The organism is Paenibacillus sp. JNUCC 34, from assembly GCF_058269055.1.
In genome coordinates this window covers 115,343-173,013 of sequence record NZ_CM177770.1, presented here as the reverse complement: position 1 = coordinate 173,013, position 57,671 = coordinate 115,343, and the positions used below count along the sequence as shown (strand labels likewise).

Below are 57,671 nucleotides of genomic sequence, written 5' to 3'. Positions count from 1 at the left end.
TTCCAACCTGCCCCAGCCGGCTTCACATCCAAGGCCAGAAGTGTAGCTAATAATCCAGCTTGAGTCACGATGCGCTTCGGATTTGCAGGGATCTTCACCTCACCATTAACCGTTTGTACTACCCGCGTTTCTTCAGCAGCAACAGCCTTAGTGTCGACTGATTTATTCTCTGAACTCTGACTAACCTCTTTGCTACTGCAGGCTGTCAATACGACAAGACAAATAACAGACAGTAGTACCAAACTCTTCTTGTATATATTTATAATTATCCTCACTCTCCTAATAATCCAAATGATAATGATAACCATTTTCAATTGTAGCAAGAGCATCTATCAAAGGACATAGACAATGATAACTAATTCAATATGGACAAATGTAAGATTTAGGGTCTGTTCAAAATACATTTCACTTGAATATCCAGTTGTTTCTCTAAAGCTACACCTTCACTGGCCCAAAAATCTTCAAGGCGTAAGCGATAGATTTGCCCGTTTTTTGCTGCGGGTAGCTGACGCCAATGTTCAGTTTCAACAATTCTTGACGCTTGCATGGCGGTATGGATGACAACAAACATATGGTCCGCTGCATACGTAGAAATTTCATTTTCAGAAATGATAAGATGCTTATTGGGCCCGAGCACTTCCTTTTGAATCCGCTTAGCAGGAGCCAGCTTCAACATGGTATATAGATTGTAAGCGCCTCTTGCTGTCGATCTCCATATTCCTACCTTCCCGTTATCCCTTAATTCATATAACCCGACGGTTTCTTCCTCTTGTAATGCTTCCTTCAGTATTTTCCGGGCACTTTCCGCCTTTTCCTGAAAAGCCTGAATCCACTCATTACTTTGCGCTTCTCTTCCAACGATCCGCCCGATAATCTCTACTTCTTCCAATCGGTCATGTGTATCCCAATCCAGCATCATGACGGGTGCTATGGATTCCATCTCCTCGATGATCTTTTGATTCGGATATAAATAAGTAGGGGCAATAATTAAATCCGGCTTGAGATCACGCCATTGCTCAATCGTAGGCAGTTTATCGGGAGCTAGTTGGATCGATGAGCTTACTTCCTCTCTTAACAGCTCAGGGACATTCGAATATGCTGATAGAACTGCGGTCGGCTTTATTCCTGTCGCCAGCAATGCACCTGTAAACTGGAAGGTAATGATTCGCTCAAACTCTCTTCCTTTCCTGAATTCACTGGGCGACATCCCAACCTGTTTACGGAACTTCCTACTCAAATAAAGACCATCCTGATAACCAACTTTACGCGCGACCTCCCCAATCGTCAGCGTATGTTCAAGCAAAAAAACTTTAGCCTTATCCATACGAATTTGCGATAAATAGTCAGAGAAACTCCAGCCTGTTTCCTTTTTAAACCGTTCAGAAAAATAGTTTGGATGATAGCCAAAGTGTTTGGCTACTGCGTCTCTAGACAAGGCTTGATGAGAATGTAAAGAAATATATTGCAGGATGGAATGAAACGACGAGCTAAATGTACGCTGCCCCGAAGAAAGGTATTCATCCTCAATTTTTGCAATTAGTTCATTCAGCAAATATATAGATCTTGTATTTTCATCTTCATCCGCCGCTGTTTTGATTAGCTGAGCAGCTAAATTTTTCACCTCTGCTGAAACCTGACTGTAAAACAAACCACTCTGCAGAAATAAATCGGATGCATGTTGATAACGCAGTTCTTTCTCTGTTACTCCAATCAGCTCATATATTGAAAAAAGGAACATATTATAAATAAGTTCTGTTCCTCCTATATTTCGGATCTTCACCTTTTCTTGAGGGTTCATGACCAACACCGAACTGCTCTCAAGGTTAAACATTTGCTCTCCACTCTTAATCTCTGCCTCTCCAGATAAAATAATGAAAAGAACTGTATGTTCTGTTTCATATTCAGCTTCCTTCCTGGCTTCGGTACATATATGACTTCCTTTTCTTAAGCTATACACTCTGTTTTGTCGTAACATCTTATCCTCCTTCAAAGGCAAGATTCCCCGTTTTCTCTAATTGATTATCATTCTCAATGCATTCTATATTTTTATTGGTGTTTTCGCAATCATCTTCATCAATAAGACAAAAAGCACCAGAAACAACCTATTCATTTAAAATAGATTATTTCTGGTGCTCATTGTAGTTTAACGAATGACTTACTTGCTATCTATCTTCTGTTATATAAGTCCGGGTCTGCCGGGATATGCGCTGTAGACGGACCAGGCACCTCATCGCATGCCGACGCACATGATTTGGCCATGGAGCAGCCGGCGCATTTTCCTTTTTTCGTCTTTTTCACATAAGAGAGCAGTGTCCATCCGGCATAACCGAAGATGAGTGCACCGATCAAGATGCTTGCCAGCATGGCCCATCACTTCCTTTCTCTACAAGCTTTTAATGAAAGCCAAGAGCCCTTCCGACCGTAACGATCGCCAGAGAAATGCCGTAGGCAATCACCAGCGAGTAAAGGATAGAAAACCAAGTCCAGCGTGCTGACATCGTCTCCTTGCGAATGACTCCGACTGTAGCAAGACAAGGTACATATAGCAGGATAAATGCCATAAAGGAATAGGCCTGAAGCGCCGTGAAATGTCCCGCTAGCATCCCCTGCAAAGCCGCTGTATCTGGGGCGGAATAAATGATGTTCATCGTCGATACGACCACTTCCTTCGCCAGAAACCCCGTGATCAGTGCTGCACCGGCCTGCCAAGTACCAAATCCGAGTGGTGTTAGCAGATAGCCGATCGCTCCGCCGATCTTCGCCAAAAAGCTTTCATTCATCGGTACGTCGAACCCTCCCGGACCTGCATAACTCAGCAGCCAGATGATGACCGATCCACCGAAAATGAACGTTCCCGCTTTTCGCACAAAACCCTTTCCCTTCTCCCAAGTGCTGCGGGACAGCGTCTTCCACTGCGGAATCCGGTAAGGTGGCAGCTCCACAACAAACATGGACTCCTGCTGCTTCAAAATGGTTGAAGAGAACAGCTTCGCGAGCAGCAACGCTATCACAATGCCCATCACATACAGCGACAGGACAATCAATGCCTGATTGGACTTGAAAAAGATACCGACAAATAAGCTGTACACCGACAACCGGGCCGAGCAAGACATAAGCGGCGATAGAATAATCGTCAGCAGTCTTTCCTTCGGCTGTTCAATGGTCCGGGCCGCCATAATACCCGGTACGTTGCAGCCAAAACCGATGATCATAGGAATGAATGCTTTACCATTCAAACCGACCACTTCCATCAGCCGGTCCATGACCGAAGCAATCCGTGCCATATAACCGGAATCCTCGATAAAGGAGATAATCAAGAACAAGATGAAGATTTGAGGCACAAATACGAGAACTCCACCGACACCTGCAAAAATTCCATCAAATATGATCGCTTTTATAAAAGATGTAGCTCCAACACTATTCAGCAGCCACTCTGTTCCATTCTTCAGTGGACCGTTTATGAATCCATCGACCAGGTCGGATAGCGGGTTGCCTAGCCATTCAAACGTTAGCTTGAACGCTAGGTACATAAACATCAGAAAAATTGGGATGCCTAAATACTTGTTCGTAACGACCCGATCAATCCGCTCCGTCAGATTGCTGCGTCTTTCTGTCCGCGTTAGACACTGAGCAAGAATCTCTTGTATATGATCGCTTCGCTTATTGCGGATGTACTGGGACAGCTTCTTTCCACCGTACGCTTCCATAACGGACTGCTCCGTGGACTGATAGAACTGATCCAGCCATTTGGAGTCGATTACCTTCTCCAGCGCGGCACGCACAACCGAGTTCCCCTCCAGAAACTGTATAGCCATCCAGCGCGGGGAGACGATATGATCCGGCATCTTGGCAGTCAGCCCAGCACACGCTTTTTCCAGCAGCTCTCCATAAGAAAGCATGTACGGTTTTTCACAATCACTTCCAGACGATTCTCCCGTAAGCATGCGAAGCAGCACATCACAGCCCTTTCCGCTTCGGGCCACTACCGGAACGACGGGTGTCTTCAGCAGCTCGGATAATCGTTCGATGTCTATCTCAAATCCCTGCTGCTTCGCCACATCCACCATGTTCAGTGCGATGACAACGGGCTTGCCGTATTCCAGTAGCTGCAATGTCAGGTTTAGGTTTCGTTCAATTTGAGAGGCATCCACCACGTTTAGAATGGAATCAAATGATTCGTTCAGCAAAAAACGGGAGGCGACCTCCTCGTCATGCGATAAAGGATTAAGGGAATAGAGACCCGGCAGATCGATAAGTTGACCTTTTCCTGCCTTCAGTTGTCCAACCTTCTTCTCGACTGTAACTCCGGCCCAATTGCCTACATATTCATAGGAGCCGGTCAAAATGTTAAACAGTGAGCTTTTTCCGGTATTCGGGTTGCCTACCAGAACAATCTCGCTCATACGGCTTCCACTACAATCTGAAGAGCTTCCTTGCGGCGAATAGCAATCTGCTGTCCATTAGCCTCCAGTGTAATAGGGCCTCCGAACGGTAATCGCTGTTTAATGCAAACCTGACAGCCCTCCACGATCCCCAAATCATTAAGCCGTCTACAGACCAGCTGATTGCTGCATCCCAACTCCACAATCGTAACCGGTGAATTGATGTTCATATCTGTTAGCTTCACTTCAAACACCTCGATGAGAATAATTATCAATTACTTTGGATTATAGGGCAACAACTCTCATCTGGCAATAGGTTTATATTGTAATAATTACATATAAATAATGAATGAAATTTTCACCGGCAGTAGGAAAAACAAATAAAATCGCTAATATCTTAAGATGTTGGCGATTTTTTAATGATGTACTCAATTTTTATAAACAGGAGGTATTTTGATGGCAGAAATCGTAAAGGTATATCGGGAAGCACTTCCCAATGTGCGCCTCGTGGGGAAAATGTATACAAACCAAGACCGAGATGAACATGGTTCTTTTGCGAACCAATGGGCCAAATGGTTTGAAAATGAATGGTTTGCACCCTTCAACAAGCTTGCTGTTGCCGGCATAAATGATAGTGCATCCGTAGGGTGTATGCGTTTCAACCAGACAACATTTGAATACTGGATAGGTATGTTCTGCCCAGAGGATACAGAAGTTCCGGAGGGCTATAACTATGTTGATATTCCAGCCGGAGATATCGGTGTAGCATGGATTAAGGGTCGTGAAGACAACGGTGAGGTATATAGATTCCATGACCAATGTGTTGCCGCTATACAAGAAAAGGGCTGGGAAATTGCAGAAAATTCATGGTTCTTTGAACGATACAACTGCCCCAGATTTACAGCTCCGGACGACAACGGCGAAGTCATTTTAGATTATTGTATGTACCTGGCTAAATGAGCATCAGCCCCCGACCAAATGCGTTCGGGGGCTGAACTGTTCTTAGCGTTTGAAACACCAAGCTACTTTTTCTCTATAGAAAAAGAATGGAAGCGAGTCTCGAAACCGCCATTCGGGGTCGGGCTGCAGCAATAGATGCCTACTTTGACCGGATTTGGATGCCGGTCTTCATGCAAATGAGCGATCCGGATCTGTTCCCACTCATCTGGGTTACCCTGCGTCTTGGCCGAGACGGTATAATCGCCGTCCTTACGCTCGACTCGGAATGCCAAAGGTTTCGTGACATGCGCATTCTCGAAATTTCGGGTGGACCAATCCGAATACCCATGATTGGTGACGACCGCCCCCATGTGTGATGGACCTTCCGGTATATATTCAAGTGATGTCTTCAACCAACATGTTTCCGACACCATGACGAACAGCCCCGCCTGGTCATAGGTTGATACGGGCTGCATACTAAGTGATACTTCTGCCGTGAAGTCCGTCTCAATCGACTCGTAAAAGACATGTCCGTTCATCACTTCGAATCCGTAATGGGTTTTCAGCCAAAAATCAGTTTCGGATTGTGTATGGACGAGCAAGGATTCATCTTTCACGCTCCAATGTGACGGCTCATTCATTATGGTAAGCTTACCAACAAAATCAGGTATATATGATACTTTAATCATGGGAATAACAGCCTCCAATTCAATCATTTCGTTTAAATCATACATGCTGCAATGTGTTCCATATCCTCAACATTACTACGCTTCCGAAGACATCGCAATGAAGAGTGTCAGACCTTCGTTTTTTGATTGACTAATTAATCAAAAATGATTACGATTACCTTATAAATAACATTTTCATCAAGGAGGATGTACACCATGTCTCCCCGAGTGGATGAACAGAATCAGCAAATTCGTGATATGCGCAAACAGCAACTGTTGGCAGCTGGGGCGAAGGTATTTGGAGAGCGGGGCTATGCGGGTACGAAAGTGAGCGATATTGTGAAGGAGGCTCAGCTAAGCCATGGCTTGATTTATCATTATTTTTCTTCCAAAGAAGATATATACACTGAGTTAGCAAAGACTGCATTTATTACTTCTTATGAAGCGATTCATCAAGCTGTACACAGCAACGGAAGCCCTTATGAACGTCTGAAGGCAATGACAGAAGGGATTTTTGCCCACACCCGGGAGAGCGGCCATTTCTTTCTGATCGCGCTGCAAACCAATACGTCCAAGACGGTACCGGAAGAGGCATCAGCGATCTCAAAAGAATATTCGGCCAAGAGTCTGGAATTGCTCAAGCATCTGTTCCAGCAAGGTCAGGAGCAAGGTGAATTCATCAAGGTGGATCCATCAGAGCAAGCTCTTATGTACTCTTCGATGTTGAATGGTGTTGTGTTCACCCGATTAACCTATCCGTTGTTGGAAGACTTCCCGCAGGTAGATCAGATCTTGAGAATTTTCATCGATACATCATCTGTATAGGAGTGAGTTGATGGATACGAAGGATTTATCTATATTTAGAAGCGTTAGTGCGAGAGCACACTTTACAGCCGCTTATGACCAAGCGCTAAGCGAGTGGCCGGTTTCTTACGAATCCTCCCTTGTTACAACTGACTTCGGAACTACCCATATGATTAAATGCGGTAATAAGGCGAATCCACCTCTACTGCTCATTCATGGAATGACCGCAACCTCGCTCATGTGGAGTGCAAACATTGCTGAATGGTCCAAGAATTATTATGTTCATTGCATTGATGTCCCTGGAGACTTTGGCAAAAGTACACTCCTAAAGCCGCTTTCAAGTAAAGAAGCAGCAGCGCAATGGCTGTTGGGGCTAGTCCGTGAACTGCAATTGGGCTCGTTTCATTTATTGGGGCATTCCATGGGCGGTTTTTTGTGTTTGAATTTTACGGTAGCGTATCCATCTTGCGTACATTCGCTTGGGCTTCTGGCACCTGCGGGCTCCTTTGCGCCGCTTTCAAGGATGTTCTATGTAAAGATGTTTCCTCCTGTGATGTTCCCAAAACCGTGGCTTATTGATCACGCATTCAAGTGGTGCATGTCGAAGCATAATAACCTGGAGCTACTTCCTGAGTCCTACAGGTCACTGCTTACAGCGAGCTATCAGAGCTGCGTCCCTCGCCTCGGGCTGCTTCCTACCGTATTCACAGAAGAAGAACTGTCGCAGCTCCCAATTCCTACCTTACTCATGGTCGGGGAAGACGAAGTCATTTACCGCCATTCCATCAAGACCGTTCAAGCGAAGGCGAGCATCATTCCAGATGTCACGATAGCAACCATCCCGAAAGCAGGGCATCTCTTAAGTGTCGAACAGAAACAACGGATTAACGAGCTGGTCATTGATTTTCTTGGAAAACACCCTATAAGCTCTAACAAACAGTAGATATGACTAAGACATGACTGAGAGGACACTAGCGTTATGGATAAACTATCGATCGGCCGCATGGCCGAATTGAATCACACCTCTGTGCAAACGCTGCGCTATTATGCCAAGCTGGGGCTGTTAAAGCCTGAGTATGTTGATGAAAGCACGGGTTACCGTTACTACGGAATCAAGCAATGCGCCAGACTGGATATGATCAACTATATGAAATATTTAGGCATGTCACTCGACAATATTAAAGCTTGGTTCGACAGCGAAAATGTTGAATCGATCCCCGAGATGCTGCGGCAGCAAGCGGTTCTCATTGAGCACAAAATGAAGGAACTGGATCAGATGAAAAAAGCGGTCCAAGTCAGCATTAAAAATTACGACACGTATATGAGCGCTCCGGGCGAAGGGCATATCGTTCTGGAGCGCATTCCGGAGCGCAAAATTTATTGCTACGACAGCAACGTCAATATTTATGAGAATACACTTGAAACGTACGAGTATATACTGCGGGAACTGCGTGCCCAGGCGATCGTCAACCATCTGCCAATGGCTTACTTTTGCAATGTCGGCTCTATTATCCGGCACGATGCAATTGAACGGGGACATTTTGTATCGACGGAAGTGTTTTTGTTCGTAGATCCCGATTTTGAAATGCAGGCTGGCGTGGAGATCATCCCGGAACACGACTATTTGTGCATATATTGCGACAGTTTCTTTCATGAACGGGAGTATGCGGGCAAATTATTCGATTATGTGAAGGATCAAGGCTACGAGGTGGTTGGGGATTACATTTGTGAAGTGGTAGTGGAACTGCCGGTATTTCATCATGACGAGCGGAATATGTTTATGAAACTACAAGTTCCGATCAAAAGGAGTTGACTCTATAGTTACTATAGAGTTTATGATAAGGGCATAGGAGCTCCCAATATTATATTCCCATCATAGTTTGTGAAAATAATAACAATGTAGGAGGTTGTCCACATGAAAGAAAGAATTAGAGTCATTCAATACGGCTGCGGTAAAATGGGACAGGTTTTTCTCAGATATCTGTATGAAAAAGGTGCAGAAATCGTAGGGGCGATCGACATGAATCCGAACGTCGTCGGCAAAGATGTAGGTGAGGTAGCAGGTTTAGGCGTGAAATTGAATGTTCCTATCCGCTCCGACGCCGAGCAAGTATTTAAAGAATGCGACGCGCAAGTGTGCATCATTTCGACGACAAGCTTAATGACAGATATGTATGACGCTTTTGAATTGGCGGCTCGTCACGGCGTGAACGCAATTAGCACATGTGAAGAAGCGTTCTATCCTTGGACAACCTCCCCTGCGCTGACCAACCGTCTGGACCGGCTTGCCAAAGACAACAATTGTACCTTAACCGGTTCGGGATATCAGGATGTGTTCTGGGGCAATTTAATTACGGTATTAGCGGGCGCAACGCATCAGATTACTAGAATTGAAGGCATGTCCAGCTACAATGTCGAAGAGTACGGCATCGCGCTTGCAGAAGTTCACGGAGCAGGCTTGACACTTAAGGAATTCGAAGAGAAGATTGCCAGCAACAACGATCTTCCGTCCTTTATGAGAAACGCTAACGAATGGCTATGCTCACAGTTTGGATGGACCATTAAATCGATGGATCAACAATTGATTCCGATGACGCATGATCAAGATCTTCATTCCACTACACTTGGCAAAACGATTCCTGCTGGCGATGCCACTGGCATGTCTGCGGTCGTTACAACCGTTACCCATCAAGGACCGGTCATCGTGACAGAGTGTATCGGCAAAGTGTATGCTGAAGACGAAGTGGACCACAACGATTGGGTCATTAAAGGTGAACCGAAAACAGAGGTAAACATCGCTTGCCCGGCAACGGTAGAGCTTACATGCGCAACGGTGGTCAACCGTATCCCTGAGTTGCTTCAGGCTCCGGCTGGCTTCCACACAACCGAGAAAATGTCTCCTGCCCAATACCGCACATACCCACTTCATTACTATGTCAAATAAATGAATGGCCATAAGGCGACGGCTCGCAGCTGTCGCCTTTTTCTGCATTCCCCCTTCCTACACCATGTAAAGATACATTTTGGAACAACCATTTGGCAGAGGCATGCAATTCGTTCATAATAGTTACGTACATTACCAATACTCTGTAAAACAATAATTGGAGCATCTTACTGAAAGAAGGCTTCTGATAAAGGAGAAAAATATGCATGGCAGAAATAATGGATTGGAAAAATGGTGCTCACGGGCATAAATTTATAGCTTCTTTTAGTGGCGGAAAGGATAGTACTCTAGCTCTATATAAAGCAATGAAGGTTGGAGAAGCCGTTGGTCTCATCGTCATGTTAGAGGAGGGAGGACAACGATCCAGATCTCATGGGATGCCGCCAGAACTAATACATGCCCAAGCCGAATCCATAGGGTTGCCTGTATATACTGCTGCTGCGAGCTGGGATGATTATGAAACCATCTATATGGGTCTTTTAGAAAAAGCTAAGGATCAGGGAGCCGAAGTGTTAGTAACGGGAGATTTGGATATGCCTGCCCATGGCTGTTGGCATGACAAGGTTACGAAAAATGCGGGACTAAAGCTTGGGATGCCTCTTTGGGAAATGGATCACCGAGAAGCTGTCGATGAATTCATCAATCTGGGATTTGTAACGGTTATTGTAACTGTAAATCTATCCTTAGGAATGAGGGAAGACGATTTAGGACGGACGTTGACTCATGAATATATAAAGGAGCTTGAAGCCCGTGGTATTGACCCTTGTGGAGAAGGCGGAGAGTTCCATACTACCGTAATAGATGGACCTATTTTTAAACATCCTATTCCCGTTCGTTCATGTGAGATCTTGAGGAATGGGGATTATGCCTTTTTGCCTTTGGAGTTAGATTTAATCTAAGATAACATTTTAATTAAGCCTTCGGAAATGATTCCTGAAGGCTTCTTTGCATAAGAGTAACCATTATTCTTTAGAGGCTTTCAATCTAACTTTCAAGGGCAACCGGAAAAATATATGCTATAATGTCCTCTATTCAAAGGCAATCATGTTTAGGGGTGATGGGAATGTTAGAGCGTTCCATGGAAAATGTAATGGAATCAGTGAAGGAAAGGAAGTGGTGTAAAGAAGAGCTTTTCCTTCATGAGTAGCTCTTCTCATTAAAAATGAAAAGAGGACGATTACAATGAACAAATATCAAAGTATAAGCAATGATGGATTTAAACTGAATTATTGTGTTAAGGGAACCGGAAAACCCATATTGGTAATAGGCAGCAGCGTATATTATCCACGCCTATTTTCGGAAGATTTATATGATACTTTTCAGTTTATTTTCCTTGATCATAGAGGATTTGTGAGACCGCCCCGAGCTCTGGAACCAAAAGATTATATATTGGATAAAGTATTAGATGATATAGAGGTGGCAAGGCAGGCTCTTGGCTTAACCAATTTCATCATATTAGGGCATTCGGGACATGCTTTTATGGCATTGGAATATGCTAAGAAATATCCTGACCATGCCCAAAAAGTTGTCTTATTAAATTCAGCACCTACAAATAGCGAGGAAAGACAGAGTCAAAGTGTTGCATTTTTTAATGAGACGGCAAGTCCAGAAAGAAAGAAACAGTTTGAGAATGACATTTCTCTGTTAGAAAGTGACATCATGAAGGACCCTGAACGGCGATTCGTTCACATGTGTATTCGGATGGGAGCCCAAAGTTTTTATGACTATACATTCGATGCAGCTTACATGTGGGAAGGCGTATATACGAATATGCCAATTATCGATCATCTGTGGGGAGAGGCATTCGGGGAGCTGAACCTTATACAATCACTGGTCGGCTTTAATAAACCGATATTTATTGGCTTAGGCAGATATGATAATTTGGTAGCTCCTGTTTCACTTTGGGATTCTGTTGATGACATGTATGAGAACGTGAAGAAAGTGATCTTTGAGTACAGTGGTCACAATCCCATGTTTGAAGAACCTCAATCCTTCGACAGGGAACTAATCAAGTGGATTGGCGAGAGTAAATAAGGATTCCATTTATACATTAACGAAAAGGGGCTCTCCCAAAGTCAGCTTAAAATGACTTTGGGAGTAGCCCCTTTCAACAATCTCTAAATTCGAATATCCACATGCTTATAGCCTGTACGCTTATCGTTCGAATCCTCTTCCTTGTTGTTTGGATTAACGTCAGACGCATGATTCACGTCTTCACCTTTCTCCTCATTAGCTCTTTCACGAATCGCATCTGATTCTCGCTTAACATTATCGGTCGATTCTGTTATCTTGTCATGGACATCTCCAAGTGTTTCACCTAAATTCTTATCCAGTACTTTCACACGGCTCTCAATCTCAAAGACCATATCACTCTTACTGGATGAAACAAAGCCCCTGCCGGCATCCAGACTCATTTCCTTGTTTAAGACGTGTAGTTCTCGCTCAAGACCCTTCTTTGTCAAACTCATGGCTTGAGCCTTAGTGTAAGTCAGATCAGCTAAGGCCAAACTAGTCATACCCATCGACTGCCCCTTTTCTGGATCAGCATTGACAACTTCTTTCTTCGGAGTCTCTTCATTCTTCTTCTGCGTAAGTTTGTCCGTTTGCTTCTGCTTAATCTGAGAATCGATCTCTTGCATCTGACTCTTCAGATCCTTAATCCGAAGCTGCTTTTCCTTCACGTCCATCTTACTTTCTGTGGCCTTCTGGATTTGCTCTTGGAGTTGAGTCTTCATCTTCATTAACTGCTGGATCTCACGATCCATACTATTACCCAACGAGCTGATTGGACTATTCAATGTATAATTAGCACTGTTATTTGAAGTCGCTGAGGAAATATTCATGGTATTACCTCCGTAAATATTTTATGACCTACTCTAGTTATCGGTATACCCTCTCTTATATTGCATAGAATAGCCGTTTTTCATAAACAATTTGTTATACAACTTTACATACGCAAATAACCCCCGACCTATAGGTTGGAGGTTATTGTTTCTTTGGGCTATGGATGTTCTTTACGATATAGCTCGCGACTCTTATAACCTGCCTGAAGAATCATCTTCATTTCTTCTCGGCGTTTTGCTTTTGTTGCCTCTTGTTTGGCGCTATAAACATAACGTGCCCAATCTTTGCGGTACCCGGGGGTAAGCGATTGGTATAAGGCAAGCAGCTCTGGCGTATCCTCCAAATCCTTCTCCACACTTGGAATCAAAGCAATATAATCATCTACACATTGACTTGGTTTCGAAGAAGTCTGGCCCTTGCCTTTAGCATCCTCTTTTAAACCGACAACGGTAAAGACATCATCCAGTCCGACCATGCGCGCAAATTTGATGTTGCTTGTCCCGATATACCCCTCCTCATCGCTACCTAGACCCGCTAACAAATCATCGCGATGAATAAATGTGGCGTACACTTTATTTCCCTTTTTAGGATATGCGGCAAAGAGATATCCATTTGTATTAAGATGCTGCTGTTCAATTACACGGTCAACAAGTTCCTTTAGTGACTCTATATCTAACACAAAAGCAAATATGAGATCATACGCACGCTCTTTGAGCATCGTATCATAGCCTGTCAGCTCTACAAAATAATCTGTTCCTTCAGGCTGATTCAATATTGCCACTTGCTCGTACTTGTGTAAGCGCAGCTTCTCTACGATTGATTTAGACAATTGTGCTTCATCCCTTTTTGATAACATATTTGAATGATGATTATGTTGCCTGGACCAAATCCTTTAACATGAACTCTTCTACTACCTTGGCCACGCCATCATTCATGTTCGTATCCGTAACATAGTCGGCCAATTGTTTAATTTCTTCCGGTGCATTGCCCATGGCTACCCCAAGGCCTGCAAATTCGAGCATGGCAACATCGTTGTAACCATCCCCCATCGCAATAACTTCAGATCGCTCGATCCCGAGCTGCTGGATCAGATGATTCAAACTCGTCCCTTTGTTCACGCCATCTTCCGTAAACTCCAGGAAAAAAGGCTTAGAGCGCATGACATTTAGTTGCCCTGCCAGTTTCACTTTTAATTTTTCCTCAACTAGAACCAGTTTATCCGGCTCTCCCACCATCAGCACCTTAACGACAGGTACTTGAACAGCCTCTACGAAGCTAGACACCTCAACAACCTTCATCCCTGTAATTTGCGATTCGATCAAGGTATATTCGTTGGCCGAAGCCGTCACAATATCATCGCCTACATAAGTTAGAACGGATACGCCTTCTTCGATACTCATTTCATATAAGGCATGAGCCATCTGAGGCATTAATGTACTGCTGAACGCCTCTTCTTGCGACCTCCAGTTAATGATCTTCGCTCCGTTGAACGACAGAATATAGCTTCCAAAGCGATCCAGATTCAGCTCTTCTGCCAGTGCCTTCATGGCATAGGTTGGCCGTCCTGATGCTAAAACCACTTTAACGCCAGCCTCTTGAGCAGCCATCAGCGCTTGTTTGTTACGGGAGGAGATCGTCCCGTCATCACGAAGCAGTGTATCGTCTAAATCCAACACAATCATTTTATATTTCATTTTGCAGCATCCTTTTACTTATCTAATAGAGTAATTACATCTACTATATCATTTCTCGAGAGCGATAAGGTACGCTAGTTCGCTAGTTCCTCATGAGAACATAAATCAATAAGAGCTAAAATTTACCATTTATAAAAAGTCTAGATTATCGTCTTTTGGGAAAAATACACTTGGGTTAATCAGTAATGATAATAAAAATATACCTTGGACTGGAGACATGAAGATGAATATTACAGCAGGAAGAAAGGTCGTTTTAGTTGGGACAGGAGCAGTTGGTTCAAGCTATGCCTACACTTTAGTGAATCAAAATTTATGTGATGAACTAGTCCTTGTCGATTTAAATGAAGCAAAAGCAAAAGGTGATGTTAAGGACTTAAATCACGGAATTGTTTATGCACCTTCTCCTATAAAAATAAAATTTGGTACGTACGAGGATTGTAAAGATGCGGCTATTGTTGTGATAAGTGCTGGAGCAGCACAAAAACCTGGTGAAACGAGACTTGATTTAGTCAACAAAAATGTGAATATTTTCAAATCAATTGTAAAAGATATTATGGATTCTGGCTTTAATGGAATATTTTTAATAGCTACGAATCCTGTAGATATTTTGGCATATGCAACATGGCGATTTTCTGGCTTACCTAAAGAACGTGTTATTGGTTCAGGTACCATTTTAGATAGTGCAAGATTTCGCTATTTATTAGGTAAAGAATTCAATGTAGCTCCAACAAGTGTTCATGCTTATATCATTGGTGAGCACGGTGATTCAGCAGTTCCCGTATGGAGCTCTGCAAATATTTCTGGAAATCTTATTACGAATCATTTTTCAGATAAAAGAAAAGACGAAATATTTGTACAGGTACGTGATGCAGCTTATCAAATTATTGAGTCTAAAGGCGCGACATATTATGGGATCGCGATGGGGTTAGCGAGAATAACGAAAGCCATATTACAAAATGAAGATGTAGTATTACCCGTTGGCTCACTAGTAGAAGGTGAGTACGGTCACAGTGACGTCTATATTGGTGTACCAACGATCATAAATCGCTCAGGTAGAAAAGACATCGTTGAGATTTTATTAAGTGATATTGAAAAAGAAAAGCTTGAAAAATCCGTTAAAACATTAAAAGAAATAAGGAGTATCTCGTTATAAAGTGCGTGTTCAAAAAGGTCGGTTTTCAGCACCGAGAAGGTTGGATGAAGCTAGGGACTGAGGAGCGGAGCGTACGTTTTGGGTACGTGAGCACCGGAAGGAACGGCTGAATTCAAGATTCGATGCCGAGCCCACTTCCTGATTCACTTCGTGATCAAAAGCGGACTTTTTGAACAACCTCTTAAAGTGAAAAACATACAAAAAGGGAGTAGTCTAACATGTTAGTAGAAACCTATAACCCATTCAATAATCTGATGATCTCCTCACTTGTTGGAGCTATTCCCATTGTTTCATTTCTTTTATGTTTGACCATATTTAAGATGAAAGGGATCAATGCAGCCTTACTAAACTTGGTTGTTACTTTTTTGATTTCGATGTTTTTATTTGGCTTACCATTCGGTGAATCAATGGGCAGTGTGATACAAGGTGCAGTTCAAGGCATCTGGCCAATCGGTTACATTATTATAATGGCAGTTTGGTTATATAAGACCTCTGTAGAATCCGGAAAATTTGACATATTACGTGCAAGTATTGCCGGCATTTCACAAGATCAGCGTCTTCAGCTTTTACTCATTGGTTTTTGTTTTAATGCCTTTCTTGAAGGTGCTGCGGGTTTTGGTGTACCCATCGCAATTTGCGCCGTTCTATTGGTTTCCTTAGGATTCAAACCACTGCAAGCTGCCATGCTATGTCTAATCTCTAATGGTGCTTCTGGAGCGTTTGGTGCAATCGGAATTCCTGTTGCCATAACAGGTACCTTAAATTTAGAGGGTAATGTTACTTCCATGGATGTATCAATGATGACGGCATTTACGTTACCGATAATTAATTTTACAATTCCATTTTTACTCATTTTGTTAATTGATGGGTTCAAAGGGATTAAAGAAGTTCTGCCAGCCATATTAGTCGTATCTACCACCTATACAGTATCTCAAGCTATGATTACATTAATGATGGGACCTGAATTAGCTGATATCATTCCTTCATTATTAGCTCTAGGGATACTGGCGTTATTTTTAAGAAAATGGCAGCCAAAGCATATCTTTTTACTAAATGATCAAGCGGTTCAAACGGAAAAACATTCTGTAGGTGATATTATCAAGGCTTGGTCTCCATTTTACTTATTAAGTATATTTGTTTTAATATGGAGCCTGCCTGCATTTAAAGGTCTGTTTACAGAAGGCGGGGCTCTAGATTTTACTACATTAACCTTTAAATTACCAGGCTCTACGCTAAGCTCAAAAATTGATTTAATAAGTGCAACAGGTACAGCCATCTTATTGGCAGTCCTAACAACAATAATAACTACAAAATCCATCGGTTTCTCAAAAGGATTTACACTCTTTAAAAAAACAGTTTCAGAATTTTGGATTCCGATCTTGATGATATGTGCAATTCTAGGTATCGCTAAATTAATGACTTATGGCGGATTAACAAGTGCCATAGGTGAAGAGATTGCGGCAACCGGAAATTTCTTTCCATTACTATCGCCAATCTTAGGTTGGATAGGGGTATTTATGACGGGGTCTGTCGTGAACAATAATACATTGTTTGCACCAATTCAAGCAACAGCAGGTAATATTATAGGAACAAATCCAGCATTATTAGTTGCTGCTAATACTGCAGGGGGCACGATGGCAAAACTAATTTCCCCACAATCCATTGCTATTGCAACAGCCGCTGTTGGCGAAACAGGTAAAGAATCTGTTTTAACGAGAATGGTTTTAAAATATAGCATAGGTTTCTTAACCTTTGTATGTATTTGGACATTTGTATTATCGTTGATATTGTAGCTCAAGCCATTGAACAGACGAAAGACGTGACGTGCTTGATCGTTATCAGTGATCAAGCCTGTACACGTCTTTCGCTTACTTTTTCGCTTATCTCCTAAGTGTCTCTATTTAGCTTTGCTACCAAGACCGCATCAAGTTGTGTTTTTGCTTGCTCTTTAGTGAGTGTACCCGCTTGTGACTATTTTGATGTCCTTATCTCCACTGAAATCAATCTCCCAATCAATACCAAGAGCTTGAAGTTGTGTTTTCACTTGCTCTTTAGTGAGTGTACCCGCTTGTGATTGGTTCAAAATCGCTTTTACCTTTTCTAGAGTAGCGTCATCGAGGTTAGCAGGTTTACTTACTTTGTTTGTTACTACTTTGATGTCCTTAGCTCCACTGAAATCAACCTCCCAATCGATACCAAGAGCTTGAAGTTGTGTTTTCACTTGCTCTTTAGTGAGTGTACCCGCTTGTGATTGGTTCAAAATCGCTTTTACCTTTTCTAGAGTAGCGTCATCGAGGTTAGCAGGTTTACTTACTTTGTTTGTTACTACTTTGATGTCCTTATCTCCACTGAAATCAATCTCCCAATCAATATCAAGAGCTTGAAGTTGTGTTTTCACTTGCTCTTTAGTGAGTGTACCCGCTTGTGATTGGTTCAAAATCGCTTTTACCTTTTCTAGAGTAGCGTCATCGAGGTTAGCAGGTTTACTTACTTCTCCTTGTATTACCTGTTGTCCATTTCCAATAGTTTGTGTTGTTGGTGCTTCAGCAGCGAATACAGACCCATAAGAGGCGAGAGCAAAAACAGCACCTAAAGCAGTAGTAGCCAATTTCTTTTTCATAGTAATCAATCTCCTTCGTAAATGTATTTTTCTTGACGCCTTCATTGTAATATCATTATCTGGAGTTAGGATGGAGATCAGGTAGAGTCTTAGTATTTATACCGAATGTTTCTCCACATAAACTACAGATAACGCGGTTATAATACTACACGAGGTGATATATTGAAGAACTTTCATATTCTTGTGGTAGAAGATGACCTAGACATTCAGGAATTAATTAAACAATTTTTAATGACACAACAGTATAGTGTTGAGGTTGCATCAGATGGAATAGAGGGAATGAAACTATTTAATAAGCAATCTTTTGATTTAATTCTTTTGGATGTAATGATGCCAAACCTTAACGGATTTGAAGCTGCTAAAATGATTCGAAATCAGTCAGATGTACCTATCATTTTGCTAACCGCATTAGAAGAAGAACAGGATCAATTGAAGGGCTTTGATCTTGGAATCGATGATTATATTACGAAACCTTTTTCTTTTCATATATTGATTAGACGGGTCGAGGCTGTACTGAGAAGAAGCAATGATCTAAGTACGAGTAATCATTTAGTTTTCAAAGAAATGCAAGTCGATTGCGATGCATATAAAGTTTATGTAAATGAGGTTGAAATCCCATTAACGACAAAGGAATTCGAAATTGTACAACTACTGCTTCAAAATGAGAAAAAAGTACTCACAAGGGAAAGCATTGTCGAAAAAGTTTGGGGATACGATTATTACGGAGAAACACGTATTATTGATACACATATTAAAAACATACGAAAAAAATTAGATATCCCCTACATTAAAACAGTGAAGGGAATTGGTTATAAAATTGATGAATAAGATATTAAGAACGATGAAGTTGAAGCGAATTACCTATAAACTTTTCCTGACTACATCTCTCATTTTGTTAGCCTTTGCAGTCCTGATTTATTTAACTTTATACTTCTTTCTCCCTTCATTTTATGAGCAGCATAAAACAAATCAGCTTCAAACCGGAATAGAAGAAATAATAGATAAATCTAAGGATCTCACTTTTGAAAAGGCCATACCGCTTCTTGGAGAGTACGCACAAAAAAATAACGCAACGCTCTACCTTCAAAATAAAGAAGGAACCATTATTTTTTCTCCTTTTTTGTCTTTTATACAAAGTGATTCACCTGATGATATAAAGTTCGGTGCAACAAAGCCACCGGGGACATCAAATGCATATAATGTTTCAGTGCCCATTCAATTCCAAGATGGTAGCTTAACGCTCGTCGTGTCCGCAACATTTCAACCTATTAGTGAAGCTACACAAGTCTTAGCACTTTTCCTCCCCTATACCAGCATCATTGTCGTTGTTATTGGTATAGGAAGTGCTTACTTATATTCGAGGTTTATTACAAAACCACTCCTTTACATTAATCAAGGAGCACAAAAGATGGCGAACTTGGATTTTTCCGAAAAAATTGAGGTCCGTTCCAATGATGAATTGGGGGAGTTATCCAAAAGCTTGAATGAGATGTCAATTAATTTACAACAAACGATGCTTGATTTACAAAAAGCGAATCATCAATTAAAAAGCGATATTGAAAAAGAAAGAGAGATAGAAACAAAACGCAGGGAATTTTTTGCAATTGTCGCGCATGAATTAAAAACGCCTCTTACGGTTATGAAAGGATACTTAGAAGGGATGATATACAATATTGGTCCGTATCAAAATCGCGACCAATATTTAAAGAAAAATCACCAAATTATTGAGAGTATGGAACAACTAGTTCGTGAGATTTTAAGCATGTCAAAACTTGAACAACACACCTTTAAACTACAATTAGAAGAAGTAAATCTCTCAGAATTAATGAATGCTCTCATAAAAAATCTCGGTTTTTTTGCTTCTCAAAAAGACATTCAAATCATTAAACAGATTGATTGTCACCTTACCGTGTATACAGATCGTATTCTTTTAGAAAAAGCCTGTAAAAATATTATTCATAATGCGATTATGTATTCACCGCATGGCGAGAAAGTATATATAAAGCTAACTCAGGATTCAAAACAACACCACATCCAAATGAAAGTCATCAATACAGGTGTGAAAATTAAAGAAGAGGAAATACAACATATTTTCGAACCATTTTATCGAATCGAAAAATCAAGAAATCGAAATACAGGGGGAAGTGGCTTAGGCTTATATATTGTAAAGCAAATTTTCGAAGCCCTTTCTATTACGTATTCAATAAAGAATACAGAACAAGGAGTACAATTCACAGTTACCATTCCATTATCCATAAAGTAAGCAACAAAGTCTCGATCTCATTTCAATTAGGAGGAAATGAGATCGAGACTTCATTTTGTACATCTTCTGAGTCTGAACTAAGGCCCTGTCTTGCCGCTTACAGACCCATCTTGATCTTGATAAGGAGGAGATATTTCCTCTTGATTTTGCATCATTCTATCTTCTTGATATACATCTGTTTCTTCTGGATTCAAGTCTGAGTTATCCCTTGAATTCAACACATATAGAAAAGCACCAACTAAAATACCAATCGTCACTACTACTAAACCAATGGGAGCTGCTATTCTTTTCCACATTTTTCTCATTCCCTTACAACTTTTTGACTACCAAATTTCTTTTTTCGAGATACAGCGCTGTATCTGATTGTCTAGCCACTTCTTGTGAATGAGTGACTACAATGATACATTTGTTTTCTTTATGAGCAAGTTCTTTAAATAACTCGATAATATCCATGGAAGTTACTTGATCTAGATTCCCAGTGGGTTCATCGGCAATTAATAAACCCACATTACAAGATAATGCACGAGCAATCGCCACACGCTGTTGCTGACCACCGCTAAGCTGTAATACCTTTCTTTTGGCTTCTACTTCGGTCAACCCTACCTTTTCTAACAACTCAAGCGCTCTTCCTTTTTTGTCTCTCACCTCGACTCCTGTAATCTCCATTGCCGTAACTACATTTTGAAGAGCGGTCATATACGTAATGAGATTATAGGATTGAAAAATAATGGAGACATGTTGGTTTCGATAGGAATCCAACCCTATCTTCCGTATATCTGTTCCTTTGTATAATACAGACCCGCCTCTTGGGATATCTAATCCGCTTGCTAAACTAAGGGTCGTTGTCTTTCCGGATCCGGATGGTCCTAAAATGGTATAAAATTGTCCGGTTTGAAACGAAAAGTTTACATTATCTAGTATAGTGATCTTTTTATTATTGCTTTTATAATGGTAATTCAAATTTTCGAACTGCAAAATAGTTTCCATGTGGATCCCCCTACTCATCTTTTAGTAAAATATCTTTTGGATTCAATCGAAGAATCGATAATGCTGGAAGAATGGTTGATAAGACTGCGATTAATAGACCTAATCCACCTAACTTCAACAAATCTTGGGAGCTCACACTTATATCAATATTATCAATAGGATCTACATCTTGACCTTGGTCATCATTCATTCCAAACATGAATCCTGGATTATTTGCTCCCTGCTGCTCCTCTTCAGAAGAAATAACTTCTTTCTGCAATAAACTGTCTCCCATTTTTTGAGATACTGTCCCACCTGTAAAGATAGAGAAGCTAAATGCCAAAGCAGCTATACACAACACTTCTACTAAAAGTTGTCCGATTAACTTCCCTTTTTTCTCGCCAATCGCAAGTAAAATCCCCAATTCTTTTCGACGTTCTTTTATGGTCAACATAATGATAAGTCCTAAGATTATAGATCCTGTAATTGAGACCAGGTATATAATCCATTTTGAAGTTGATGCTACGTTCTCAATAGGGCCTACCATTTTTTTGTATAATGCATCATGAGCATCTAGTTTAAATAGGTCAAAATCAATGTCTGTTTCTTTACCCTCTGCTTTAAAAGCATCGATATCATGTGGATCCTTTAAATAGTAAATAGCCTGGTCAATTGGTGTACCCTTCATATCCTTATTTTCCGAAAATTCTTTTAACGATTCGTACGAGACATATACTTTGTTCGATGGATGAAACAGAGGCGGTGCCGATTCCATGTTGGCATCTACCGTGGAAGTTTCGTAAATCCCTAATATTTCGAACTCTACTGTCGATGTAGCATCTGTTGATGTGATCTTTAACTTATCACCAACTTGTAGATCGTTTTGTTCAGCTAACTGTTTTTCAATCAGGGCTACATTCTTATCTTTGTCTTCTGCTGTTATTGGACGCCCCTCAATTATTTCATTCGTTTCTTCTGTAAATTCTTTCAATAAATCAGAACTTCTCACACCATGAATGAATGTATTTGGCATTTTCATATTCCCTTGGTCTCCACCTATGGATCCCCCAATCGCTTCTCCCTCGTTATCACCATTAATGGGAGTATAGCTATCCGCTACACCTTGACTATCTTTTAGATAGTTAAAATCTTTTACATAAGTTGATTCTGCTAACTTATCTGCTTCCTCTGTAGACATTTCTGGGCGGTGTATTCTTTCATTAGGATTTTCACTTCTCTGCTTTTGAACGTATTTTTGAAATTTTTCCCCGTCTAAACCTAACGTCACGTCGACTCCTAACTCTTTTCTGGCGAGATCATTCGCTGTTTTTGTAACATTTTGAATGGCGAATCCCGCTAACACTAAATTGGTAAGAACTAAAAATACAGCAAATAGGATAAGAGATTTTCCCTTTCTTGCTTGTATACTTAAAAAAGCCCGTTTAATAAAATTCATAATTACTAACCTCCTCTGATATCTCTAATTTAAAGGACTAATCTGGAGTCTATATGGAGATATCGAGGATTTTATCTAGAGATATAGGGGACTTTGTGTGGACTGGCTCTGATTATTGTGTAATCGACATGCGCGGTTGGGGTTTAGAGAAATCCTCCTCATGGGAGAACCTGAAGATATCGCTGAGGCAGCTATGTATCTCATGAATAACAAATCTAAAAGCAAAAAATGAGGGCACCCATTATCCATTTGGGTGCCCTCATAAAGTATTAACCAAACTGTTTCTCATCGCTAGTCGTATGGCAAACCCCACTTGTTAAAGAGCCTGAAATAGCTGCTCTCCTTTTGTCTGGATGTACCTATACATCACACCACATACCACCATCATCATTATTCCAATGCCTAACGAGATGAGATTGCCATTTACATGGGATAAAAGAAGCGATATAGCAAATGGAATCACTAGACTGATGAAACCTATCAACATGGACACTAAGACCGATGCACTTTGTTTGATCACCGTAACTTCACTAGTCCACTCCAGGTTAGGAAGTTTCAAGTTAACAATAACACCCAACATCGCTGAATAACAGGCAAATATCAATGGGATAACAAGCAATAGCAAGCTTTCAATCCATCCCGTGCGCAACGATATCATGAGCATCACACAACTGACAATCGAGATCGGCATTGTGATGGTGAGATTCACCGCAACTTTGCTAAGCAGTATGGTCTTTTTCGGTACGGGTGAGCTTTTTAGTATCCATAAATTGTTGCCTTCAAGAGAAATGGAGCTTGACGTTGTGCAGCTTAAAATTACGAAAAAAGAAACGACTAAAGGAGCCAGTTGGCTCAGGTAATCGGACAATTGTGGGATTTCTATCAGTTGCCCAAGTTTCTCCGAGCTCATAAACAATAAAGTAATCGACATCACGAGTAAAAAAATCATGCCAATACTCGTATTCAGCACATATAAGGAAGAACTAATATATCGACGCAGCTCCTTCTTATACAATGCACGAAAAGGTGATGATGTTTCTAGTGGCTTCATTATATATTTGCTGCTTGCATGAGAGGTCGTTAAGCCTGTGTGTATAACTTTATATCTAGTGCCAAGTACAGTGGTAAATAACATAAACGCAAGCACCGAAAACGCGATGAATAATAACAATGAACCAATCTCATACGAGCAAACGGCATCTACATACATGGCTGCAAGAGGATACAGCTTAAATATCATATCTGCCAATTGTGTACTCATATCAGCAAGTACCTGCTCGTTTCCATTTATACGGAACGAACCAATCATAACTCCAATAATTACAACAAAGGTTAATATGAGGCTGATCATTCGACTCGCTTTAAAACGGGAGGAAATCCAGCTAATCAGTGCGCCAATAACGGTTGCAGCAATGATGGGTAGTAATGGAATAAACAAGAGTGCAATTAGAAAAAACAGATAATATAGCGCTTCAGGATTCACTTTTATTGCATAAACCGCACCAGCTGGCAGCATCACCATTAAAGTGAAAAATAAATTCAGCACATAGAGCTGAAGAACACGGCTCGCTACAACATGGCTTGTTTTGATAGGCAACGACATGACCAAATCGAAATCTTTAAAGCTAAATAATACTCCACTTGCTTTATAGATCGTTGTAAAGAATCCAACAATAGAAGTTACAGCCATCATAATGGCAAGCAGCAGATCCATACGGCCTATTTGTTCAAAGTTCTGTGCCATCATGAAGCTGTATCCAAATGAAAACACTGCAATCATGATCACACCAATTAGAATGCCGATGCTTAGCAGAAGCAATTTGCGTCTTTCCTTAACATCGCGCGTATGCAATGCTTTATTCAAGCCAAATGATGAAAGCAATTGTATCTTTGTTAATCTCCATATATTAGTCATTGTCTATCAACTCCAAGAACACATTCTCAAGGCTGTTGTCACCCTTTACTTCTTCTGTCTTGCCATGAGTTATCAATTTGCCCGCTTTAATGATAGCAATCTTATTGCAGAGCTTTTCTGCCACATCCAGTACATGAGTTGAGAAGAAGATTGCACTACCCTTGCTGCACAGATCTGCCATGATCGTCTTTAACATGTGAGCAGCCTTGGGATCAAGTCCAACAAAAGGCTCATCCAGCACTAACAATTTTGGTTTATGAATGAGAGCTGAGATTATAGCGAGCTTCTGCTTCATACCATGAGAATACGAGGAGATCATACCACCCAAATCGGCTGTAATCTGAAAAGCATCACCGTATTTTTTAATGAGTGATTCACGATCCGCTTTGGATACGCTAAAGAGATCGCCAATAAAATTCAAGTACTGTATGCCGGTAAGATGATCGTATATATCCGGGTTATCAGGAATATACGCAGTAACTGCTTTGCAGGCAACTGGATCTTTCTTAATCGAGATGCCGTCAATTTCAATGTCCCCTTCTTCAAAGTCAAGGACACCAACTACTGCCCGGATCGTCGTTGTTTTCCCTGCACCGTTATGTCCGATAAAGCCGTAAATATCGCCCTTCTCAACCACTAAATTCAAGTCGTCTACTGCCTTCTTGCCACCCTTATAGCTCTTGGTAAAATGTTTTATTGTAAGCATTCTTCCTTCACCTCATTATTGGAATATACAGAATTTTGAACAGCATCATTACTTCTTCCCCGTACGCTTTCTACTAGAATAACTATAATACGTCTAGCCTATGCTGAAAGTTCATTTGTACCCCAAATTTCTGCGAGCAGCATTCCTGTTCACAGATGCTCCGTTTTGTCCTGAAAACATGCCGCTATTTATGTTTTCTTATTCCCTCACAGGTAAGTTCACCGCCATAACAAGTAATTAGATAAGACTTCGAGTGTTTTATACTAATGTATTTTTCAATAGCAGTAAGTTATGATTCTAAGTAGAATGTTTATTGATAATTTTGGATTTTTATATTGAAAAGGATTGGGTGATTTTTAGTGGAAAATATTCTAATTATTGAAGATCACGAAGATGTCAATCACATGCTGGCAGAAGCATTGATCGATGCAGGTTATAAAGTGAAATCATCCTATACCGGTGTCGATGGAATAAAGGAAATCAAAAATAAATCATATGATTTGATTCTACTTGATATTATGCTTCCCTACAAAAGCGGGGATGAAATACTTAAAGAAGCGCGGGAATTTTCTGAAACCCCTGTCATTGTCATCTCCGCAAAGGATATGGTTGGCACGAAGATTGATCTTTTGAAGCTGGGGGCGGATGACTATATCACAAAGCCCTTTGATTTGGGAGAAGTTATAGCACGTGTAGAATCCAATCTACGGCGTGCTCATAAGCAATTACAAGAAAGCAAAGTTTTTCGTTATAAGGACTTGGCACTGGACGACAATACAAAGCGCGTTACTATAGATGAGACTGAAATGGAGCTAACTGCAAAAGAATATATGATATTGGAGCTGCTACTTAAGCATGGCGGCAAGGTTTTTACAAAATCGAACCTGTATGAATCGGTCTGGAAAGATGAATATCTCGGTGATGATAATGCGGTTAAGACTCACATCAGCAATCTGCGTAATAAGCTAAAGAAAGTAAATCCGAATGAGGAATATATCGAAACGGTATGGGGCTTGGGTTATCGTCTATACAAAGAATGAATTATCTGTTTCCTAACTATTTTTTTGCTCCCCTTAACCTTTTCTAAACCAATGGCAAGTAACCTAAAGTCAGAAAGGATAGGTGAGCAAAGTGAAACAATATGTTGTAAAAACAAACAGCCTTACGAAAAGCTACCGTAGTTTTTTTGCGCTGCATGATGTGTCGATTACAATGGAATCCGGCAAAATATACGGTTTAATCGGGCAGAACGGTGCGGGAAAAACAACACTAATGCGCCTTCTGGCTGGGCTTTCTTTTCCCACGAAGGGCAGCATTGAGCTTTTTGGTCATCATGGTGAGCGTGCTTTGCAAGATGAGAGGAAGCGACTGGGCTGCATGATCGAGAATCCTGGATTTGTCCCCTATATGACAGCGAAAGAAAATCTCAAGTTTCACAGAATTATGCGCGGTGTTCCTAACAAGGAAATTGAGGGTGAATTGTTAGAACTCGTCGGACTTGCTGACACAGGAAATAAGAAAGCAAAAAACTTCTCACTCGGCATGAAGCAGCGTTTAGGTATTGCGATCGCCCTGCTTGGCAACCCTGAATTGCTGATCTTGGACGAACCGATCAATGGACTTGACCCATTGGGTGTCGTTGAAATTCGTAATTTGCTGAAGAAGTTGTGCGAAGGACGGCAAATGACCATTTTAATTTCAAGTCATAATTTGCCGGAGCTATATCAAACCGTAACGAATTATATCATCATCCATAAAGGCGAAATCAAGCAAACCCTCACCCTTGAGCAGCTTGATGAAAACTGCAAGCACCACATCCATATTAGCTGCGACCAGCCGGAAAAGTTAACGAGCGTATTGGAGATGCAGCTGAACACCACCAACTATAAGGTAATGCCAGATAAAACGGTTAAGCTATATGATTATTGGAATGAGAAGGATTTAGTGGCAAAAACCTTATATGAAAATGGGATTGTCGTTTCGAAATTTTCTATCGAGGGAGATACGCTTGAAAACTACTTTATTTCTGTTATAGGTGGTGATCGAGATGCTTAATTTGATTCAAGCGGATTTATTTAAATTACGCAGATCAAATGCAATGAAGATTATATTGGGAATCACAACTTTAAGTGCGGTAGTCATGGCAGTAATGGCATATCTGATACCACAGGGGAAGATTGAAGCGAGCATGACAGGAATGGGATTCATGTTCTCTGATATAAACATGATAAGCCTTCTCGGCGGTTTTATTGCAGGCGTGTTTATCTGCGGTGATTTCGATAATAAAACAATCCATGATGCTATTGCAAATGGCTGCAGCAGGGGTGCTGTCATCGTTAGTAAGGCAACCTTATTGGGATTGGCCCTAGCGCTCATCCTACTCCCCTATGCCATCATAACAGGTATTGCTCTTAGTACAGGTTCCGAGTTTAGTATGGGCTCCGTAGGAGTAGGATTCCTAAATCTACTGACAACAGAGGGTGGTACAGCCTTTTCCGCATCAGATATATGGAAGATGCTAGCTGTCATGTTGACCTTGATGATCGTATATGTGGCACAATTGAGTATCTGTGTACCACTTGCCTTTATGCTTAAAAAGCCCATCTTCGTGGTTGTTATTTATTATGGGTTTTCAATACTTTCTGCGCAATTAATGAGATTAAGCGATAGTTCTCCGGTGTTTGATCGTATTTTCTCCTTTACGCCATATGGAGGGAAGTACGCCTTTGTGACATTGGATACGGGAACGGGAGACATGGTCAAGGCAATCGCTGTTAGTTTAATATTTATAATTGCCATGCTTGCTGTCACATACAGCGCATTCAGAAAATCGGAAATTAAGTAACTGAAAGGTTGGTGAACGCGTTGATTATTGTCGCTGGCACTTTGATCATTCTTATAATGTTGCTCGCCTTGTATATCGCTTTTCTTCAGCGGCAATTGCGCAACATCAACCGACAGTTGGACAAACGGCTGACTGAACATACACGTCAACCTATCCGTTTGGAACTCCTGAGCAGGGAGCTTAATGCTTTGGCTATCAATATTAACAAATGCCTAAAAGCGGAGGAAAACCTCCGTCTTAAAGGCATTCAAGAGGAAAAGAACTTTAAGGAGTTAATCGCAAATATTTCCCATGATTTACGAACACCGCTTACTGCTATAAAGGGCTATCAGCAGCTTATGAAGAATGGTGACTTGAACGACGATCAACTAAAGAAACTGCACACTGCCCAAAAACACGCTGATGAATTGGGGCGGTTGATTGAGCATTTTTTTGAGTATTCCTATCTCCTAAACGCAGAACCTGAACTTAACATCGAACGAATTAACCTTACCAATCTTGTGGCAGAGTGTCTTGCAGCATCAGTTACCACATTGGAGGAACACAATCTGGGTGTACACCTTGAGGAAACATCACCAATATTTGTCCTTGCTGATAAAGAAATAGTCACGAGAATTATTCAGAATCTAATTCGAAATTGTGTTCAGCACTCCAATGGAGATATCAAAGTAAGTTTGCTGGCTACAGACAAAGCAATCTTATCGTTTAAAAATCCGATGAAAAATGCTTCCGATATTGATGTAAATCGGCTTTTTGATCGCTTCTATACTGGAGATAAAGCAAGAAGTAATAGTACAGGGTTGGGCTTGTCTATTGTTAGGCTACTGATGGAACAGATGGGAGGCAGTACAGGTGCATCCTTACAAGACGGGTTTCTCGAGATAAAAATTGAACTTCCGCTATAGTCTCACTTTTTTATTTCCTGAATATATATGAAACCCAGACTTTGCTCCTTCCGAATCGGATGATATCCGTTACGAGCAAGTATTAATCCAATCATGGCATTTGTTAAATTGAAGCCAGCCCCGCTCATTTCTGTGCGGGGCTGGCTTCAATTGGAATGCTCCATAAAACTCTAATACGATGAGATAATGGCAGCAATACTAACACCAGCAGATCACCCATTATACTTGTGCTATGATAAGGCAAAACCCCTTTGCTCCTGTTGCCCAACCCATGGTTCAGTGAAGTCTCTCAGCGACTTGAATTAATGCACCTGATCCAGCAATTGATATGCTTCTTCCTTCGTTGTCACCGCCAAAAGAGCTTCTCTGAAATCATCGTCCATCAGCTTACGGGACAACATTTGCAGCACTTTCAAATGCGCATTCTGTTTACTATTTCGCGGTACAGCAATCATGAAGATCAGTTTCGCTTCACTGCCGTCCAGACTCTTCCAATCGACACCATCCTGCTTGATACCAAAGACCACGCTTGGTTTCAGGACAGCATCCGATTTACCATGAGGGATCGCAATATTCATGCCGATGCCTGTGGAGCTTTCAAGTTCCCGGGCCAATATGGCCTGTTTAAAATCTCCGTCAGCGTTTACCGCCCCAGTCCGCTCCAGTACACCGATCATTTCATCAATAACAGCATCCTGTGTCGTTCCGACCAGATTCAGGTTAATGAGATCTGGTGTTACAATATCCGTCAATTTCTCAATGCGAATAGAAGGTGCTTCCGTTGCTGTGCCGTTATTGATCGCGGTTGAAGCCGCTTCGACTGAGTCTGCAGCCATAGGTGCAGTTACGTCTACTGCCAACTGTTCACCTACTCCAGCTGAGTTTTCTATCGCTCCTTCTCCAACAACTGCCGGAGTCACAGCTGCAATGTTTTTCTTCAGCAGGCTCACCATCACAACCGATACGGCTGCGCCGACAATGACAGCGAGGAAGAACATCAACACATTGTCAACGGCACCGAGTACAGCTACAATCGGCCCGCCATGGGCTACACTATCACCCACGTTACCAAGCATCGCAACTACCGAACCGGCCATCGATCCGACCATGATACTTGGAATAACGCGTAGTGGATCTTGCGCCGCGAATGGAATTGCACCTTCGGTAATACCGAATAGTCCCATCGTAAATGTAGCTTTTCCAGCTTCACGTTCCGCTGGTGTAAACTTCTTTTTGTTAATCATCGCTGCCAGTCCCATCGCAATCGGAGGAACACAGATGGCAACGGCAATTTGACCCATAATTTCATAGTTTCCTTCACCAATCATGGCCGATCCGAACAGGAACGCAACCTTATTCACGGGACCACCCATGTCAAAAGAAATCATAGCGCCCAGAATAAGTGCCAGCAGAATCGAACTTGTACCCTGCATTCCTGCGAGCCAGACTGTTAAAGCTTCAAACAGATCCGCGATTGGAGCACCAATCACAAAGACGAAGATTAACCCTACAACTAGAGAAGCCAGTACCGGAATAACGATAATGGGCATAATCGGCTGTAACGACCGAGGAACCTTGATCCTTTTAATGCCAAGCGCAACATAACCCGCCAGGAAACCGGCAATAATCCCCCCGATGAATCCAGCTCCCGCTTCACTTCCATAAAGGCTACCGTTCACAGCAATGAAACCGCCGACCATACCAGGCGCAAGACCTGGTCTGTCCGCAATACTCATTGCGATAAATCCGGCGAGGATCGGAACCATGAAGGTAAACGCAGCCGCGCCGATATTTTCAATCGTTTTCCAGATTGAACCTTCAGGTATAACCAGACCACCCGGCGTTTTCACGCCGCCCATTGTCAGTGCGATTGCGATGAGCAGCCCCCCGATCACGATAAACGGTACCATGTAGGATACCCCGTTCATCAAGTGACGATAGATAGGGTTTTGTTTAGGTTTGTTCCCTTCTGTCGTATCTTCGGCTGACTTGGACTGTGCCTGATAGACCGGCACATCCCCTTTTATTATCCGTTGGATCAGCTCTTCTGGACGGCGGATACCATCTTGTACACCAACGACAAGCAATTTTTTACCGACAAACCGGTCCTTTACCACCGTCTTATCCGCTGCGATAATAATGCCATCGGCTTCACGGATATCCTGCTCCGTGAATTGATTCTCCACGCCAATGGATCCTTGGGTCTCGACCTTCATCTCGACACCCAGCTTCGCCCCTGCCTTCTGCAGATTCTCAGCAGCCATATACGTATGTGCAATTCCGTTAGGACATGAGGTAATCGCTAATATTTTCATGGTCATTCTCCTTTGTTGTCATGTTCCCGCTTACATTTATAGTGTACACGCCGAAAGCGCTGTTATCGGACGAACTTTTTACCGGAACTTCCGGAAAAACGAGTTTATTTCGCAATAAAATATCCCCACAAAGTGGAGCCTATGCTAAGATGCTTATTCCAAATACTTTGCGGGGACCCCAAAAAAATGTAAAAAGCAGGACGTATACGTCCTGCTTCATCATCATAGTTTCTAATACTAATATTACCCTTTCAACGTACTCAGCAATCGCATCACGTCCGTCTCCTTAGACAACGCACTGACCAAAGCCGGCTGCTCACTGATCAGCGACAATTCTTTGAACAGCTGCCGCATCTCTTCCCGCTCATCATGCTTGACCGCAAGCAAGAACACAAGCTCTACTTTCTCAGTTCCCCAGGTGATCGGCTGCTTCAAAGTAACAATAACGATGCAGGACTGTATAATCCACTCCGAGCTGCCATGAGGGATCGCAATGCCACCCCCAATTGTCGTAGTAGACATATTCTCACGATCCAGCACACTTTCCGTATACCCTGCCTCGACATACCCTTTGTCCTCCAGCATTTGCGCAAACTTGGCGATTAACTGTTCTGGACGCTCTACCTCCTGCTGAGGAAAGACGAGAAAAGGTGTCGTATATTTCAAAAAGACCGATTCCTCAGCCGCCCTGCTGTCCGGCTCATCAAGCCGCCGGATCGCTTGCTCCAGCTTACGCTCGTCATTGGCCTCGAGCAGTGGGGAAACGAGGATGTGAGGTGATTTTAGCTCCGGCAGATCAACGGTCGTAATGACAAGATCCACCTCATGAGCGGCCAGATAATCCTGCACTTCCGCTCTCGACATCGTTGTCTCCACATGCACGGACGGGAATCTCCGTTCCACCTTCATGAGAAGCAATTGGGACATCCCAATGCCCATGTGACACACGATAATGACCCTCTGGGGGTGGCTCTTGTTCTGGTGAAGCCGTTCTACGGACGCCTGAAAATGCAGTGTCAAATACGCGGCTTCCTCTTCGGGAAAGGACAACTGAAGCGCTCCCCCCACCTCTTCCAGTGCCATAATGACCCGATCGAACATGTATGGGTACATCTTCTTGATCTCAGCCAGCATCGGATTGGACACAACCAGACCATAATGGAGACGGTTCATGGTCGTGTACAAATGTACTTTCAACCCGTTCAGTAATACGTGGTCCTTGGAGAAAGGGATCATGTTCAGCTCCGACATCCGCCGAGTCAGTTGCTCAACCAACTGGGGCAAGAGGGGGTGGCTGTCTGCTAGATCGCTCCGTCCTACGCCCCCGTCCTCCTGCTTATATCGGAACTTCCCGCCAAGCAGGTGCAGGGTTAGATAAGCGGTTTCTTCCTTGGAAAAAGGTACAGCAAACAGCTTTTGCAGCTGCTTCAAAAATGCCGTAGCCCATACAAACTCCGCTTTGTTCTCCAAAAAGTTAATGTCCTGCTCGGAGAGCGAAATCGGCTGTCCCAGCTTGGTCCGTTTGACCATGAGCAAAATATGCAGCATCAGGCTTTCAAAGGTTTCATCGGTAAAGCGGAGCTCATGTTGCTTTTGTAATGCCTTCAACTCATTGTATACGGTTGCAATCTCATGCGGTTCATACTGCTTGCGCATCATCTGTCCTGTTAACTCCGGACGGTTGATCAACTGGTTCAACCGCGCCAGCGCCATCCGTTTGCTCTTCTCGGAGCCTTCGATCATTAAGCCCACGCGCTGCTTGGTAATTAAGTTCAGATCAAAGCTGCGCAGCCAGCCCTCAATCTTCTCCATATCTCGACGGATAATCGTCTTGTTCACATAAAATCGTGAAGCCAGGTTCTGCATGGTTACGGGCTTTGCGTTCATCAAGAGCCGGTAAGCCAGGTGCAGCACCCTTTCCTCATCGGATTCATGCTCGGTGGTACTCTCGTTTGCATACAAGCGGTGGAATAGATCAGCCTGATCTGCTTCTCCAATCTCCAGATAAACGCCGAGTCCCGGCCTTTTCACCAGATTACCACTGGAGTGCTTAGCTATATGTTCTTCAATCACCTTCAGATCGTTTCGGATCGTCTTCTCCGAGCACTCGGTCTGATCCGCCAGATCCTGAACTAGCCACAGCCGGTTCGGTTCCATTAACAAATTGCGAAAAATCTCTTTTTGCCTATTATTCATTCCGATCTCCCATATTCAACTTATTTGGAGAGCTCACTAATTTGTGAGCGGGTACATTGTCCTACTGTATATCATATCCGGTCTCTGTGGCAATCTGATCTAGGATGGTACATGAAGGGTGTTATTTTGGGAACTGTATACTCGGCGAAAAATAAATTGAGATAAGAGGTTGTGAACAACCCAGAAGAAAGAATATCCAGTATAATAGTCTTTAATTCTAAATATTTAATGCCGAATATATAGGAGGTAATAAAAACCTAATGATCATAAAACCGTTAAAGTGGCTTGCCTGTATCGTGCTAGCCCTAATTGCTGTTCTTGCCATTTTTCTAATCTATATTACAGCGATTGATTATAAACCCCCAGCTCAGACAGAACTTCATACCAACAATAATAACAGTCCAATACTTAAGCAAGGTGAGCCGTTCACCGTCACTACGTTCAATATTGGCTACGCCGGCCTCGACCAAGGACAGGATTTCTTCATGGACGGTGGAACGATGTCCCGATCAAGTAGTAAGGGGCAAACGGAGACTAACCTGAACGCCATTACCGACTTTCTGAGCGACACTGGCTCAAATCTGTATATCCTGCAGGAAGTAGATGTTAACTCCTCCCGTAGTAACAAGATTAACCAAGTCGAAAAAATAAGTCATAGCCTACAAGGATACAGTGATACATTTGCTTATAATTACAAGATGCCTTGGGTACCCGTGCCGTTGACTCATCCAATGGGTGCGGTGCAAAGTGGTTTACTCACATTATCAACGTTCAAGAGCACATCTCATACTCGCTTCAATCTGCCTGGCAAAGAAAGTTGGCCTGTTCAGCTGTTTGAGCTGGATCGTGCATTTATAGAGAGCAGGTTCCCAGTAGATAACGGTAAAGAACTCGTCTTGATCAACCTGCATTTGTCGGCATTCGACAAGGGCGGTACAATCCGCAAACAACAACTTGATTTCCTTGAGGATTATATCAATCAAGAAGTGGAGAACGACAACTATCTCATTATAGGCGGGGATTGGAATCACTCCCTACCTGGATCAGATCACAATAAGTTTCCTACCAAGCAGGAATGGCCGGAGTGGCTACAACCATTTCCCGATACCTTCGGCCCGGGTGATTTCCAGTGGGCGGTAGACCCGAACACTCCTTCCGTTCGAACGCTAGATGTAGCGTATCAAGAAGGTCTCAATTTTCTCGCTGTGATCGACGGATTTCTCGTATCTCCGAATGTTGATATTGCTGATGTTACCGGACACGATCTGAACTTCGAGAACAGTGATCATAACCCTGTAACAGGGAAATTTATTCTGAAATAAGCCTACATCATCCTCGAAGAAGCCAACACCTCTGATGATCAGAGATGTTGGCTTCTTTTTTCCGGCATTGGCGTTAGTTATTATCACTTTTCATGAGTGATTCTTACAGCCTCTATTTGGCTATATCGATTAAAAAAAGGAGCCTTGAAATTCTCAGGATGCTGGTATTGCCAAACTTTTGGTCAATCGCTGATTTTAAACAATTTGGATTGTTATATAATTGTGGTATTACCACAATTAGTAACTTTGTAATACTGCCAGATTTCTATGCATATTCGTATTATGGGAGGGATGAGCAAAGGAAATTTGACTTCGCTGGTGTGGAGAAATAGACAAGAATTATGAAGTATGGAGGCGGTATGAATGAAAACCAAGTATGTTAAAGAATTTTTCTTCTTCCCTGACATATTCATCATGAGTGGTCTCTTCTTCATTAGTTTTGGATTTATGATTCCTAATCTAACATCTGTAGGGACCTGCATCGCATTCGTAATAGGGATGATTTCCTATTCAATCGTTGAATACTTGACCCACAGATTTCTCTTTCATATTAAGACACCAAAAAATGCATTTTTCTTAAAATTAATTAAACGCTTACATTACGATCATCATTCAAGTCCTAATGATTTGAATTTATTATTTCTACCTTTATGGTACTCGTTGCCGAACATGGCGATCGCAGGAGTGGCTGCCTACTTTATGACTTCAAATCTCGTAATCACGAATGCTTTTATCGCCGGTGTTATGATTTTTTTATTGTTTTATGAGTGGAAGCATTATATAGCCCATCGTCCAGTAAAGCCAATTTCTCCGTGGGGACGTTGGATGAAGAAAATTCATTTATGGCATCATTTTAAAAATGAAAATTATTGGTACGGTGTGACAAACCCGGTTTATGATTGGGCAATGGGAACCTTTAAGGACCAAAACAACGTTGAACAAAGTCAAACCGCTCGAGATCTTGAACAACGTGGTAAGCAAGAGTTTGAACTATAACTGCTCTGCAAACAGTGAAATATTATCCTCGAAGAAGCCAACACCTCTGATGATCAGATATGTTGGCTTCTTTTTCCAGGCATGGCGCTAGTTATTATCACTTTTCACGAGTGGTTCTTACAGCCTCTATTTGACTATATCGATTAAAATAAGGAGCCTTGTCCTTTTTGATCCATCTGATCACAATATGACAGAAGATAATAAACCATAACAGACTTGTAAGGAGAACTACTCCAATTGTAAAAAGGTTAGCTAGAAGATCTTCACCCATATTATTAGAAAATATTTTCGATAATGCTGAACACAACATAGGTATATAGACAATGAAGTAACGTCGGCTTAAACTTCCTAACCAATTCCCCTTTTCCGGAAGTAATTTCATACGAACAATTGCAGAACCAATTGTATTTCCTTTCCATACTACAGGGACAACTACCATGAGTACAAAGAAAACGATGGCAAAGATTATCTCTTCAACAAATATTCCTGGACTCTTTAGCAACCCAAAAATAAAATTTGTAATCACTCTGGTAAAAATAATGTTTAGAAGAACCTCAATGAGTTGGGCACCAAAAGTTGCTCTTCTTTGATTGTTAAAGAAGTTACTCTGTTCATTAAGAATTTCTCTTGATGGAATTAACACCAAAAACATGGGAGCAAGTAGAAAGCCAAGTAAAGTCCCAGTAGTATTCGTCAGTAAATCATCTACATCAAAAATACGGTAAGGACATTTAAACAAACCATATAATGCGGTTAGTTGGGTTATTTCAAAGAACAGCGAAACACCAAATCCAATAAGAGTAGCATATAACCATTTAGCTTTACTCTTAAAGAAGTATCTCAAATAAACACCTAAAGGAAATAGTAGCAAAACATTAAAAAACATTTGATAAAAGGCTCGCGTTGTTAATAAATCGATATAACTTGAAGGCACAGACCAATGAAATCCCGTTTCACGTGTAATGTCCCGAATAAATTGAAAAGGACGACTCTGAATAAAATTTGCACCCGCATCAATCGAAACACAATTATTCCGAACACTGGGTATTGGAAAAATCACTAAAAAGAAAGCACTTAGCCCATAAAAAATAAAGCTTAAAATAAGCATTGTTTTCCAAAAGCTGAAGTATCCATGTTTACGATATTGATAAACTGTCCATGGAAACGTTAGAATTGTCGCTAATAAAAAACAAACTAATAATGCAACCAAAATAGGCATTACATATACTTGCATTTCATTTTCTCCTTAAAAGTAGCCTTCGGCAGGTAGCAAAGGGTATTCTACTTTATGAAATTAGCCGATTGATGATCCCCATACTGATTGCCTAAAAGCATCTTTTGTTTATGATAATTATCCTCCTTCTTTTGAGCTTAAATACTATGCTTTTTTTTCCATATCATTAAGTGCTTGGTTGGCTCATCAGTCATCTTCGTAATCCATAATAGATCCTACAATAACTACTGGGCAAGGGAAATATGAACTACTTCCGAAGGTAAACCGCCTTCCGATCCGTTATCGTATCGAAAATGAGGACAAAAAAGCTGTCGAGAAAGACTCGACAGCTTTTTTATAAGTGCAATGTTCTAAATTAATCCCGGTTCGCCAGCTTCGCAAGCAGACGGATGATCTCTATATACAGCCATACGAGAGTGACCAATAAACCGAAGGAACCGTACCACTCCATATATTTCGGTGCGCCCTGCTTGGCCCCCTCTTCGATAAAGTTAAAGTCCAACACGAAATTCAGGGCGGCAATAATGACAATGACAATCGAAATCCCGATCCCAATCGGGGTACTGTCATGCAAATACGGCACCGACATACCGAACATTCTAAGTACAAAGCTAAGCAGATATACAAGCGCGATCCCCGCCGTAGCTGCGATGACACCTCGCTTGAAGCCCTCACTCGCCTTGATAAGGCCGGTCTTGTAGGCAAGTAGCATGCCCATGAACACACACATCGTCAGTAAGGCAGCCTGTAGGGTTATGCCATAATATAATGATTCGTAATTAGCCGATAAAGCCCCAAGAAGTAAACCTTCCAAAATCGCATAGATCGGCGCTAAATACGGTGCTGCCGAAGGCTTAAAACTGATGATTAGCGCCAGAATCAAGCCGCCAATCGCACCACCGATCATATAAGGGAATACATCGTACCCATTGAAAAACATAGCCCAAGATATGACAGCCGCCCCTATGAGCAGCGCTAGCAGCATGAACGATTTGTTCACCGTTCCGCCGATCGTCATCGTCTCTTGGCCATTGTAATGTCCGCTCTTCTCAAACGTTTTGTCGTTGAGTGTCGGATTTCCGCTGCGACCTATCAATTAAATGCCTCCCCAACTTTTTTATTTTCATTTTATCATATGTTGGGATATTTTAGGATGTATAAAAGTGTCGTTCTTAGTATGATTGCTCAAAATTAGCGCTCAAACCATATAATATTCGTGTATCATCAGGCTGTTCGTTTTTTACAGCTCACGCAGGATCTGCCTGATGGTTTCCTATCATTGGAGCGGCATGAAGTGCATAATCGATCATTCATGTTCTAGTCTGGTTCGAGCAACAATTTCATCCATAAAGCATTGTAATGTACTCGTTACATATGAATCTTTTCGCCGAATAAAAATAGTCGTGATTTCATGGTAAGGTTCTGGTACGCTATGGCAAAATACAGTGCCATTGGCAACCATATCGGTAATGGAGGATTCCGGGATAATCGTGATTCCTATTCCTGCAGCTACGCTGCCTATAATCGTCCCGAACGTTCCAAACTCCATGATCTGTTTAGGGATAATTCCCTCCGTCTTCATCCAGCTTTCCAGTCTTTCGCGATACCCGCAACCTTTTTTGTATAGCAATAAAGGCTTTTTTGTCATTTCCTCTATGGAAAAGGTTTTTCCTTTGGTAACAAGCACCATCTTTTCTTGAATAACCTCAACCTGTTCGATTAATGGATGTTTGATGGGCCCTGTCACAAAGGCTCCGTCTAGCTTCATATCAATTACCTGTTGTAACAAACGATCGGTAACCCCGGCTTTTAATGATAATTCAACATTGGGGTACTTATTATAATAAGAAGATAAAATATCTGGAAGAGCCATCACAGGCTCCACAATACCAATTTCTAAAACACCGGAGGGGTTCGATTTATCTAGAAATTTGCGTTTCATTTCCTCCATTCCCGACAAAATCTCCCTTGATTGTTCTAACAACCGCTTTCCTTCCGGGTTTAAGATCATCCCTCGCTTATGCCGATAGAACAATGGCGTATGAAGCTCTTTCTCAAGCAGCTTAATTCTTGCTGTAACATTGGATTGAACGTAGTTTAGCTCCAAGGCAGCTTTACTAATGCTTCCATATGTAGCAACCGCATGGAAAATTTTCAAATCATTAAACTCCAATGCAGCATCTCCTCTCCGATACGTAAACCCCTCTCGCGCCAGACATCATTATAAATGATAGTAAACTTGATTATCAATCATTTTACTACAGATCCACTCCCTCCTATGATGTTATATACAGACAAAAATGATGGCAGCATCTTGATAGGGAGAGACAATACATGCTAAAAAAACAAATCGTCATCGGGTCCATGCTGTGCCTGATCGCAAGTATGTCATGGGGAGCTATGTTTCCCGTTGCACACATAGCATTACAGCAAATTGATCCATTCTATTTTTCGTTTATCCGTTATTTCGTGGTTGCCGTCATCCTCAGCGTGTTACTGTGGGTGAAAGAGGGGAGAGCGTCATTCCGCATGGAGGGAAGGGGCAAGACTTTATTGTTTTTTGGAACGATGGCATTTACGGTCTATAATATGTGCATCTTCCTCGGACAGCAGCTCATGGGGGAGTCAGGTACGGTCGCCGCATCCATTATGGAAGTACTCATGCCGATGATATCCATTATGGTCTTGTGGATCACGACAAAAAGAACTCCGAATAAATACACGCTCACGAGTGTAGCTATCGCGCTTACCGGTGCTTTACTAGTTATCACCAACGGAGAACTTGCCTTTTTCAGAATGGCTGGACAACATCTTGTTCCTTTATTTCTGATTTTTGTGGGAGTTATGGGATGGGTGGTGTATTCCATGGGAGGAAGCCGATTTAAGGATTGGTCGATTCTGCGCTATTCTACTCTAACCTGCTTGTTAGGAAGCGCTGTGTCTTTTGTAATCGTTACGCTTGCTTCCGTCTTTCAGTTGCTTCCCGTTCCTACATGGCACACGATACTCTCGATTAAATATGAAATGTCCTTCATGATTTTATTGCCGGGGCTAGCAGCCTTGCTCTGCTGGAATCTAGGGATCAAATTATTATCACCGCTTAACGGTATATTATTTATTAATTTTGTTCCCATTACCACATTCGTTATTATGGCTCTTCAAGGCTACCAAATCAGTAATTATGAATTTTTCGGAACGTTGCTCATTATCTTTGCCCTATTACGGAACAATGCGTATCAAAGGAAAACCATACGCGTTAACCACGGCAGAGCCTATGCTTCTGTCCAAGAGCAATAGCTGAGCGTTTGTGGTTGTTGAATCATTGGACTCACCTATTCCCATATACAGAAAAAAGGTACGGTCTCCTCATTTTTCGTGAGTAACCGTACCTTTTCCCGTATATACGAGTGAACACTTTGATCAGATTGGTTTTCAGCAATCTGGCCAGCATGGCTTATTGTATTTTGGCAAAATGCTCCTGACCCCGTTTATTTTCTAGTATCTCAACGAATTTTGTCGATGCTGGCGATAGAGATACACTTTTCAAAAAACATACGCCTATACTTCTTTTTGGTATTTCCTGAATGAGTTGAACTTCATACAATAATCCCTTATCTAAATACTCTTGGGAGAACTCCTTCGTCACACAAGCTACCCCTAAATTTATTTTTGCAAACTCCAATAACAGATCATGTGATCCTAATTCAAAATCTGGCGAAATCTTTATTCCTTCAGACATCATATAATCTTCTACATACTTTCTGGAATTCGATTTTGATTCAAGAAAGATTAATGGCAGTTTTATTACCTCGTCAAGGCTAACAGGTCCGGATAATATTGTCTTGAATTTCTCCCCATAAACAAAAATATCTTGAATATCAATACATGGCCTTATTTCTAATGCAGGATCTTCAAGTGGAAAATTACAAATTCCAATATCAACCTCTCCTGATTTGATGATGGCGCAAATCTCAAGTGTTGTACCATTAACAATCTTAAACTTAATATTGGGGTATTTATTATGAAAAGCCTCCAAATAGGGAAGTAAAAAATACCTAGATATCGTATCACCAACACCTATTTTCAACTCGCCTGTCGTTAAGTTCTTAAATTCCAAGATTTTTTCTTCTCCAACGTGAATTAAATTAATAGCCGAATTCGCATATTCAAATAAAAGACTGCCTTCGTTGGTTAAAGATACCCCTTTAGGTGTTCTTGTGAAAAGACGCGTATCTAATTCTCTTTCTAGTTGCATGATCGCTTGACTAACCGCTGGCTGTGTCATGTAAAGATCTTTAGCCGCTTTGGAGAAACTTCTATTTTTTGCTACCTTACAAAACACTTTATATAAATCTAATTTACTCATTGTATAAGCACCTCTTATATCTATTATACGATATATTGATTTCACTTATATCATTAGATTGATGTATATTAAAAATATATATGTCACGTCATTAAAATTAACTTTAATAGTTCTAAGGAGCGATTATATTGGAAAGAGTCGTTGGAACAGTCGTTAGAGGTCTCCGTTGCCCAATAGTAAATCGAGGGGACAGCATAGAGGAAATCGTTGTAGATAGTGTGTTAAAAGCTTCAGAGGTTGAAGGCTTTAGCATTAATGATAAGGATATCGTTACGGTAACAGAATCAATCGTTGCTCGTGCTCAAGGTAACTATGCTACGATCGATCATATTGCGAAAGATGTTAGTTCCAAATTTGGAGATGAAACGGTTGGCGTCATATTCCCGATCTTAAGTCGTAATCGGTTTGCAATCTGTCTTCGCGGTATTGCAAAAGGGGCTAAAAAAATTGTTTTAATGCTAAGCTATCCATCTGATGAAGTTGGAAACCACTTAGTGGATTTAGACATGCTTGATGAAAAAGGAGTTAATCCTTGGACAGATGTTTTAACAGAACAACAATTCCGCAAACATTTTGGATATGAGAAACATACCTTTACTGGCGTTGATTATATTGATTACTATAAATCGTTAGTTGAAGAATATGGTGTGGAATGCGAAGTCATTTTCTCAAATAATCCAAAGACCATTCTCGAATACACTAAAAATGTTCTGACTTGTGATATTCATACGAGATTCAGAACAAAGAAAATATTAAAAGCAAACGGTGGAGATAAAATTTATAGCCTCGATAACATCTTATCTGCGTCTATTGATGGCAGCGGATGTAATGAAGCATATGGTCTGTTAGGATCAAATAAATCAACAGAAGATAGTGTTAAACTGTTCCCACGTAATTGCCAACCTATCGTTGATAAAATACAACATATGCTCAAAGAAAGAACGGGCAAACATGTTGAAGTTATGATTTATGGAGATGGAGCATTCAAAGACCCTGTAGGTAAAATATGGGAACTTGCTGATCCCGTTGTATCACCAGCTTACACATCAGGACTTGATGGTACACCTAATGAAGTAAAGTTGAAGTATCTTGCTGATAATAACTTTGCTGATTTAAGAGGAGAAGAACTTAAGCAAGCTATATCTCAATATATTAGCAATAAAGAGACGGATCTAGTAGGATCAATGGAAGCCCAAGGTACTACACCTAGAAAATTAACTGATCTTATCGGTTCTCTATCCGATTTAACTTCTGGAAGTGGAGATAAAGGCACACCTATTATCTTTATACAAGGATATTTTGATAACTATACAAACTAAACTTAATAGTAAATAGATTTGTGTAGACTTTAAAAAAAGACTAAGCAAGCTAACGTCGGTACTCAACTGGCGTTAGCTTTTTTAGCTTGATTGTGAATGGGGCATTACCTGATTATTTTTTCTTCGTACCCAATTTCAAGATTGCTGGATTGTCAATAAAAGTGGCTGTATTGAAGAGTAATAGCACGTCCTTAATGCCATTCTCGGACATATAGTCGCTGATGCTACCGTTATAATAACGCATGTCGATCACATGGATTTCTGGCACATGTAGCGTTAGAAATGGGATTACGTTATGAGCGTAGGAGTCTTTGATGACTAACAGCTTCTCTTGTTTGATAACATGTGGATCAAGCTTACTTGTAAACTTCATAAGGGCATGAACCCCACCTAAGAAGTAGGAATATTGATCCTTTTTGTCTAAAAAGCTGGCATCGTACATGTTCGTTAACGTTTCACCTGTATCTGCGATATACATCTCGGTCGATATGGGCTGAATAGGCTTGTAGACTTCAATGGAATCCGGGGTTACACCGTTAAGCTGACTCCGGGTATGGTAACTTCCTAGGAACGAATTGCTCACGGTCTGAATATGGAATTCCTTCTTGGACAAGGGATGCCAGCCCATCTTCTCGGCATAGGCTACATAAGCTAAGTAGGCACCATTCGTCGTCCAGTGGTGATCAGTTCGATAGTAAATCGGTTCTGAAGCATATGGGCTCAGGAACTCAAATCCATCCATAAACGACAAGCTGCCCCGCACGTAATCAGCGATATATTGATTTACCTTAGATTGAGGGTAGTTTGGAGCTAGCCAGGGTAACCGATCAGCGTAAATGCCAACCGATGTGGGTGCGAGCATAAAGGTGGTGTTCGCTTCTGGATGGCTAATGGCAAATTGTTTTATAGATTCCGCGTATTGTTGAATCTTCGAATAATCAGGTTCAACGAACTTTTCAAGCAAATATCCCGAATGTCCTTTATAAATCCCGTTATTCTCTTGCTGTAGCCGTAATTGTTCAACAGAGGATTTAACCGCTAACCACTTTGAACGAAAAGGAAATTGATCTGTTACGAAACTTTCAGCATCTTCAGCATACTTTTTGGACAAAAGATTGTCCCATGTCAGATGTGGAGCGCTCTGTAGAACGCGATTTTCTAACTCGGAGAAGTGTTCCTTTGGAAGTAAGAGAAAGGTTAACAACATGAGAAACAGCGTTAGGACAAATCCCCCAACTAGTAACTGATCTGCCCTTTGCTTCATCAACTACAGCCTCCTCATAGTTAGAATCGGAAATATAAAAATGGGTTAAATGTTGCGTCTACTAAGTAGGCGACCGATAGGAAGAATAGTAAACCATACCAAACGAGAGGCAATAGATGCCTAGTCTCATGTTTCGTGGATTGTTTCCTTGGCATGGATGCAATAACCAATACAATAATTAAAATCGCGTTCGTGTACGCAAAGTATAGCGTAGTGTTGTCCAAGAGTGGTTGGTGATTGAATCCCATCATCGCTTGTAAATAGCCCAGCCCCATAGGAAGTTGATCAAAAGCAAACAACACCCATCCAATGAGGATAAGTAAGAGTGCATAGATGTGTCTTACGAAGCGTGGTAAGCGACTCAGTAACCGTAAACCCCACCATTTTTCGATGATAAGAATAACGCCGAAGTACAACCCCCACAATAAGAAATTCCAACTTGCTCCATGCCAAATACCTGTAAGTATCCACACAACTAGAATATTGCGCAATTGAATGCCGAGTCCTCGGCGATTACCGCCAAGCGGGATGTAGACGTAATCACGGAACCAGCTTCCAAGCGAAATATGCCATCTGCGCCAGAAATCAGTAATGCTCTGGGCGGTATAAGGCTTGTTGAAGTTCTCGTTAAATTGAAATCCGAACATAAGACCAAGTCCAATAGCCATATCGGAATAACCACTAAAGTCGAAATAGATTTGAAAAGCAAAAGCAATAATGCCTAGCCAAGCCGTTAATGCAGGCATGGTATCGAGGTTAGACGTAGAGATGGTATCCCATAGTAGTCCTATATTATTGGCAAGCAGCACCTTTTTGGCCAATCCAATCGTGAAGCGCCTGACTCCTTCTGCAAACTTCTCGATATTCACCGAACGCTTACGTAATTGCTCAGCAACGGTATTGTAATGAACAATGGGGCCTGCAACCAATTGTGGGAACAAGGCGACGAACGTCCCAAAGTCAATCCAGTTGCGCTGTGCTTTTGCCGTCCCACGATATACGTCAATAATGTAGGATATGGATTGAAACGTATAGAATGATATGCCGATTGGGAGCGGTAGGTCTGTTAAAGGGATACTCGTTCCAAGTAGTTCATTCACATTCAGAATAAGAAAATCTGCGTACTTGAAGTATGATAGCAATCCCAGATTTACGACAATGGAACATACGACAATCCACTTCCGTTGAACAGCACTTAGCTTCGGCCTACTGAGTAGTAGACCGAAGCTGTAATCTGTAAAGGTGGACAGCAACATGATGACAATGTATACCGGTTCGCCCCACGCATAGAAGATGAGGCTGCTTAAGAATAAGATAAGATTTTTAATTCGCCAAGGCGAAATGTAATACAGCGCAAGGACGAACGGCAAGAACACGAATAGGAACAGTAGGCTGCTGAATAGCATAGAGGATTATTTTTGAACAAAGAAACTATCGAATGACTTCACAAGTTCATCAGCGTCTTCGGAAATAACGAATAACAGATAGTTGCCTTTCGTAACAAGCTTATAATTCTTGGCATTCTCGTATTGGTCCGGAAGGTATGTTTCGAATTGTTTTTGCACGTCTTCCGCACGTTGTTTAATAGCGGTCTCGATGGTCGGAATATCTTTCTCATCCTTGACCTTGAAGACAGAAACTTCGTTCGACTTCACATTCATCATCGGAATTCTAACGGTATATTCCTCTAGCAAGGAAGGATCTAAATGGTATTGCTGCTTCACTGAATCTTCATCTAGCTCAATTAATCCCGGTTGCTCTACTTCTGTAATCATCTTATCAACCATTTCTTTCACAGGTACAGTTGATTCGATCGGTGCCGCCTTATTGCTGGAACATGCGCTAAGCGCTAGAGTTAATATGACTGCTAGCATAAGAACGAAAGATTGTTTTTTCATGGTGTATACTCTCCTTGATATGTGTTTTTTATTTCTGTTCTTAGTTTTCGACGTGTGAAGTGAGTAAAAGGTTTCACCATAATTATGTTTCCCAGAATTTACAGGAGTATGTTCCGCTATAGCACTATGGTATTGAAAAAATCTCGGCTTTTACTTATACGGACCGTCCGGGCTTGTCCCGAACGGATTTTTTCTGTTTAAAATATGCAACATCTAAAGAAAGCAAACATGATATCTTAATTTCACGCATTGTAAGGGCTGTCATGACCAAGGGATAATGGAACTATCCAAATAAACAAGGGGGATTACGAATGCTAAAGAAGTCGAATGTTCTTTCCTTAGTGATGGCAGGCATCCTGGCTGTCAGCTTAACGGCATGCGGGGGCGGATCCACATCCAAAGATGCGGCCGGATCAAACACTGCTTCTAGCGATACGGGGGGAACCGGGCAGACAAAGCAGGAGAAAATTACGATTACGTTCCAAAATATCTTCACTGACCCCACGGATCCCAAGGACGCCATGCTGAAGCGAATCGTAGCTGATTACGAGGCTAAAAATCCGAACATCAAGATTGAACTCGACTCCTTGAATACTGACCAGCAGAAGCTCAAGCTGAAGACCCAAGCGGCCTCCAAAGAGGTTCCGGACATTACGGTTGTAAATCCATCCGCACAAATGAAACCGTTTGTTGACGCCAAGTTGTTTGCCCCGCTCAATGATATGGTGGAAAAGAACGGGCTTAAGGACACGTTCCAGGAAGGGATCCTGGATTGGTATACCTTTGACGGCAACTTGTATGCGCTTCCCGACGGCAACAATATCGGGTTGGTTTATTACAACAAGGAGCTGTTTGATCAAACCGGCGTGAAAGTGCCGACGACCTTTGAAGAAATGGTGGACGTTGTAAAGCAGCTGAAGGCGAAGGGCATTCAGCCGATGGCGATCGGGGAAAAGGACACCTGGACCGGTTCCTTCCTGTTCATGAACATTCTTCTTCGCACTAACGACGGACCCGGATTTCTGAAGGATGTGGCGGACGGCAAGAAAACGTTTGAGGATCCCGCATTCAAGGAAGCGGTAGCAAGCATGCAGGACCTGATTCAGGCCGGAGCCTTCCAGGAAGGGGTAACATCCTTTGATTACAACGCCGGCGAGAATCTGTTCAAGACCGGCAAGGCTGCGATGTATTACATGGGGAGCTGGGCGACGGGTGGCATAGAAACCTCCTCCGTAAACGATAAAGTCGGCGTCTTCAAATTTCCGACGGTTAACGGCAAAGGCAATCCTGACGAGTTTATGCTTGCGCCGGGAAGCGCGTTTGCGATATCCGCAAACAGCAAACATCTGGAGGAAACCAAGGACTTTCTTAACTATTTTATGCTGGAATTCCCGAAAATAGCGTTTGAGGTCAAAGGGGCCATCGGTCTGGGGCAAAAAGTGGAAGGAGACTTTAAGGCTGCCGGATATTCGGATATGTCGATGGAGGTGCTGGACCTGTTTAAGCAGGTTAAAGGCGGGGATATTGCTTTTGACAACACGATGAATCCGGGAACTTCCCAGGCTCACTTGACGAGTATCCAGAATTTGTTCGTTCAGCAGAAGGATCCTGCCGAAGTGGCAAAAGAGCATCAAGCCGCTTTTGAAAGCAATAAATAGAAACTGTAACCGTGCGGTATGAGGGGTCTTCTCGAAAGATCCCTCCATGCCGAATCCTGCGTATGCATTATCGGCTCTGATATTTGGACTGATTGAGGAGGAGAGCCTTAACGTGAATGTATTGAGAGTCTCCAAATGGACGATAGCCGCTTTCGTGCTGCCGTGTTTGCTGCTCTATGTGTGTCTTGTATTTGTCCCGATTTTGGTATCAATGTATAGCGGACTGCTTGATTGGAACGGCATTGGTGAATCCCGTTTTATAGGTCTGGACAACTTCAAAAAGCTTTTGTTTGACGATCCGGTTTTCTGGCCTTCCGTTAAGCGCACCCTGATGTTTGCCGTCTTTTCCATGCTGGAGATTCCGGTGGCTCTGTTTGTCGCCATACTGCTGAACCGTTTTATCAAAAAACCGAATTTTCTCGTATCCAGTTACTTTCTTCCGGTGATCCTGTCCGTGGTCATTATCGGCCAGCTGTGGAAAACGATCTATAATCCCGCTTCCATGGGCGGTATGCTGAACCAGGTACTCGAAGCCCTTCATCTCAACGATTGGACAAGGGCTTGGCTGACAGACCCGGATGTAGCGATGTATTCACTGTATTTTGTCGCCTTATGGCAGTATCTGGGTTACCATACGCTCATTCAGTTTACCGGGATTCAAAATATCCCCTCCGACGTCATCGAAGCGGCAAAAATCGATGGAGCTGATGGGTTGAAGGCCGATTGGCACATTACGTTTCCGATGAATATTCCGATCTTTAAAATATCGATCGTGCTTGCTTTTATCGGGTCCCTGCAGGCGTTTGACATGATCATGGTCATGACGGGCGGCGGACCGGCACACGCTACGGACGTGATTTCCACCCATATGTACAACATGTCCTTCTTATCCATGAAGTACGGGTATGGAAGCTCTATCGCGGCATTTCTTGTCGTGCTGTGCCTAACGGCAACCGTCATCATTAACTTCCTGTTCTCCCGGCTGGAGCGCAAATATACGTGAAGGAGGGATTGCAGCCATGAGTCGGAACGTTCCGGCCTTTTCGGGCAAACCGCTGACTGTAGAAAAAAAGAAAAAGATACCCGTTGCCAAGGGACTTGTTCTGCTGTTCCTTTCCGTTCTGCTTATAACGCAGCTATATCCGCTGCTGTGGCTTTTGATTTACTCGCTGAAGACGAATGAGGAAATCCTGTCGGGCAGCTTCTTCTCGCTGCCGGCCGCCCCGCAGTGGAATAACTTTACCGATGCGGTGAATTCCGGCAGCTACTTCCGGTATCTGTTGAACAGCTTTTTCGTGACTTCGATCACCATGGCGAGCGTACTGCTACTGAGTTCGCTTGCATCCTTTGCCATCAGCAGATTCCATTGGAAATACGGGCAAATGGTGCTGCTGATTTTTCTGATCGGGATGATGATTCCGCTTCAAGCTACCCTGCTGCCGCTCATGATTATTTTTAAGAATCTGAGCATTCTGAACACGCATCTTTCGATCATACTTCCTTACATTGCTTTTCAGACACCGATTGCCGTATTCATCCTCAGCGGTTTTATGAAGTCCATACCGCACGAGATTGAGGAATCCGCAGTCATTGACGGAGCGGGGATATTCCGGATTTTCCGCAGCATTATCCTGCCGATCTCGGTTCCGCCGATGATGACGGTCAGTATTCTTACCTTCATTAATATCTGGAACGAGTACATTTTAGCGGCAACGTTTATTTCTGCCGAAAGGCTAAAGACGCTTCCCTTCGGAGTAAACAGCTTTGTCAGCCAGTACTCGGTAAATTACGGGGCTATCGGCGCTTTCCTCGTGCTTGGGGCTTTGCCCGTTATTCTGATTTACTTCTTGCTTGCTGATAAAATTACAAAAGGTATGGTTGCAGGAGCGGTGAAAGGTTAACTTTCATCCTCCTTTTTCCGTATACGGATATATACCTGCGGTGTTATGGTGAAATAAGGACTTTAAACCGCATATTTGAGAGGAGAAGGACTATCATGGGCCGCAGCAAGCATACTATTCACAATCGTTTGTTTCTGCTGTTTCTTTCAAGTATGACGGCACTCCTATTGATCGGAAGCTTTCTGTATTTTCAGAAAATTACGGATATTATCCACGGGAAAATCAGCGACATGGCGGAGAAAAACATCTCCCAGACGGCCGGACTGTTCAATCTGCTCCTTGAGGGATATAACAGCGTTACCAAATCACTGAACAGTAATTATGAGCTGTTAAGGCTGCTTCAGGAAAGGGATAGGGACCAAAATCCCTCACTTAGCGTCATCAACGAACGGACCATCACCAATATCATCGGCGCCATTTATTTTTCACGGGATGATATCGTCGGGATTCATGTCATCAGCAGGGCGGGAAAGAGCTACCATTATGAACCCAGGTATGCGGGCGTGGTGGATGTCAATTACTCTTCGTCGGAATGGTACCGGAAGCTCCAGGCCTCGGATGGAGAGATGGTTTGGATGGGCCTGTTCCAAAACTCCGTCATCAACAGCTTTCAGGAGGAGCCCGTCTTTGTGTTTGGCCGCAAGCTGTTTGATTTAACGAGCCAAAAAGAACAGGGAGTCGTTCTGATTGAAACCAAGCCCAGGCCCATTCTGGCCGCCCTATCCAATGTGACTATCAGCCCGAACAGTCAAGTTTATATTGTCGATAAAGAAAGTCGCGTTATCGCTTCCACGGATGACAATAAGGCACAGACCTTACGCTTCGGGCAGCTTCCCCGTCCCCGGAATGGTCAAGTCCTTGTCGACAACCGGAGCGATCAACTTATTGTGGCAGCAAACGCCGCAATGGCCGAATGGACAGTCTACGGCTTGACGCCCAAGGGGGACATCAGCGCCGAAGTGGATAAAACAAGGCAGTATCTCTTGTATGTCATTCTGATTCTGGTCCTGATATCCACCGCCTTAGCCACCTTGATTTCCCGTAATATTGCTTCTCCGTTAAAACTGCTGATCCGGGAGATGAAACAGGTGGAAATGGGGAATTTCAGAGGTTCCGTGAACGTGAAGTCGTTTGAGGAAATCAACAGTCTGGTATCGTCCTTCAATCGGATGGTGAACCGGATGGATGATCTGATCGACGGGATTACTAGCGCGTCCATCAGCGAGAAGAATGCACAGCTTCAAGCCCTGCAATCACAGGTCAATCCCCATTTTTTGTATAATACGCTCGATATGATCTACTGGATGCTGGACGAACGGGAGAATGACAGGCTGGGACGCGTCGTCCTGGCATTGTCGCATATGTTCCGGTACAGCAGCGACTGGCAAGAAGCCTCCCGGACGACGCTTGAGCAGGAGCTCGATCAGATGCGCCATTATATGACGATTATTGAAAGCCGTCTGGAAGGCAGGGTCCATACCGATATTCAAGTCGACAGCCGCTGGCTGAATGTTGTGCTGCCGAAGATGACCATTCAGCCGATTATTGAGAATGCGGTCAAAAGCGGACTGGAACCGCTAGACCGCCCGGGCGTGCTTCGAGTGTATACGGAAGTTGATGAACGGGAGCTTCACATCGTTATTGCCGATAACGGCGTCGGTATGGAGGAATGGATGCTGCAGCAGATCAGGGAGTCGCTTGTGGACAGCGGGACGAAACGGAACAAGGATGAGGAAGGGAAAGGTCGCGCTTTTGCCGTGAAGAATGCCGAACTCCCTGATCAACCGACAAGACGCGGCATCGGTCTGCCGAATGTACACCGGCGGATAAAACTCATGTTTGGCGATTACTACGGATTAAGAATTGAGAGCCAAAGCGGAATAGGGACAACGGTGACGATCGTTATGCCCCTGCCCGGGAAAGGTGGAGAGGAATGGACATTCTCATAGTTGATGACGAAACGGTCATTCGGGAGGGCATTCAGCGGACATTGCGGCAGCGCTTTCCCAAATTTCGCACCTATTTGGCGTCTAACCCGGAAGAAGCGCTGATTATCCTGCGCAACCACAGGATCCATATTGTGTTGACGGATATCCTCATGCCGAGCATGACGGGACTTGAACTGATGAATATCGTGAGCAAGAGATATCCGTACATGAAATGGGTGGTCATTTCCGCTTATTCCGAGTTTGCCTATGCCCAGGAAGCCGTCCGCTTAGGAGCTAAGGATTATCTCCTTAAGCCGATCGGCAAGGATGTGCTGGGCCAGATGATCGATAAGCTGAGCGAGGAGATCGAGCGGGAAAACCGGCTGACGAAGGAGGCGCAGCTGCTTCAGGCGAACCGCAAATACTTGCGGGAGGCCGTCTTTAAGCGCTGGGCATCGGGACTGGATATCGGACGAATCGATATCCATCCTTTTATGGAGAGCCATCCGGATTTCCACCTTCTAATGGTCAGGATGGAGACGGATAAAGTCGTGAGGCTGGAGCATTTTATTATCGAAAACGTGCTGGAGGAATTGATCCATCAATATGGGAACGGTTTTGTCAGCATTTTGGACAACAAAAGCCTCTTGGGGCTCGTTACCTTGAACGAAAGCGCCGGCCTTCCCGTCCTGATCGAACAGCTGAGAGGACATTTGATCAAATATTTGAAGGTCCCCTTCCAAATCATGAGTACAGAGCGGATAAGCGATTTCAACCAGGTGCCCGGAGAAGTCCAGCGCATGTGGAAGGCGTCCTCAACACAGGTTTACGAGCATTATGCCAGCGGCGGGGATCAGGCGGTGGAGGTCGCCCAGCAGTATATCAGAACGCATTATCATGCGGATCTATCACTGGATAAGGTTGCGTCCGTCGTTTATCTGAATCCGGTTTACTTCAGTCAGCTGTTTAAACAAAAAACAGGCTACGGCTTCAAGGAGTACGTGATTCAATTGAGACTGGAACAGGCCAAGCAGATGCTGCAAAATCCAAAGCTGAAGCTGGCGGAGATCGCGGAACGGATCGGCTATCAGGACATGCGGCATTTCTCCCAATTGTTTCGCAAAAAGTACGGCGTCACACCAAGCGAGTATCGTCAAAACGGCATGGGTATATAAATTAAAACCACTCCTAATTTTCTGCTTAAAAGATAGAACAGCTAAATTTAAAAGGGATGGATAGCCAATACGCTAAATCCATCCCTTTTTTGATACTTCGTTTACTTCGCACTTACATACGCGCCTAACATTCTATACCTCTGTCCGGTTGTAATAAAGGTTACACTGCTGTCCGTCATTTTCAATAATTTCAATCTAATAAATCACGGGTTCGGGGTTGTTATTACTATTTTCCACTAATTACTATTATTTAAGAACGTATTTTATATACACTTTTATTTCCAATTTTCCGATAAATATTAAATATTAATATTGTCGCCCTAAGCAACTAATTATCTTACAGCTTTGAGAGGAGTCATCACAGATGATCAAAAAAGTGTTTACCCGTTATAAAGCATCCCTATCTAGGCAAATGCTGCTTTTCCTTGTCTTTCTTATCGCCGTCCCCACCGTCATTCTAAGCCTTTCCTTGACACAACTTGCTCGCAACCAACTAGAGCGCGAATTGTTGTCCCAAGTCGAAGCCGTTACAACAATGGTTACTCATGTTCTTAATAATTCGCACAGTGACTATTCCGTCACAATTGACAGCTTTGCCGATCTCCATGTTCCTTCAGGAGAAAAATCGGAAACGTATATCAAAGACCGTATCATCCATATAGAGGAAGACATCGATAATGTGTTGGCCGCTTTCATGTTCTACGACAATCGATACTACAATTCTTCTGAAAAGGACGGCAAAGGTTACGATCCGACTACTCGCGAATGGTACAAGCAAGCAATTCAGAATAAAGGTCAGATCATTATGACGTCTCCATATATCGACGTCGTAACTGGAAGCTACGTCATTACATTTGCCAAGACGCTTTCCGACGGTTCAGGCGTTGCTGGAATCGATGTCGCCATCGATCACTTAAACGAGCTGGTAAGTACATACAAGATCGGAGAACAGGGATATGTCAGCTTGTTCGATCGGAACAACGTAACACTGTCGCATCCGCGATTCCAGCAAGGCGAGCCGCTTCAAGACGAGCGATTCCAAGTGATGCGCAATCAAGCTCACGGCACGTTCATGCTTGCCGATAAAGATCTTCAGGAATATTACCATTTTGACAAGCAAAATACGCTCGGCTTAAACGTTGTATCCGTCATTGATTGGAGTGAAATTAATCATAAAACCGGACCCTTGTTGTGGATTTCGTTCCTGTTTATCGCACTGCTGCTAGCCCTCATTTCCTTATTTATTTGGCTATTCATGAAACGGATGATACGGCCTGTACTGCAATTGAAGCAACTGACCGACTCCATCGCCCAAGGCGATTTGACTGTCCGGTCCATCGAGAGCGGAAGAACGGATGAGATTGGGCAACTGCAATCGAACTTCAATACGATGTCGCAATCGTTATCCGATGTACTGCTGCTAATTACCGATCATTCTGAGCAAATATCTGCTTCTTCGCAGCAATTGTCCGCTACTTCAGAACAGAACGTCGTAACGATTGAACAAGTCGCCACCTCCATGCAAGAAATATCGTCCATGTCGTCTGATATGAATGTAAGCATGGACGCCGTTAAGCAAACGGCGGAGCATGCCCAGCATGAACTCGATGATGCCATTCGCACTATACATAAGAGCACTGAAATGTCTCAATTGATCAATGTTCTGGCGAACAAAGGGGAGAAATCTCTCGGCGCCGCGAGACAACAGATGGATACCATTCTTGAGGACTCCAATCGCTCTAAAAATGAGACGGAGGAGCTAAACCAGGTTGCCGGGGAAATTAGCGGGGTAACGAATTTCATTCAGGAAATTGCTTCACAGACCAATTTACTTGCGCTAAACGCCTCCATTGAAGCAGCGCGAGCCGGTCAGGAAGGCCGCGGATTCGCCGTCGTCGCTCTGGAGGTGCGCAAGCTGGCTGATCAGACAGCGTCTGCTGCCGAGAAGATTGCCACCTTGATCAGGGAGGTGCAGGAACGTGCCCGCCACATGGTTGGACGCATGGAGCAAGGCGTGGAATCTGCCGCAACCGGAAGCGATATGACGCAATCGGTCGAGCTGCAGTTCAAGGAGATGTACGAAGCGATTGGACGCATTGACACGCAGCTCGGCCAAGTGGCTAGCGTCAGCGAACGGTTGATGCAATCGAATGAAACGATGATCACGGCGTTCGATAAATCTAGTACCCTTAGCCAGGCCACTGGACAAGAGGTCGACCTTGTCGCCGCTTCGAGTGAAGAACAGAACGCTTCGATGGAGGAAGTTGCCGCCTCCGCTGCACATCTTTCCGGCATCGCCGAAGAACTGCAGTCACTAGTGCTCCGCTTCAAATTGAAGCGGACAGAGTAGTTTTAGCGAGTGGCACCGCGCTGTCTGTAACGGCAAATTTTTCTGCCAGGAGCTATTGTTGTAAATGAATGTCGCTGGTATAATATAGAAAATGAATCGAAGGGCACTGCTTCCCTGGCTACGCTAGAGACAACCCCGCTACTTGCAGCGGGGTTGTCTTTTTTTTATGAAAGGCGGAGGTAATATGACTGAAACAAAAGAAACAAGAGCCATCTTAACGAAAGAAGATCTAATCAACCATTTTAAAAACTGCGGACTAACAAAAGGACAACACATATTCGTACATACTTCTTTAAGCAAACTCGGTTTTGTTGTAGGCGGACCCGAAACATTAATTCGGTCCCTTCTTGAAATTGTCGGTGAAGAAGGGACATTGATGATGCCATCCCAGACATGGAAGAATCTTGATCCTTCAACAGGCGTCCACTGGGAAGAGCCTATGGAATGGTGGCCGATTATTCGGGAACACTGGCCCGCCTATGATAAAGAAATTACTCCGGCAATCAGTATGGGAGTCGTGGCCGAAATGTTTCGCAAGTGGCCGGGATCCAAACGATCAGATCACCCTGCACGATCTATAGCCGCAGTAGGTAAGCATGCGGAATATTTAACGCAAAACCATGATTTATGCAATATTTTTAGCAAGGGCTCTCCGTTGGATAAATTGTATCAACTGAATGGTTATGTGCTCTTAATAGGCGTCGGCTATGATAAAAATACGTCGCTGCATCTGGCGGAAACCAGAGCCAACTATCCTACTAAGAAATTTGTCTATGAAAGCAGTGCAATTATGGATGAAGGCAAGCGAAAGTGGGTAACTTACGAAACACAGGCTGTGGACGACGGAGATTTTGTCCGCTTAGGCGAGGAATATGATAAAGAAATGAATATCAGGATTCATAGAGTCGGAAACGCCGAAGTCCGATTTCTGGAACAACGGCCGCTGGTTGACTGGGCTACTGCATGGATGGAGAGGAACAGGGGCTAAAAGCTACGGCTATACAAACCCTTAGCCCCCGGATGTATACCTGAATTTCTTGCCTTTATTTATGATACGGTTCCACGTAGTATATCTAAACATAAGTACAGTTTGACCATAAGATATATATTAGTATATAAAAGTAAAACCACTCCTAAAATTTGGAGTGGTTTCTTTGATAGACCTGCGCCTATCCGCATTTTCCAAGATGCTGTATATGTCCAGCCGGTGTCTGGATAAGCCATGCCACTACTTAAGCCTCGCAACTCTCCTCATTCACCAATCCGCGAATAAAAGCCTCAAAGTTTGGAGCAAGGCTCGTAATCTTGTGATTATTCTCTTTATCCACATGAACAACTTCTGGTTCGCTGTCATTTCCGGATGAACGGTAATCCAGCATCACCACCCCAGACTCCGAAGGACAATCACAAATAACTACGCCAATTTCAGGATAGCCCCCATTCTCAATCGCAGACCGGCTGCCTAAATCTCCGCACAGCGATTTTCTTTTCTCACGTCCAATTCCCAGAATACCTGAAATCTTAATATGATCTTTTGCCCCTGAGACGGCTTCTCCTGTAGGGAAACACCGGTTTTGGGGAATTCCCCCGTTATGTACCTTCATCATATTAATATAGAAAGCTGGCAGCTTGAAGACCAGTTCCTCTTCCACGGTTTCAATTAGCTCATCTGTGGGCGGATCCGAAACATACTGCTCCAACGCATGCTCACTATCATCCCAAAAGTTCGTGAAATCAAAATCCGTATCAAATTGGACACTAGTAGTCACAGCAGTAGACTCGTCTACAGGCTTCTGAGCAATTTTACTCCGAATCCACTCCAGAAACTCCAGGGTATCCTCATCTCCGGGATCTAATTGATCTGCGACTTCAAATGCTCTTAGAGCATCATCATATTGCTCCAAATAGTAATAAGCAAGCCCTATGCGGTAATGCCAGAGCGGATCATCCTTACCCTCTTCTGCAATGGTTAAGAACTGTTCAATCGCCTCTTCGTAACGTTCGAGATTATTCATCGCTCTACCCAAATGACTGATCATTACATAATCTCTGTCCTCCGCAGGAGTCTCCTTAATTGCATCAACAATTTCTTCAAATTCATCTTCTTCATGCCACTCATCCAGCTGTGCCAAAAGATCATCTCTCATCATTTATGCCTCCCTCTTTAATACCTTTTTGCAATTATACCATTTCCGGCATAGCCCTCTCCAACAGCATGGTATAACTCACCTCTAAAATCCACTTATGAAAAAGCTCACACAAAAAACGTGTGAGCCTTAACCTCTACACTTTTACCGCAAATACTTCATACGGTCTTAGCGTTAAGTTTTTAACATCGATTTTTGTACGATTGTAGTTACTCATAATGATTTCGGAGACTTCCTCATCTACAGAAAAATCATTTTCCTGCTCAGAAATATTCGCAGCAACAAGCCATTTTTCTCCTTCATATAAGCGATAGTAAGCAAACACATCGTCAGGAGTATTTTCTATCAGTTCAAAGTCGCCCCATACTACAATCGGGTTGTCTTTACGCAGTTGGATTAAACGTTGATACGTATAAAAAATAGAATCTGGATTATCAAGATTTTGTTGTACATTAATTGTTGTGTAGTTCGGATTAACGTGCAGCCAAGGCGTCCCCG

Annotated in this window: 52 protein-coding genes (2 of these 52 running past the window's edge); 26 read left to right on the top strand and 26 right to left on the bottom strand. The window is 42.7% G+C overall.

Features of this window, described 5'->3' with window-relative positions:
• The 5 genes from AC2TF5_RS00755 to AC2TF5_RS00735 form a co-directional block, all read right to left on the bottom strand.
• Positions 1-275, bottom strand: the 5' portion of a protein-coding gene (locus AC2TF5_RS00755) for a hypothetical protein (RefSeq protein WP_491300404.1). 58 nt of this gene lie to the left of the window's left edge; the window shows 275 of its 333 coding nt (coding positions 1-275); its start codon is at positions 273-275; its stop codon lies off the left edge, out of view.
• A gap of 107 nt (positions 276-382) precedes the next feature.
• Positions 383-1,975 (bottom strand): helix-turn-helix domain-containing protein, encoded by a 1,593-nt coding sequence (locus AC2TF5_RS00750; RefSeq protein WP_491300403.1) that lies wholly within the window; start codon positions 1,973-1,975, stop codon positions 383-385.
• Positions 1,976-2,166: 191 nt separating this feature from the next.
• Positions 2,167-2,364 (bottom strand): FeoB-associated Cys-rich membrane protein, encoded by a 198-nt coding sequence (locus tag AC2TF5_RS00745; protein WP_491300402.1) that lies wholly within the window; start codon positions 2,362-2,364, stop codon positions 2,167-2,169.
• Between the two features lie 29 nt (positions 2,365-2,393).
• The gene (gene feoB / locus AC2TF5_RS00740; RefSeq protein WP_491300401.1) at positions 2,394-4,403 is read right to left on the bottom strand and encodes a ferrous iron transport protein B; all 2,010 of its coding nucleotides are present in this window, start codon (positions 4,401-4,403) and stop codon (positions 2,394-2,396) included.
• Positions 4,400-4,627 (bottom strand): FeoA family protein, encoded by a 228-nt coding sequence (locus tag AC2TF5_RS00735; protein WP_491300400.1) that lies wholly within the window; start codon positions 4,625-4,627, stop codon positions 4,400-4,402. Before AC2TF5_RS00735 ends, feoB begins: the two co-directional genes overlap by 4 nt.
• A gap of 211 nt (positions 4,628-4,838) precedes the next feature.
• Between AC2TF5_RS00735 and AC2TF5_RS00730 the strand changes: the two genes are divergently transcribed.
• On the top strand, positions 4,839-5,342 hold the full coding sequence (locus AC2TF5_RS00730; protein WP_491300399.1) for an AraC family transcriptional regulator: 504 nt from the start codon (positions 4,839-4,841) through the stop codon (positions 5,340-5,342).
• 62 nt (positions 5,343-5,404) lie between these two features.
• On the opposite strand, the gene AC2TF5_RS00725 is transcribed toward AC2TF5_RS00730, so the two are convergent.
• Complete coding sequence (locus AC2TF5_RS00725; protein WP_491302764.1) at positions 5,405-6,007, bottom strand: DUF1349 domain-containing protein; 603 nt, start codon at positions 6,005-6,007, stop codon at positions 5,405-5,407.
• Positions 6,008-6,205: 198 nt separating this feature from the next.
• Between AC2TF5_RS00725 and AC2TF5_RS00720 the strand changes: the two genes are divergently transcribed.
• The 6 genes from AC2TF5_RS00720 (at position 6,206) to AC2TF5_RS00695 (ending at position 11,771) form a co-directional block, all read left to right on the top strand.
• Positions 6,206-6,814 carry a TetR/AcrR family transcriptional regulator gene (locus AC2TF5_RS00720; RefSeq protein ID WP_491300398.1) on the top strand — a complete coding sequence of 203 codons (609 nt, stop codon included), beginning with the start codon at positions 6,206-6,208 and terminating at the stop codon, positions 6,812-6,814.
• 10 nt (positions 6,815-6,824) lie between these two features.
• Positions 6,825-7,736 carry an alpha/beta fold hydrolase gene (locus AC2TF5_RS00715; protein WP_491300397.1) on the top strand — a complete coding sequence of 304 codons (912 nt, stop codon included), beginning with the start codon at positions 6,825-6,827 and terminating at the stop codon, positions 7,734-7,736.
• A gap of 36 nt (positions 7,737-7,772) precedes the next feature.
• Entirely contained in the window at positions 7,773-8,606 is an 834-nt protein-coding gene (locus AC2TF5_RS00710) for a MerR family transcriptional regulator (RefSeq protein WP_491300396.1), read from the top strand.
• 102 nt (positions 8,607-8,708) lie between these two features.
• Positions 8,709-9,737, top strand: a complete 1,029-nt coding sequence (locus AC2TF5_RS00705; RefSeq protein WP_491300395.1) for an NAD(P)H-dependent amine dehydrogenase family protein — start codon at positions 8,709-8,711, stop codon at positions 9,735-9,737.
• A gap of 206 nt (positions 9,738-9,943) precedes the next feature.
• Entirely contained in the window at positions 9,944-10,636 is a 693-nt protein-coding gene (locus AC2TF5_RS00700; RefSeq protein WP_491300394.1) for a Dph6-related ATP pyrophosphatase, read from the top strand.
• A gap of 283 nt (positions 10,637-10,919) precedes the next feature.
• Positions 10,920-11,771 carry an alpha/beta fold hydrolase gene (locus AC2TF5_RS00695; RefSeq protein WP_491300393.1) on the top strand — a complete coding sequence of 284 codons (852 nt, stop codon included), beginning with the start codon at positions 10,920-10,922 and terminating at the stop codon, positions 11,769-11,771.
• 83 nt (positions 11,772-11,854) lie between these two features.
• Here AC2TF5_RS00695 and AC2TF5_RS00690 read toward each other — a convergent pair whose 3' ends face one another.
• The 3 genes from AC2TF5_RS00690 to AC2TF5_RS00680 all read right to left on the bottom strand — a co-directional run bounded on the left by AC2TF5_RS00690 (position 11,855) and on the right by AC2TF5_RS00680 (position 14,275).
• The gene (locus tag AC2TF5_RS00690; RefSeq protein ID WP_491300392.1) at positions 11,855-12,580 is read right to left on the bottom strand and encodes a FlxA-like family protein; all 726 of its coding nucleotides are present in this window, start codon (positions 12,578-12,580) and stop codon (positions 11,855-11,857) included.
• A gap of 158 nt (positions 12,581-12,738) precedes the next feature.
• On the bottom strand, positions 12,739-13,410 hold the full coding sequence (locus tag AC2TF5_RS00685) for a YdeI/OmpD-associated family protein (RefSeq protein ID WP_491300391.1): 672 nt from the start codon (positions 13,408-13,410) through the stop codon (positions 12,739-12,741).
• Between the two features lie 40 nt (positions 13,411-13,450).
• Positions 13,451-14,275: a Cof-type HAD-IIB family hydrolase gene (locus tag AC2TF5_RS00680; protein ID WP_491300390.1), complete on the bottom strand. Its 825-nt coding sequence runs from the start codon at positions 14,273-14,275 to the stop codon at positions 13,451-13,453.
• 223 nt (positions 14,276-14,498) lie between these two features.
• Here AC2TF5_RS00680 and AC2TF5_RS00675 point away from each other — a divergent pair, with 223 nt between their 5' ends.
• Together AC2TF5_RS00675 and AC2TF5_RS00670 are read left to right on the top strand one after the other, a co-directional pair.
• Positions 14,499-15,428 carry an L-lactate dehydrogenase gene (locus AC2TF5_RS00675; RefSeq protein WP_491300389.1) on the top strand — a complete coding sequence of 310 codons (930 nt, stop codon included), beginning with the start codon at positions 14,499-14,501 and terminating at the stop codon, positions 15,426-15,428.
• A 218-nt stretch (positions 15,429-15,646) separates the two neighbouring features.
• The gene (locus AC2TF5_RS00670) at positions 15,647-17,221 is read left to right on the top strand and encodes an L-lactate permease (RefSeq protein ID WP_491300388.1); all 1,575 of its coding nucleotides are present in this window, start codon (positions 15,647-15,649) and stop codon (positions 17,219-17,221) included.
• A gap of 155 nt (positions 17,222-17,376) precedes the next feature.
• On the opposite strand, the gene AC2TF5_RS00665 is transcribed toward AC2TF5_RS00670, so the two are convergent.
• Positions 17,377-18,048 (bottom strand): hypothetical protein, encoded by a 672-nt coding sequence (locus tag AC2TF5_RS00665; protein WP_491300387.1) that lies wholly within the window; start codon positions 18,046-18,048, stop codon positions 17,377-17,379.
• A gap of 162 nt (positions 18,049-18,210) precedes the next feature.
• On the opposite strand from AC2TF5_RS00665, the gene AC2TF5_RS00660 reads away from it, so the two are divergent.
• Positions 18,211-18,876 carry a response regulator transcription factor gene (locus AC2TF5_RS00660; RefSeq protein ID WP_491300386.1) on the top strand — a complete coding sequence of 222 codons (666 nt, stop codon included), beginning with the start codon at positions 18,211-18,213 and terminating at the stop codon, positions 18,874-18,876.
• The gene (locus AC2TF5_RS00655; protein WP_491300385.1) at positions 18,869-20,311 is read left to right on the top strand and encodes a sensor histidine kinase; all 1,443 of its coding nucleotides are present in this window, start codon (positions 18,869-18,871) and stop codon (positions 20,309-20,311) included. Before AC2TF5_RS00660 ends, AC2TF5_RS00655 begins: the two co-directional genes overlap by 8 nt.
• A gap of 77 nt (positions 20,312-20,388) precedes the next feature.
• Here AC2TF5_RS00655 and AC2TF5_RS00650 read toward each other — a convergent pair whose 3' ends face one another.
• The 5 genes from AC2TF5_RS00650 to AC2TF5_RS00630 all read right to left on the bottom strand — a co-directional run bounded on the left by AC2TF5_RS00650 (position 20,389) and on the right by AC2TF5_RS00630 (position 25,354).
• A complete protein-coding gene (locus AC2TF5_RS00650) occupies positions 20,389-20,607 on the bottom strand; it encodes a hypothetical protein (protein ID WP_491300384.1) in 219 nt (72 codons plus the stop codon).
• Positions 20,608-20,620: 13 nt separating this feature from the next.
• Positions 20,621-21,298: an ABC transporter ATP-binding protein gene (locus AC2TF5_RS00645; RefSeq protein ID WP_491300383.1), complete on the bottom strand. Its 678-nt coding sequence runs from the start codon at positions 21,296-21,298 to the stop codon at positions 20,621-20,623.
• Between the two features lie 10 nt (positions 21,299-21,308).
• Positions 21,309-22,733, bottom strand: a complete 1,425-nt coding sequence (locus tag AC2TF5_RS00640) for an ABC transporter permease (RefSeq protein WP_491300382.1) — start codon at positions 22,731-22,733, stop codon at positions 21,309-21,311.
• Positions 22,734-23,049: 316 nt separating this feature from the next.
• Positions 23,050-24,648, bottom strand: a complete 1,599-nt coding sequence (locus tag AC2TF5_RS00635) for a putative ABC transporter permease subunit (RefSeq protein WP_491300381.1) — start codon at positions 24,646-24,648, stop codon at positions 23,050-23,052.
• Positions 24,641-25,354 carry an ABC transporter ATP-binding protein gene (locus tag AC2TF5_RS00630; RefSeq protein WP_491300380.1) on the bottom strand — a complete coding sequence of 238 codons (714 nt, stop codon included), beginning with the start codon at positions 25,352-25,354 and terminating at the stop codon, positions 24,641-24,643. Before AC2TF5_RS00630 ends, AC2TF5_RS00635 begins: the two co-directional genes overlap by 8 nt.
• Positions 25,355-25,713: 359 nt before the next feature.
• Here AC2TF5_RS00630 and AC2TF5_RS00625 point away from each other — a divergent pair, with 359 nt between their 5' ends.
• The 4 genes from AC2TF5_RS00625 to AC2TF5_RS00610 all read left to right on the top strand — a co-directional run bounded on the left by AC2TF5_RS00625 (position 25,714) and on the right by AC2TF5_RS00610 (position 29,104).
• Positions 25,714-26,394 (top strand): response regulator transcription factor, encoded by a 681-nt coding sequence (locus tag AC2TF5_RS00625; RefSeq protein ID WP_491300379.1) that lies wholly within the window; start codon positions 25,714-25,716, stop codon positions 26,392-26,394.
• A gap of 91 nt (positions 26,395-26,485) precedes the next feature.
• The gene (locus AC2TF5_RS00620; protein ID WP_491300378.1) at positions 26,486-27,409 is read left to right on the top strand and encodes an ABC transporter ATP-binding protein; all 924 of its coding nucleotides are present in this window, start codon (positions 26,486-26,488) and stop codon (positions 27,407-27,409) included.
• Positions 27,402-28,199: an ABC transporter permease gene (locus AC2TF5_RS00615; RefSeq protein WP_491300377.1), complete on the top strand. Its 798-nt coding sequence runs from the start codon at positions 27,402-27,404 to the stop codon at positions 28,197-28,199. Before AC2TF5_RS00620 ends, AC2TF5_RS00615 begins: the two co-directional genes overlap by 8 nt.
• 11 nt (positions 28,200-28,210) lie before the next feature.
• On the top strand, positions 28,211-29,104 hold the full coding sequence (locus tag AC2TF5_RS00610) for a sensor histidine kinase (protein WP_491300376.1): 894 nt from the start codon (positions 28,211-28,213) through the stop codon (positions 29,102-29,104).
• 302 nt (positions 29,105-29,406) lie between these two features.
• On the opposite strand, the gene AC2TF5_RS00605 is transcribed toward AC2TF5_RS00610, so the two are convergent.
• Together AC2TF5_RS00605 and AC2TF5_RS00600 are read right to left on the bottom strand one after the other, a co-directional pair.
• Positions 29,407-31,419, bottom strand: coding sequence for a fructose-specific PTS transporter subunit EIIC (locus tag AC2TF5_RS00605; RefSeq protein WP_491300374.1), 2,013 nt, complete (start codon positions 31,417-31,419; stop codon positions 29,407-29,409).
• A 243-nt stretch (positions 31,420-31,662) separates the two neighbouring features.
• Positions 31,663-33,615, bottom strand: a complete 1,953-nt coding sequence (locus AC2TF5_RS00600) for a BglG family transcription antiterminator (protein WP_491300373.1) — start codon at positions 33,613-33,615, stop codon at positions 31,663-31,665.
• 260 nt (positions 33,616-33,875) lie between these two features.
• Between AC2TF5_RS00600 and AC2TF5_RS00595 the strand changes: the two genes are divergently transcribed.
• Both AC2TF5_RS00595 and AC2TF5_RS00590 read left to right on the top strand, forming a co-directional pair.
• Positions 33,876-34,937 carry an endonuclease/exonuclease/phosphatase family protein gene (locus AC2TF5_RS00595; RefSeq protein ID WP_491300372.1) on the top strand — a complete coding sequence of 354 codons (1,062 nt, stop codon included), beginning with the start codon at positions 33,876-33,878 and terminating at the stop codon, positions 34,935-34,937.
• A 363-nt stretch (positions 34,938-35,300) separates the two neighbouring features.
• A complete protein-coding gene (locus AC2TF5_RS00590) occupies positions 35,301-35,933 on the top strand; it encodes a sterol desaturase family protein (RefSeq protein ID WP_491300371.1) in 633 nt (210 codons plus the stop codon).
• A gap of 97 nt (positions 35,934-36,030) precedes the next feature.
• Here the strand turns inward: AC2TF5_RS00590 and AC2TF5_RS00585 are convergent, their stop codons facing one another.
• The 3 genes from AC2TF5_RS00585 to AC2TF5_RS00575 form a co-directional block, all read right to left on the bottom strand.
• A complete protein-coding gene (locus AC2TF5_RS00585) occupies positions 36,031-37,167 on the bottom strand; it encodes a VanZ family protein (RefSeq protein WP_491300370.1) in 1,137 nt (378 codons plus the stop codon).
• A gap of 355 nt (positions 37,168-37,522) precedes the next feature.
• On the bottom strand, positions 37,523-38,263 hold the full coding sequence (locus tag AC2TF5_RS00580; RefSeq protein ID WP_241931279.1) for a Bax inhibitor-1/YccA family protein: 741 nt from the start codon (positions 38,261-38,263) through the stop codon (positions 37,523-37,525).
• 210 nt (positions 38,264-38,473) lie between these two features.
• Positions 38,474-39,340, bottom strand: a complete 867-nt coding sequence (locus AC2TF5_RS00575) for a LysR family transcriptional regulator (protein WP_491300369.1) — start codon at positions 39,338-39,340, stop codon at positions 38,474-38,476.
• Positions 39,341-39,501: 161 nt separating this feature from the next.
• Here AC2TF5_RS00575 and AC2TF5_RS00570 point away from each other — a divergent pair, with 161 nt between their 5' ends.
• Positions 39,502-40,464 (top strand): DMT family transporter, encoded by a 963-nt coding sequence (locus AC2TF5_RS00570; RefSeq protein WP_491300368.1) that lies wholly within the window; start codon positions 39,502-39,504, stop codon positions 40,462-40,464.
• 157 nt (positions 40,465-40,621) lie between these two features.
• Here AC2TF5_RS00570 and AC2TF5_RS00565 read toward each other — a convergent pair whose 3' ends face one another.
• Positions 40,622-41,533 (bottom strand): LysR family transcriptional regulator, encoded by a 912-nt coding sequence (locus AC2TF5_RS00565; RefSeq protein WP_491300367.1) that lies wholly within the window; start codon positions 41,531-41,533, stop codon positions 40,622-40,624.
• A gap of 128 nt (positions 41,534-41,661) precedes the next feature.
• On the opposite strand from AC2TF5_RS00565, the gene AC2TF5_RS00560 reads away from it, so the two are divergent.
• Entirely contained in the window at positions 41,662-42,852 is a 1,191-nt protein-coding gene (locus tag AC2TF5_RS00560; RefSeq protein ID WP_491300366.1) for a coenzyme F420-0:L-glutamate ligase, read from the top strand.
• Between the two features lie 112 nt (positions 42,853-42,964).
• Here the strand turns inward: AC2TF5_RS00560 and AC2TF5_RS00555 are convergent, their stop codons facing one another.
• Genes AC2TF5_RS00555 through AC2TF5_RS00545 form a run of 3 tightly spaced genes read right to left on the bottom strand, consistent with a single transcriptional unit; the run spans position 42,965 to position 46,014 of the window.
• The gene (locus tag AC2TF5_RS00555; protein WP_491300365.1) at positions 42,965-44,116 is read right to left on the bottom strand and encodes a DHHW family protein; all 1,152 of its coding nucleotides are present in this window, start codon (positions 44,114-44,116) and stop codon (positions 42,965-42,967) included.
• Between the two features lie 20 nt (positions 44,117-44,136).
• Positions 44,137-45,522: an MBOAT family O-acyltransferase gene (locus tag AC2TF5_RS00550; RefSeq protein ID WP_491300364.1), complete on the bottom strand. Its 1,386-nt coding sequence runs from the start codon at positions 45,520-45,522 to the stop codon at positions 44,137-44,139.
• Between the two features lie 6 nt (positions 45,523-45,528).
• Positions 45,529-46,014, bottom strand: coding sequence for a DUF4358 domain-containing protein (locus AC2TF5_RS00545; RefSeq protein WP_491300363.1), 486 nt, complete (start codon positions 46,012-46,014; stop codon positions 45,529-45,531).
• Positions 46,015-46,325: 311 nt separating this feature from the next.
• Between AC2TF5_RS00545 and AC2TF5_RS00540 the strand changes: the two genes are divergently transcribed.
• From AC2TF5_RS00540 to AC2TF5_RS00510, 7 genes are all read left to right on the top strand, one after another.
• Entirely contained in the window at positions 46,326-47,672 is a 1,347-nt protein-coding gene (locus AC2TF5_RS00540; RefSeq protein ID WP_491300362.1) for an extracellular solute-binding protein, read from the top strand.
• A 112-nt stretch (positions 47,673-47,784) separates the two neighbouring features.
• Complete coding sequence (locus AC2TF5_RS00535) at positions 47,785-48,675, top strand: carbohydrate ABC transporter permease (RefSeq protein WP_491300361.1); 891 nt, start codon at positions 47,785-47,787, stop codon at positions 48,673-48,675.
• Between the two features lie 16 nt (positions 48,676-48,691).
• The gene (locus AC2TF5_RS00530; protein ID WP_491300360.1) at positions 48,692-49,573 is read left to right on the top strand and encodes a carbohydrate ABC transporter permease; all 882 of its coding nucleotides are present in this window, start codon (positions 48,692-48,694) and stop codon (positions 49,571-49,573) included.
• Between the two features lie 95 nt (positions 49,574-49,668).
• Complete coding sequence (locus tag AC2TF5_RS00525; RefSeq protein ID WP_491300359.1) at positions 49,669-51,522, top strand: cache domain-containing sensor histidine kinase; 1,854 nt, start codon at positions 49,669-49,671, stop codon at positions 51,520-51,522.
• On the top strand, positions 51,507-52,676 hold the full coding sequence (locus tag AC2TF5_RS00520) for a response regulator (RefSeq protein WP_491300358.1): 1,170 nt from the start codon (positions 51,507-51,509) through the stop codon (positions 52,674-52,676). Before AC2TF5_RS00525 ends, AC2TF5_RS00520 begins: the two co-directional genes overlap by 16 nt.
• A gap of 364 nt (positions 52,677-53,040) precedes the next feature.
• Positions 53,041-55,026 carry a methyl-accepting chemotaxis protein gene (locus tag AC2TF5_RS00515; RefSeq protein ID WP_491300357.1) on the top strand — a complete coding sequence of 662 codons (1,986 nt, stop codon included), beginning with the start codon at positions 53,041-53,043 and terminating at the stop codon, positions 55,024-55,026.
• A gap of 184 nt (positions 55,027-55,210) precedes the next feature.
• Positions 55,211-56,014: an AAC(3) family N-acetyltransferase gene (locus AC2TF5_RS00510; protein WP_491300356.1), complete on the top strand. Its 804-nt coding sequence runs from the start codon at positions 55,211-55,213 to the stop codon at positions 56,012-56,014.
• A 244-nt stretch (positions 56,015-56,258) separates the two neighbouring features.
• Here AC2TF5_RS00510 and AC2TF5_RS00505 read toward each other — a convergent pair whose 3' ends face one another.
• Together AC2TF5_RS00505 and AC2TF5_RS00500 are read right to left on the bottom strand one after the other, a co-directional pair.
• Positions 56,259-57,173 carry an SMI1/KNR4 family protein gene (locus AC2TF5_RS00505; RefSeq protein WP_491302763.1) on the bottom strand — a complete coding sequence of 305 codons (915 nt, stop codon included), beginning with the start codon at positions 57,171-57,173 and terminating at the stop codon, positions 56,259-56,261.
• Between the two features lie 136 nt (positions 57,174-57,309).
• Positions 57,310-57,671 carry the 3' end of a glycoside hydrolase family 13 protein gene (locus AC2TF5_RS00500; protein ID WP_491302762.1) on the bottom strand. It continues 1,291 nt past the right edge of the window, so the window shows 362 of its 1,653 coding nt (coding positions 1,292-1,653); its start codon lies beyond the right edge, outside the window — the gene reads right to left on this strand; it ends in the stop codon at positions 57,310-57,312.

Coding starts and splice junctions, on each gene's coding strand:
- AC2TF5_RS00750 (WP_491300403.1), bottom strand. CDS start 1,975: ATGTTACGACAAAACAGAGTGTATAGCTTAAGAAAAGGAAGTCATATA.
- AC2TF5_RS00745 (WP_491300402.1), bottom strand. CDS start 2,364: ATGCTGGCAAGCATCTTGATCGGTGCACTCATCTTCGGTTATGCCGGA.
- feoB (WP_491300401.1), bottom strand. CDS start 4,403: ATGAGCGAGATTGTTCTGGTAGGCAACCCGAATACCGGAAAAAGCTCA.
- AC2TF5_RS00730 (WP_491300399.1), top strand. CDS start 4,839: ATGGCAGAAATCGTAAAGGTATATCGGGAAGCACTTCCCAATGTGCGC.
- AC2TF5_RS00720 (WP_491300398.1), top strand. CDS start 6,206: ATGTCTCCCCGAGTGGATGAACAGAATCAGCAAATTCGTGATATGCGC.
- AC2TF5_RS00715 (WP_491300397.1), top strand. CDS start 6,825: ATGGATACGAAGGATTTATCTATATTTAGAAGCGTTAGTGCGAGAGCA.
- AC2TF5_RS00710 (WP_491300396.1), top strand. CDS start 7,773: ATGGATAAACTATCGATCGGCCGCATGGCCGAATTGAATCACACCTCT.
- AC2TF5_RS00705 (WP_491300395.1), top strand. CDS start 8,709: ATGAAAGAAAGAATTAGAGTCATTCAATACGGCTGCGGTAAAATGGGA.
- AC2TF5_RS00700 (WP_491300394.1), top strand. CDS start 9,944: ATGGCAGAAATAATGGATTGGAAAAATGGTGCTCACGGGCATAAATTT.
- AC2TF5_RS00695 (WP_491300393.1), top strand. CDS start 10,920: ATGAACAAATATCAAAGTATAAGCAATGATGGATTTAAACTGAATTAT.
- AC2TF5_RS00690 (WP_491300392.1), bottom strand. CDS start 12,580: ATGAATATTTCCTCAGCGACTTCAAATAACAGTGCTAATTATACATTG.
- AC2TF5_RS00680 (WP_491300390.1), bottom strand. CDS start 14,275: ATGAAATATAAAATGATTGTGTTGGATTTAGACGATACACTGCTTCGT.
- AC2TF5_RS00675 (WP_491300389.1), top strand. CDS start 14,499: ATGAATATTACAGCAGGAAGAAAGGTCGTTTTAGTTGGGACAGGAGCA.
- AC2TF5_RS00670 (WP_491300388.1), top strand. CDS start 15,647: ATGTTAGTAGAAACCTATAACCCATTCAATAATCTGATGATCTCCTCA.
- AC2TF5_RS00665 (WP_491300387.1), bottom strand. CDS start 18,048: ATGAAAAAGAAATTGGCTACTACTGCTTTAGGTGCTGTTTTTGCTCTC.
- AC2TF5_RS00655 (WP_491300385.1), top strand. CDS start 18,869: ATGAATAAGATATTAAGAACGATGAAGTTGAAGCGAATTACCTATAAA.
- AC2TF5_RS00650 (WP_491300384.1), bottom strand. CDS start 20,607: ATGTGGAAAAGAATAGCAGCTCCCATTGGTTTAGTAGTAGTGACGATT.
- AC2TF5_RS00645 (WP_491300383.1), bottom strand. CDS start 21,298: ATGGAAACTATTTTGCAGTTCGAAAATTTGAATTACCATTATAAAAGC.
- AC2TF5_RS00640 (WP_491300382.1), bottom strand. CDS start 22,733: ATGAATTTTATTAAACGGGCTTTTTTAAGTATACAAGCAAGAAAGGGA.
- AC2TF5_RS00635 (WP_491300381.1), bottom strand. CDS start 24,648: ATGACTAATATATGGAGATTAACAAAGATACAATTGCTTTCATCATTT.
- AC2TF5_RS00630 (WP_491300380.1), bottom strand. CDS start 25,354: ATGCTTACAATAAAACATTTTACCAAGAGCTATAAGGGTGGCAAGAAG.
- AC2TF5_RS00615 (WP_491300377.1), top strand. CDS start 27,402: ATGCTTAATTTGATTCAAGCGGATTTATTTAAATTACGCAGATCAAAT.
- AC2TF5_RS00605 (WP_491300374.1), bottom strand. CDS start 31,419: ATGAAAATATTAGCGATTACCTCATGTCCTAACGGAATTGCACATACG.
- AC2TF5_RS00600 (WP_491300373.1), bottom strand. CDS start 33,615: ATGAATAATAGGCAAAAAGAGATTTTTCGCAATTTGTTAATGGAACCG.
- AC2TF5_RS00595 (WP_491300372.1), top strand. CDS start 33,876: ATGATCATAAAACCGTTAAAGTGGCTTGCCTGTATCGTGCTAGCCCTA.
- AC2TF5_RS00590 (WP_491300371.1), top strand. CDS start 35,301: ATGAAAACCAAGTATGTTAAAGAATTTTTCTTCTTCCCTGACATATTC.
- AC2TF5_RS00585 (WP_491300370.1), bottom strand. CDS start 37,167: ATGCAAGTATATGTAATGCCTATTTTGGTTGCATTATTAGTTTGTTTT.
- AC2TF5_RS00570 (WP_491300368.1), top strand. CDS start 39,502: ATGCTAAAAAAACAAATCGTCATCGGGTCCATGCTGTGCCTGATCGCA.
- AC2TF5_RS00565 (WP_491300367.1), bottom strand. CDS start 41,533: ATGAGTAAATTAGATTTATATAAAGTGTTTTGTAAGGTAGCAAAAAAT.
- AC2TF5_RS00555 (WP_491300365.1), bottom strand. CDS start 44,116: ATGAAGCAAAGGGCAGATCAGTTACTAGTTGGGGGATTTGTCCTAACG.
- AC2TF5_RS00550 (WP_491300364.1), bottom strand. CDS start 45,522: ATGCTATTCAGCAGCCTACTGTTCCTATTCGTGTTCTTGCCGTTCGTC.
- AC2TF5_RS00545 (WP_491300363.1), bottom strand. CDS start 46,014: ATGAAAAAACAATCTTTCGTTCTTATGCTAGCAGTCATATTAACTCTA.
- AC2TF5_RS00540 (WP_491300362.1), top strand. CDS start 46,326: ATGCTAAAGAAGTCGAATGTTCTTTCCTTAGTGATGGCAGGCATCCTG.
- AC2TF5_RS00530 (WP_491300360.1), top strand. CDS start 48,692: ATGAGTCGGAACGTTCCGGCCTTTTCGGGCAAACCGCTGACTGTAGAA.
- AC2TF5_RS00525 (WP_491300359.1), top strand. CDS start 49,669: ATGGGCCGCAGCAAGCATACTATTCACAATCGTTTGTTTCTGCTGTTT.
- AC2TF5_RS00520 (WP_491300358.1), top strand. CDS start 51,507: ATGGACATTCTCATAGTTGATGACGAAACGGTCATTCGGGAGGGCATT.
- AC2TF5_RS00515 (WP_491300357.1), top strand. CDS start 53,041: ATGATCAAAAAAGTGTTTACCCGTTATAAAGCATCCCTATCTAGGCAA.
- AC2TF5_RS00510 (WP_491300356.1), top strand. CDS start 55,211: ATGACTGAAACAAAAGAAACAAGAGCCATCTTAACGAAAGAAGATCTA.
- AC2TF5_RS00505 (WP_491302763.1), bottom strand. CDS start 57,173: ATGAGAGATGATCTTTTGGCACAGCTGGATGAGTGGCATGAAGAAGAT.